This is a genomic window from Dyadobacter endophyticus (assembly GCF_014641595.1).
GTDB classification, from domain to species: Bacteria; Bacteroidota; Bacteroidia; order Cytophagales; family Spirosomataceae; genus Dyadobacter; species Dyadobacter endophyticus.
Map to the genome: position 1 here is coordinate 1441788 of NZ_BMIA01000002.1, position 57671 is coordinate 1499458.

Here is a 57671-nt window from a genome sequence, read left to right on the forward strand (position 1 = left end):
GGAGGACCGCCTGGAAGCTCTGAAAGATTACTTCCCCGAAGCTAAACTGGAAGACTGGAATCTTGAAACGGCAGGTCAGCGCGTTCAGGTGATCAAAAAAGATAAAAAGGCTGGCGGTGTTCTCGAATTCGGGACCGAAATGGTGACCGCTGCGGACGGTTCGCTGGCTGCATTGCTGGGCGCTTCCCCGGGAGCATCTACTGCGGTATCGATCATGCTGGAATTGATTCACAAATGCTTTGCAGAAGCGAAATCCCCTGAATGGCAGCGCGAATTCAAGAAAATCATTCCTTCATTCGGCAAATCACTTTCCAAAGAAAAAGACCTGGCCGCTAAAACGCGCGCCTGGACCACCGAGGTACTGCATTTAAGCGCCTCGCATCTGGAAGAGGAAGTGACCGCGTGATTCAGAATTTATATAACAACAAAGCCCCGGGGTTACCTGGGGCTTTGTTGTTATTCTGCAAATATTTCGGTAAGATTGATAACGAGATCGGGAAAAACATCCGACTGCAACATTTGACCATTGTTCTTCGGGTGTTGTCCCCTGTACTTGCCTGATTCGTCCAGCAAAAAAATATTAACGTGACCATATTCCGGGTAAACTACCCAATATTCCCGCACGCCACTTTCCTCATAAACATCTAAATAATCAACTGGTCAAAACGCCAGCGAACGCAGAAAACGCAGCCCTTCCACGGCGATCGCTTCGCGCGAGGGCTCTACTTGCCGCCATATGGATGCGGCTTTGGCAATGACCTTCACATCCGGTGTGAACGATTCGATAACAATATCTCCCTGGTAATGGATATGGTCCAATGCGGCAAAAATACGGTCCCAGTTGATCTGATCGCCACCAGGAGTTCCGCGGTCGCTGCCGGAAGCGTGCAGCAGGCCCAGCCTGTGACCGGCCCTTTGAATGGCCAGCGCAGGGTCCTTTTCTTCCAGATTCATGTGAAAAGTATCCAAATGTACCTGTAATGCATCGCTACCGACGGTTTCAATCATCCGCAGCGCCTGGTCGCAGGTATTGATAAAATCGGTTTCATAACGGTTTAGAGGCTCGATAGCGAGTTTTACACCGTGCTTCTCGGCAAAATCAGCGAGCGTTTTGAGGTTACCCGCTACCAGCTCCCATTGTTTGCGTCTTTCATCGTCGGGGACGAACTCGGCACGACCTACCGCAGAATAAACGGGACCCACCACAAGCTTACTTCCAAGCACCGGCGCAATGCGGATAAGTGCCTCCACATACTCGATGGACGTCACCTGTTCCTTACGCGTACCGCGCAGGTCACGCCCCGGCCCGGTTGCCGCGCACACCGACCTGCATTCAAGCCCGCTGTCATCCAATGCTTTTCGAACCAGTTCCGGGTCGATGTCGCCAGGGTCTTCCAGGGCTATCTCTACAAAATCAAAACCCCAGTTTTTAAACTGGGGAAAATATGAGGTGCTTTCGTTCGTGAATGGTGAAGAAAACAGATAGGTATTGATACCAAACTTCATCGGTGGTTACTTCCCTTTTTGCTGTGTAAAAATGCGTACACCTTTCTTGTTGCCGGTGACGATGTCCAGCAGGCCGTCGCCGTTCAGATCTTCGACCGTCACATGCAGGCCTACCCCCGAGTTATCATCAATATCGTGCCTGATCCACGTCGGCACTTTACCGGGCTTATATTCAAACCATGAAATAAAAGGCGGCTCAAATTCTCCCGGATCATTACCATTGTGGGCGAAATAACGTTTTCCGGTAATAAAATCGGGGTGGCCATCGCCATTCATATCTTTTAGCGCCAAACCGTGCGTCTGTGAAATCGTTTTGTCGATCTCGTGATGGATCCAGACCGTTTCCTTGCCTTCCTTCTTCTGCTCGTGCCACCAGATACCATAGTTATGCGCCGAAGCGCTGAGCACGTCGTTGAGGCCATCGCCATTCAAATCGAGCACATACATTTGCGAGCAATCCTGGCCAAGATCGGCTGGGTAGAACTTCCAGTCCTTGTCTTTCGGGTATTTGGCAGGCCCCTCCTCCGGGCCCTCCCACCAGCCGTTTCTCACTAGCACATCCTTGCGCCCATCGCCATTGATATCGCCATAGCCGATCCCATGCGTATACATATGCGTGGAGTTGTTGGGATCGTTGCTGATCACATATTTCTCCCAGGTCGTTTCGCCCTTTTTGGAAGGACATTTCAACCAGATAACCTTCTTTCCCGTCGGGTCATTGCAAAGCAAGTCCTGCCGCCCGTCACCATCGATATCCACCAATTGTGGCGACTCGTTTCCTACCGACGAATAAATGGTGTGCACCGGCCAATGTCCCGGCTTGTTTTGCGGATTCTCATGCCAGGCGGCAGCCTTGCCCGGCCAGTCGATGCGGATGAGATCTATCCAGCCATCCTGGTTTACGTCCATGGCAAAATCCAGGAAAGAATCGCTGTAACTGCCATTTACAATAAATTCCTGCGGCTTGGCCAATTCGTGTTCCTTCCAGTCAGGCGCTTCGAACCAGTAAGCGCCCGAAAGTATGTCCTTTTTACCATCTTTATTCACATCGCCCATCGCGGCACCTTCTGCGATGAACCGTTTGGTAAGTTCGGTCTTCTTAAATATAACAGCTGATCCGCTCTTCCCTTTTGTCTGCGCGGATGCATTTGTCCCGGCAAAGACAACTATATTGATCAAACAAAACCACTTTAAAACTCTTCCGGTTAATAGCATCGGATTTATGGGTTAGGATTAATACTCAAATATCATTTTACCCCCAGCAGGTATTCAAGCAGCGCATAAAAGTCTTTTTCAGGGATGATATTCCGGAACTGATCGGGCATTAACGTGTATTTAGATGCCCGGTATTCCTTCATATCGCCCTTTACCACCGAAAACTCCTGCCCTGTCATATCCGCGAACACGATTGTCTCGCCTTCCGTCCTGCGGTACAAGCCCGTAAGGGTCTTGTCATTTTTCAATGTGATATTATAAGTACGAAACGCCTCAGTTATATTCCTGTTAGGGTCAAGGATTTTTTGGGTCAATGCCTTATGGCCCCAGTTTCCGATGCCATCGAGCTGCGGACCGACAAGCCCTCCCGAGCCCTGGATCTGGTGGCAGCCGCTGCAATTCTGCACAAAAATCACTTTTCCTGCGTCAGAAAATACGGTAGCCGGTTTGAAATTCGCAATGCGCGCGTCGATAAGCTTCTGGCGTTCTTCGCGCTCGTTGGCCCCGGCTGTCAGCAATTGCCGCATTTGTGTTTGCTGGGAAGCATTTGCATTATTGGTAAGACGCTCCTGCACCGGAACCTCCGCTGCAATATCCGCGCCAAGCTCCTCGTCTTTAAATGCATTCAATAGATAAGTGATGCCTTCCGAAGTATTGGCCAGCACCGTTGCAATCACGATCTGAAGATTACGTGCACCGCTAGCCAGTTGATTTTTCAAAGTTTCATATACAGAAGGTGATGCTGCCTGGCCCATCGCAACGGCCAGCTTCTCCCTTAAAATTGGTAGCTCCGCAGGATCATTGAAAACATTCGCCAGAACATCAACATTCCCCTTCGGATCGATATTCATCAATGCGCCCGCGGCTGCGCTCCTTACCGTGTAATCTATCCATTGGGTTTGCAAAATGCTTCTTAATGCTGGTTGCAGGGATTTGATACGATATTCTCCGGCAATTTCCACAGCTGTAATTCTTTGCTCCGAGTTAGTGGACGGGCTTTTCTCGGGAATGGCAACGACCGCCGGTTCAAAATGCCCCACACCCACAGAGCCCGTTTGCGAGCTGTCGGCTGCCTCGATATACCCCATTTGCCCCTCATATCCAGCCAGGTTGAATGCCGCATTGCGGATAAGCTCCTTAAACTGCATTGGCACCGCCTGGTTGACCCGGTATTCCGCAACTACTTTCCCGCTACCAGCCAGCCGGATTTTCACCGAGTTTTTTGAAATACCCTTTCGCTCAGCCCGGTTGTGGACATCATTATCAAAAACGTTCATTTTCAAAGTCGCGGGCAACTTAAACGGCACCGAATACAATGCCGACTGGGGTCCGTAGCCTCCTCTTTCGCTTAAAACAATACGAAATGCGGGCATTACGTCTACAAGGAAGTGCTCCGAAACCGTCCATGAATTGACGGGGTCGACGTTCTTCGCTACCTTCCTGATTTTCCAGATTTCTGTTTCGGCAGAAATTTGGGTCAAAAATTTTCCCGCCAGTTGCTCACCCCACGATACCATTTTGGGACTTGGCGATACACCACTTTGCCGGATGCCCGCCTGGATGGTCCGATAAAGCGACAATTGCTTTTCCGGTTCATTTTCAAACTTCGTGGTGATCAGATCGATCGCTTTCTCGACCTGATAAGGTGCCGCAAGGCGGCCAATGTATTCGAGATTCTTGAGCAGATCCGCTGGATCGAGCTCGTGCGTGAGCGTGTAGTCGAGCACAAATGCCGCACCCGCGGAAGATGGCACATCGAGCAGTGCTCTGTTCAGCAATGCCAGCTGCGCGTCGGTCCACCGCATGGCCGGAACGCGCCACATCACGCTGGTGCTTTTCAGGTTATTTCGCAGGCCCAGCAGCGCTGTATAGCGTAAATGTGTGTCCTCCTGCGGCGTTTTTTCATACAAATCCATCAGCAATGCCAGGTTTTCCGACTTAGGAAAGCGCGACAAGACTTCTGCCGCCGTTCGCCGGATAAACGGATCGCCGTTTTTCAAAGCTTCGGTAACCTGCTGGTAATGGGCATCGGAAATGGCATCGCGTTCACTCAGGATACGCAATGCATGGGTTTTCACAACCGGTTCGTGATGTTGCAGTGCATTGTTAAGGAAGCGGTCGTCGAGCGCGCCGAGACGGTGCAATATCCATAAAGCATGTACATAGGAAGTTGCTTCAGAATTATTTGCAAGAAGCCCTTTTACGGGTTCAATCGCCTTTCCTTTCCAGGTATCGACAATCCGGTCGGCTACTTTCAAGCGGGTATTCAGCTGCGGATGTTTCAGCCCTTGCAGCAGCTGCCCAATCGTCGCCGTCGACCAGTCGGTAACAGGTAAATTATCATGCGGCTCTGTGCCTTTATATGTTACTTTCCAGATCCGGCCGTTCACCCGGTCACGACCCGGGTGATTGAGAGCAACCTCATAATGCCCGATGATCCTGTTATAAAAATCGGCGATATACAAAGCTCCGTCCGGTCCGACTTTAATGTCCACCGGCCGGAACCACGGGTCTTTGCTAACCAGGAGCGGCTCCTCCTTTTTCGAAGAAGGCGTCGAGCCATTGAAAGTCACTGTGTTCCGGTCAATGCGGCAGGTGACGACATCCCCGGTAAAGAAACTGCCGCGGTATTTGGCCGGAAACTGCGTTCCGGTGTAATAAACAAGCCCCGCCAGTGCGGTCGAACCCAGGTCGTATGTCATCATCGCCGGCGCAAAGCCCAGCCCGACGGGCGCTTTCTTGCCAAAATGCGGGTAATCTCCACCGAAAATAAGCTGGGTAATCGGTTTTGTATGACAATCCACCGAATACAAATATCCTTTCTCATCATATGCGTAGCCAAACGGGTTCACGCGCCCGAACGTCGTCTGCTCCACATGGCTCCCATCCATTTTCACCCTGAAAGTATTCCCGGAAGTCATCCGTATCGAGTCTCCATCCGAACCTGCGATATTCGAAATATTGGAAAACCCATGGCATACATGCAGCCAGCCGTCGTACCCGCGGATGAGGTTGTTCACCATTCCATGCGTATCCTTATGCCCAAAGCGGCCAAGCAATATCTCTTTACTATCTGCCTTGCCGTCATTGTCTTTATCCTTTAAATGATACAGGTTGGGAATACTATACGCGATCGCACCGTCCGCCACCGGCATGATGCCGATCGGGATATTGAGGTTATCATCAAAATGTGTGAAAGTATCTGCCCGGCCGTCGTCGTTTTTATCTTCGAGGATCGTAATGCGGTCTTTTCCGTCGCTTTCGCCCGCAGCCACCGGGTATTCCGAGGATTGCGTCACCCATAATCGGCCGCGGTCGTCGAATTCCATGTTCATCGGCTTGGTAATATCCGGCTCGGAAGCGAAAAGCGTCACTTGGAAGCCCTCGGGCAGCACAAAACTAAGGCGCTCTTCCTCCGGCGTTTTGAAACCTGTTGTCCGGATATGTTCAGCATAAATATCAGCCTCTGCTTGTTGAGGCGCATTCGTGACAGTTACATTCTGGCCGGATTTGTTTTGAGGAGGTTTGCAACTTTGTACTTGAAACAATAGGGAGGCGGTCAGTACGACGAGACCGATTTTGACAGGACTTTTGATTGTCACCATACGATCAGCAGAAAAAGCAGGGTTGAGGAATTTCGTTGAATAGGGTATTGGAAGAATAAACCAGCAAGCAGGTCTATTTTACTTTGATGATGGTATTTAAATTAAAAAACCGGGCTGTGCACACAGCCGCTGGCCATGCCACAACCCGGCAGTCGTTCATTTCAGTACTTTATAAAATGTACCCGTTCCGAAGAACCATCGCGATGTTCGATTGCCAAGATGTAACTACCGGCTCCAAGGTGGTTGAGCGGAACATATTTTTCCTTCAAACCGTCTGCCGCCAGCGGCTCCCGTAACACAATGCCCGCGGCATCCAGGATCTTAATTTTGGTCACCTTCGACCAGTCTTTCACACGCACTTCGAGCCGATCGACGGCCGGATTTGGGAAAACCGTGAGTCCGCCACCATCCCACAGCACCTTCCTGATTTGGCTAAATGCAAAACTGCCATCCCGGTCGACCATTTTTAACCGGTAATAATCGTCGCCAGTAACCGGATTACTGTCAGTGAAATGGTATTCGGCTTGCCCTTTACCCTCTCCCGCCGAGCCTACACGCCCCAGCTGCTGCCATTCATTCGCATCCCGGCTGCGCTGAATTTCAAAGAAATCGCTATTGGTTTCATAGGCCGTTTTCCAGGTTAACCTCACTGCTTTCTCCTCCTTTTGCGCATCAAAAGCGATGAGGGTTACGGGTAATTCGCTTTGCCCGTTTACGAGCGTGAGCAACTTAATATCCAGGTCGGCCAAGTCTTTTGAAACATAATGCAACCCCAAATCGCGCGTGGAGCCCGTCATGGTTACAAACGCATTTTGATCAGAAAACGAATTAGCCAGTTCCAGTAAAGATTCGGCATTTCCGTTCAATTCGGAAGGGTGGTAAATCACGCCGAGATTCCCCTCGAAATTGACGGGCTTGTTAAAAACATAAGTTTTCAGAATGCTGGCCTGGGGATCCCCCGGTATAGCTGTGTGTTGAACTTCCAGGGAATAGTTGTCACCCAGGTTGAGGCCTTCGGTGGGTATCAAAACCAGGCTATCCACTGAGAAAACCGTCCCAATATTGACAAACAAGCTATTTCCCGTCACAAATTGAGCCTGAGCAGCCAACCTCGTCAGAAAGAAAACCAGGCATATTAATAAAGCTTTGATATTCATAACGATCGTCATAAGTGTGATTGAAAGTTATTTCCTGGAAACCAATGCCCGGCTTCTTTTGGGGCGGGTTAATGCTAATTGGGACTTAATACCTGCAATCTCCGCCCTCAGATCTTCGTTCCGTTGCCGCAAATGATCCGTCCTTTTGACCAGCGCCTGAATGGCTATCAGGTTCACGCCGTCAAAATCGGCCTGGTTGATCGTTGTGTCGTTACCGATCGTCCCGTATGCGTCCTGACCGAATGCATGAAAGAAGTCCTGCGCCATCGGTCCATAATGGCGGAACGTTTTGGGATCTTGCCCTTTGTAGTTCCAGGAAGTCAGTTTCATATCCCTGATTTTTCCCAAAAAGGCCTCGCCATTTATGGGAGAGAAGTTTTCCTTTCGGTTAACGTCAGATAATACCTGCCAAGAATTGCCACCAGACGCTAACGATATACCGATTGTCTGGTTGCTATTGGAATAAAAGCGATATCCGCCAGCAAACCTCATAGACATCTGATTCTCCAGATTACTCTTCAAAATCACGCTTTTACTATTATCCCCAAAGACGAACGACCCCTCCTTACTATCCGTCGAGACCATATTCCCCAAAGCGACGGAGTTGTCGCCGCTTGCCGTTGCCGCCACGCCGTGAGCAAAGGAATAATTGCCCGACGCCGCCGTGTTTTCTCCGCTGGCAAATGCGGCCTTTCCGGACGAATTGGTTCTCAGCCCGAAAGCGGCGGAGCCTACTCCGATTGCAAAAACTTCAAAGCCACTGGCAAAAGAATAGTTCCCGATAGTCTGAGGATCCAGCCCGCTGTTTCCGACCCGTTCACCCAGCGAGCGAAAAGCCGCCTTGTCGTGGAACCACTTCATTTTGTGCTCGACGGAATCCGGGAAAGCGGGATCGTAATAAGGATTAAACTCCGGTTTCAGGCGTACGCTCGTAGATAATATAGATCCATCGTGGATATGCAGCATTTCTTGCGGTTGCTGTGTACCTACGCCTACCTGGGCGTGTCCCGCCACAGGCAACATTGCGAACAAAGCCAACGCCAGTTTCCGCATATGACGTAAATCACATGGGGGATTAAGAAAGAATTTGTTCATAAGCGTGTTTGGATAGTAGTGTGAAAGATTTAAAAACAGATTGCCGGTCGACCTATCGCTTTGCAACAGTGATGCCAACGGATATTTTGGCTTTCCGGCCCTTGTTCGCCGACAATTTCAATCGGAGCATCGCCACTTCGGTCGCCATGTCGTCGTTCTCTTTTTCAAGCTCATCCGATATTTTGACCAGCTCCTGAATCGCCACCAGAATAACCCCGTCCAAATCGGCCTGGTTAATGGTGGTATCCGTTCCGATGGTGCCATGAGCATCGGTGCCGAATGCCTTGAAGAAATCCTGCACCATCGGCCCGTAATGCCGAGAGACGTTCGGAGTCTGCCCCTTATAGTTCCAGGAAGTAAGCGGCATTTTTGAAATGCTTTTTAGAAACCTGTTGCCTTGAACAGGAAGAAAATTTTCCTTTTTGCGGACATCCGAAACGACCGTCCAAGCATTGTTGCCGGGAGACAGGATCATACCGATCGTGAGTGCTGCATTGGAATATAACTCATAACCACCGCCGAAGAGCGATTTAAACTGATTATCGCTCGTATTCTGCGCGCTTCCATTTGCATGCCCAAAAATGAAACTTCCACTTTGATAGTTGTTGCTAAGGTTGGTACCCATTGAAATGGTATTTGGCCCATCTGCGACGGTAAAATCCCCTTGGGCAAAGGACAAGTTACCGCCAGCAGTAAGCGCCCTACCCGCGGCGAAGGAACCGAACGCGGTAGTGCGCGCCCGCAAGCCAAAAGACGAAGAACCCAGCCCTGAGGCGTAGGAATCGTATCCCGTTGCCGAAGAAAACCTTCCCGCATTCAAAGTGTCCAGCCCGATGTTGTAAAAACCTTTCCCCAAAAACCTAATCGCACTCTTCGCATGAATCCATTTAAAAGCATGGATCACTTCGTCGTCGTCATTCAAAAGTGGGGCATAAAAAGGGCTGGTTTCGGGCGGAAACTTCGGTGTGACAGACAGTATTGTTCCGTTGTGCACATGCATTTTTGCTCCGGGAATTTTGATGCCAATACCCCATTGGGCGTGGGCCTGCCCGGAAAAGACACAATGGAGCGCTATCAAGCCTATGATTGTAATGCGCCATGCTTTTTTTAAATTTTTCATCGTGCATGATTGTAAAGTTGAACATCAGACATCTTTGAATGCCGAATCTCAACCAAAAGCCTTACAATCACGCAGATCGATACCCAAGTGGGTCAAAGCGTTTATTTACCGGAGTTACGCCCGGTAACAACAGCCTACGGGGCTGATTAAAAACTCGTTGCGGCTTGGCTGAAAATCTTCACGACCACCACTGTTTATATTACTGCTTCATGCATGCAGCAACTTTGTCTATTATCGTAACGATTATGCATATACGATAACAAAACCATCCTGCCGCATCATGCTTTTATTTAAAAACTTCTCCGATTTGATCAATATTCACGCCTAGCACCTTTTGCGCAATGACATTCAGCGCAGCCTTCTCTCCCTCGAAATGGAATGTACTCTGCCGGTGCGTGATCGACTCGCCTTCCTTCAATGCCCTTACCGATGAATTCGATTCGAGTTCGTAAAACGGTCCCATTTGCGTACCGTCGGCCAGTTTGCCATCATTATAGGCATTCAATGCGTCACCATTGTAAGGGTCCTTATGCAGTTCCCAGGTTGATTTCATGTACTGGCCCTGCGGATCAAGATCGAATTTAATGATGGTAAGCATGCCTTTTTCCGCATCGTAGCTCCCGGCCACATTCCGGGCCGATTTCGGGGCGATACCGATCTTGCTGCGATGCTTGCCGTCGGCTTTGAGAAACAATAGCGAGTCTTTCACAACGAGCCTGTCGGCTGGTATTTTACCAAAATAATCGTCGGTAATGAGCGGCTTTTCGGATAATGCTTTCGAAAAAGGCGCGATAATAGTCGTCTGGTCCGATGGCCGGAACATGCCTAGCAGCCAGATACCCAGCATACCGCTTTCCGGCTTCCATTCTTCATCCTTGTTGGTGATTGAATTAGTGGAGCGGTAGGCGACGGCCTTCACGCCGCTTAATGCGGGCAAATCGAGCAGATCAGCGATATTTTGCTTCGTCAGCATCTGGACCTCCCGGCTGATCCCGATCACGAACGTCTTGCCATGATAATTCTCGATCATCGCATCGACCTGAAACTTCACCGACGAAGCATCCGATTCGGCGACTTTGTAGGCGACCGTATCGATCAGCGCCGGTGTCTGCCAGTTCTCAAAATCGAAGGTTTGCCCTTTTTTAAAGTACACAGAAAACTGACCACCTTCCGGAGACAGCCAAAAACGCTCTTCGCCGCCAAACCCGTTCATATGCGGCTGGTACACTCCGCTTTCGATGAGCTTGTAGTTGATCCAGCCGTAGCTGTTGCCGGCGTTGCCGTTAGCGGTGCTGGTCATCACCCTGCCTTGAAAGGCAGGGTTAATAAGCGCCCGGGCATCGGCATTGTCCGGGGCCGTTAGGACGATGGTTTCCTTATGTTTCTTTAAAAATGCGAGGTCGTAGCCGAAAGTACCGGCTGCCTGCGTTTGCTCTGTTTCCAATTTATCGCTTTTATTGTTCGTCGAACAGCCCGCAGCCGCCATCATCGCAGCCAGCATGACCAGATAATGCGCTTTCATGGCTATTCTCTTAAATAGTTACCATAGCCGACGATCAACACCGAGAGGACAATCACCAGAATACCGATGATGATCGAGGAAATGGTCTTTTTGGATACTCCTTTCCACTCTTTCAGGACTAGTCCCCATGAGTTCGCCACCAAAATAATGAATGCCATGTGCAGGATCCACGAGCTTGGTCCATTGCCTAACTTGCTCTCTCCCATGCCGTAGAAAAAGAATTGAAGGAACCACGTAGTACCGGCCAGTGCCGAAAAAATATAGTTCGAAAGCAGCGGTGTCGACGAATCGGTGTAGTTGCCGAAGGTTTTGTTGCGCGCATTGAGGATCATGCACCAGATGAAGTTAGTAGTGAGGCCGCCCCAGAGGATTACAACGTAAGTGACATTGTTTTGGAATAAAAACTCGCCCTCGCCGGGATTGGCTGCTTTCCAGATCTCGTTCGCTTCCTGCGCCATAATCTTGCCGGCGTCGATCCCGAATGCAAAACAGGCGCTGAGGATACCGGAAATAATGGAAACCGTTAAACCAAGGCCTATTTTAAACTCGGTATTATCGGCAGCCACATGGCCGGTTTTCCGTAAATCGGCATCTTTCATCGCCCCGGACTTCCCGCAGATAACGATCCCGATCACGCAGACCAGCAGACCAAGCAGAACCATCTGGCCCCAGCTTTCACTAAAAAGCATCGAAATCGTATCCTTGCCCGGTTGCGGGTTGAACTCGTAGTAAACCGAGGGGATCAACGCGCCGAAAACCGAGCAAAGCCCGAGGATGATGGAGCTTCCGAGCGCGACGCCCAGGTACCGCACGCCCAGCCCGTATGTGAGGCCGCCAATGCCCCAGAGCACGCCGAAAAAGTAAGTCAGAAAGAGAATGCCGCCATTGGTGTGGTTGATGATTTCAGTATACCCCGGAATCGTAAGATAAGCGGCAAGCGGCGGCACGATAAGCCAGGAGAACAGCCCACCGATGATCCAGTACGATTCCCAGGCCCAGCCTTTGACCTGCTTGTAGGGAATATAAAAACTGCCGGAGGCGAAGCCACCGATGAAATGGAAAATAACACCCAGAAGAGCTTGCATGAATAATTTTTGAATTTTATCATGTAAGAGCGTTTACCCGGGTATCTACTGGCAAACCAGGCAAGTCTTTGAAACCCTAACTTTTCTCAATCTCCCACCACAACCTTCCTGACGACCCGGCTGTTACCGACATTAAACTCGACCAGATACAACCCGCCGGGCCATTGCGCGGTAGATATTTGCTGCACCTCCTCGGCCCGAATGAGGCGGTTCCGGACCATTCGCACACCGCCGGCCGTAAGAACGTCGAATGTGCCGGTTTTAGAAGAGTATATTTTAAAAAACGCTACGGAAGGATTCGGAAATACCTTGACCTCCGCCTCATGGCCCGGCTCGACACCTGTAACCGACACTGGCAGGATGTTGGTCAGCAAACGCACTCCGCCGGCATTGTTCCCGATCGCAACATCCGGCTTCTTGTCGCCATTCAGATCGGCGACGGCCAGGGAGAGGTAATTACCAAAATTGACATTGCCCGGTTGGCCATTCACACTTACGATGGAGCTGGCCCGGTCGGTCCATTTGCCCCAATCGGCATTGTTAAATACGCGGATGGTTCCGGTATGATCGACCGTGGCCAGATCCGGTTTGCCGTCGAGATCGAAATCGGTAACAGCTACTTGCGAAAAGCGGCCGGCGAAATTGATGCCCACACCTGAAAATGAGTCGGTTTCAAGTTTGAATGTGTATTGCTTGTTGGTTCCGGTGTTGGTGTAATAATAAATGTTTCCCTGTGTTTTACCAATGAGTAAATCGAGGTCGCCGTCGCCATCGGCATCGTAGAAATAGGGAGAATCGCCGGTTTGCAGTTCCGCGGGCAATGCAATGGTGACTGCGTCGGCGAGGTTCAATTGCGCTGCCGCGCCGGTTGTTCCTTTGTTGGGGATATAGCGGTATTCGAGTTTGAGATTAGAGGTGGCGGTGGCGGCAAAACCGAGATCGGCAACACCGTCGCCATTAAAATCTGCCCATTGCGGCTTGATATTGTAGACAGACAGCTTAGAAAGCAGTTGGAGGTAGTCCTGCGATTCTATACTAAAATCTGGTGCGGCAACGGTGCCATTATTTTTCAAAAACCATAAACCTCCTTTATAACCGCCGGTAACCGGCATTCCGCTTGTTCCGATGAGCATATCCAGGTCGCCGTCGCCATCGATGTCGAAAAAAGTTGGCGCCGCATTTTCACCGACATCGATCATCTGGTCCTGCAAGAAGTTTTTCCGTACCAGTTTGAAATTGGGTTTGTCGCTCGTCCCTTCATTATGATAATACCAGCCCGAGGATTTAAAATCCGTCAGGTTGATATCATTGGCCGGAATACTGGGCGCGATGAGCAGGTCTTTGGCGCCATCGAAATCCACATCTTCGTAGAATGCTGCCGGAAAAATGTGCATTAAGACCGGATCCGTGGCCGGATACGAATTGGTGAAACCCGTAAAATTGGCAATAATGCCTTTGACGGAATTGGGCAGGAAAGAAATATGCTCGTTGCTCACGTGGCCGGCGAGGAGGTCCTTGGCACCGTCGCCGTTCAGGTCGTGGAGCAGAATGGAGTTGCCCGCGTGCAGGATGCGCGCGGGTGCGGCCTCCCGATTCGAAGGATCGGTTACCACGCCGCAATCGACGCCTACCACGAAATCCTCGGCATCGCCTTTGTGAAAATTACCCCAGCAATCGCCGTTACGCTGAAAAACCGGGCTGGCCTGCGTACCTAGGCTGTCGCGAACGCCGAATTTTTCTATGCTCAGGTTCTGATGCAACTCAATATAGCTTCCTGAAAAATCGAAGGTCAACAGGTCGAGATCGCCGTCATCGTCGATATCGGTAATGGCGGGAATGTCGGTGCCCGATACCTGCATATTGATGTTCCCCGAGAAGCCTTTGGTATACAAGACGTCGCGCACGAGCTTCCACGACCATGCGTTGGCCGTTTTAACCTGCTGATAAACGACAATGCCCAGGGAAGTGCTCGCGAAAAGGTCTTTCAGGCCGTCGCCATTGTAATCGGCGAGGATCATCCAGTTGTCGACCTGCGGAAAAAGCGTTTCGTAATACGGCGCGTGGATGAACGTCTTTTTGCCTGCATTCACAGGATCAGGGCCGGCAAGAAACGTGGTAACCTTGCTATTGGTGCGGTCGTAAACGACCAGATCCTCGTCGGCATCGTTGTTCAAATGCATTTTCAGGTATTGCGAGGCATTGAGGCCTCCACCCCAGGGATTCGTCATTTTCACGCCTCCGGCCGACACGCTTGTAAGGGTATCGAGTTTGAACCACGACTGTTGCGCCAGCAAATCGGAAGGTGGGTAAAAGCAAATGAAGAAGAGGATGAGGGAGGTAAATTTGGTTCGCATCGTTGAGGAATAATCTATTAGTTTTGCATGTTTCCGCGGACGCCACGCGGGTTCCGTACCTGGCTTGTTTGTCCTAAACCTAACGAAATAAGCCAGCATAACTTTATAACGAGCCGACAATTCATGTATACTTCCATAGAAACGCTTTACGATATATACCGCACAGGCGCCAAAGTTTCCACCGACACCCGCCAGATCACCGATGACTGTATTTTCTTCGCGTTGAAAGGCGATAAATTCGATGGTAACCAGTACGCGGCGGAAGCTTTGCAAAAAGGTGCGGCCTATGCCGTGGTAGACGACCCGAATGTGGTTACCAGCGACCGTTTCCTGCTTTTCGCGGACGGCCTTACCGCCTTGCAGGACCTGGCGAAGCATCACCGCAAAACCTTCGGCTTCCCGGTAGTTGCATTAACCGGTTCCAACGGCAAAACGACGACCAAGGAGTTGATCGCGAAGGTGCTTTCGATGAAATATAACACCTACGCCACACGCGGGAACCTCAACAACCACATAGGCGTGCCGCTCACGATCCTGTCGATCGATCCGGCAAAGCAGGAAATGGCGGTGATTGAAATGGGTGCCAACCACCAGCAAGAGATTGCATTGCTCGCCGGCATCGCACAGCCTACGCATGGGTTGATCACCAACATCGGAAAGGCGCATTTGGAGGGTTTTGGTGGAGTTGCGGGCATTATCAAAGGCAAGGGAGAGCTCTTCGATTACCTTTCCAAAAAGAAAGGCACCGTATTCGTGAACGCGACGCAGGATGTGATCATGGACATGGTGAGCAAACGCCGGGCATTTGGCGAGATCGTATTCTATTGTTCAGAAAACAGCACCGTAAACCCGACGCTGACGGAAGAAAACCCGTTTGTTGTGTTCAGCAACGGTGGTAAAACTGTGACCACCCATTTGCCCGGAAGATACAATTTTGATAATATCTGCGCCGCGCTCGCCGTCGGCAAGCACTTTGGAGTGACCGACGAGGATGCGTACGAAGCCGTAGCCACCTACGAGCCGGACAATAACCGCTCACAGATCGTCAAAAAGGGTAGCAATACCGTGATAATGGATGCTTACAATGCGAATCCGTCATCGATGGCCGCGGCCGTTGCGAATTTTGGAAGAATGGAAGCGCCGCGTAAGATCCTCATCCTGGGCGATATGTTCGAGCTGGGCGATGCCGCGCCGGAGGAACATTTAGCATTGGGAAAACAGATTGCCGGTGAGAACTTCGATGTCGTAATTCTTGCAGGAAAGCTCATGCAGCACGCATTGCCAGCGCTACCAAAAGCCTACTATTTCCCCGATAAATTCTCTTTGCACAACTGGATTATGGATAATCCACAAGAAAATACACATTTCCTCATCAAGGGCTCACGGGGGATGTCGCTCGAAACGGTACTTAGCGTAATGCCCGATAAATAATTTATAATTACAGTTGTTATTAGTATAATTATATTGCAAAAATCTATGGCATTATAAGCCATATTTATAACTTCTCTGTTCCTATAAATAAAACTAAATTCATTTAATTAAATCAACTCTTTCCTGGCATAGTACCAGGATAGGGTTTGACCCATGTACTCATCGTTCGTAGTTTTGTAACACCAAAAAATACAATTTATAAACAAACGAGCAATCATGGCTAATAGACTGTTATCAGTAGGATCGGAATTCCCGGAATTCAAAAAGACATCCGTAGTATCGCTTGAAAAAGGAAACGAATTCTACGATATTACCTCAGAAGACCACAAAAACGCTGAGAAATGGATGGTTATGTTCTGGTGGCCAAAAGACTTCACTTTTGTGTGCCCTACCGAGATTGCCGAGTTCAACAAACACACTTCGGACTTCGCTGACCGCGACACGATACTGATTGGTGCTTCTACCGACAGCGAATACGTGCACCTGGCATGGCGCAAAAACCACGACGACCTTCGCGACCTGCAATTCCCTATGCTGGCCGACACTTCGAAATCATTGGCAGAAGAACTGGGTATCCTCGAAGCGAACGAGAAAATTGCTTACCGCGTAACTTACATCGTCGATCCACAGGGCATCATCCGTTGGGTAAGCGTTAACGACCTTTCAGTTGGCCGTAACGTATCTGAAGTATTGCGTGTACTCGATGCATTGCAAACTGACGAGCTTTGCCCTTGCAACTGGCAAAAAGGCGAGGCTACACTTGCTTAGTCAGCCCATTGAAAGCAGTTCACAAGCGGGTGATCGTTAGTACGCCGGTTCTGTGAACTGCTTTTTTATTCACCTGCGGGAAAACCTTCCCGCTCAAAATTCAAACGAATATGTATCCATTTGCAGCCACAGGGAACACGAAAGAGTCCCTGTATAAAGAGGTCAATTTGCCTGCAGAATTTGAAAGCGTGCTGATCAACAAGCTCGCGGCGCTTGACCACCGTTACCTCAAAGACCTGAAAATCAATGTAGGCAATGTCTTGAAATCCCAGACACTCAACCGCAAGGAAGCATTACTGCTTGCATTATCGGTAGCAGTGAATGAAAAGAACGCGGTGCTGATCGCGGCGCTGGAAGAACTGGCTAGCCAGGAAGGTGCGGACGAGAAGGAGATCGCGGAGATAACTGCCTGTGTCTCATTGATGAACGCGAACAACGTATTCTACCGTTTTCGTCACTTCATGCACAAGGAGTTTTACGATAATGCACCTGCGGGCATCAAAATGAGCATTATGGCAAACCCAGTGCTGGGCAAGGAGTTTTTTGAACTAACCAGCCTCGTTGTTTCAGCATTGAACGGCTGCGAAATGTGCGTGACCTCGCACGAGCAGTCGGTCCTGAACCACGGCGGTACGCAGGCACGTATATTCGATGCGGTTAGGCTTGGTGCAATCTTCAAGAGCTTTTCTGTTTTGATATAAAACAAAACTAGCCAGGTCTTAAAGATCTGGCTAGTCCCAAATTATCCATCCTATTTCTCTATTGTTTTCTCTTTGGATACCGCATCACTCTACTCCATGTAGCTGATGTAGAAGGAGTTTCGGCCCCACATCGTACTGGGCTCGAAATCGATCACCAGCTTGCTTTCATACTCATCTTCCGAAAAGTGATTACGCAATTTCAATGGTGCCTTCCCGCCTTCCCCGTTGTAATAGGCCGTCATTTCATACCGTCCCAGAGGAATGTCAACCAGGTAGCCATAAGTCTTTGAATAGGGCTTCCCCGACTTCATTTTCAAGGTTTTACCCTTGGAACCGTCGATGAGGTCCCCTACCGGCGTGAGCGTAAACTCAATGTTCTCTTCGTCGTAAATGCTGCTGTAAAGCGACTTGTTCAGCCCGACCGTCGCGCCGTAGTAGCCCTCCCCTTCCGGACGCTCGCCGGTAAGTTTCCATTGGAAATTCCGCACTGCGCCGTCGATACTGAACCCTTCGTAAACGTCCGGGTCCAGGTCCAGCTCGTAGCGGCGGCCATTGTACTGCTTCACAATCTGTGCCGAAGCCATGAATGTGCCTACCTTCGGCAGCTGGATTTCGTAGTTACCATTCGCATCGGTATTTCCCAGGGAGTAAGACGCGTAGATCATGGTATTATCGATCACCACTTCCACTCCCTTCACCGGCTTGCCTTCCGTATCGGTCACTTTTCCGGTTGCATACCCCTTTTTCGAACCCGGTCCATCAATGCCGGGCTCGTCATCAGTGGTGCAGGCAGCAACGAGCCCTACGATCAGAGCGCATTGCAGCATTAAAATCCATTTTCTCATTACTCAATCTTACGCAGTTCGGTCGTAGATGTGCTCTCCTCGCCTTTTTCGATCGTCTTTACAACGCCCACACCGGGAGCGGTCCAGAGTGTCACATTCACCAGCTCAGTTGTGATTTCCGGCTCGGTTACCTCGGTTTCGAACTTGGTATAAACTTCATAAGAGTACTCCCATTTGGTGCACTTGAATTCGCCAGCCGGTGTAGTGATCGATTCTTCGGCTACGGCTTTCCCGTTTTTGTGCGTCATGCGCGCTTCGAGCTTGCCCAGTACCGAGCCTTCGTCCCCTGCCGGAATTTCCAGTTCCAGCAACAGCCTGATCGGGTCGCCCTTAAATGTGAGCGGGCTGTTGACTTTGCCGTTGTTTTCGAGGTACTGGAATTGTGGAAAACCCGTTACCTTCATTTCGGAAATGTAAGCGACGTCGTTGATCGCGTTTACCATTTCTTTGATAGCAACTGGATATGGTAGCTCGTTGGTCGTTGTGCCTCCCTTCGCATAAGCTTTGGACATGAAGGTTTTTTCCTCCTCATTTTCCCGGATAAAGTTGCTGATCGTGTGGACGTCCATCCCGGCGGAGTCTTTGGTACTCACGATTTTAGTAATCATATCGCCGGTTGAACCTTCGGAATCGGTGATCTTGTAGGTATAACTTTTATCCTTTGTCGGAATGAACGCCTTCTCCGTTCCGCCACCATCTCCGCCGCCGTCGGGATTCGGGTTATCGTCGTCCTTACACGCGGCGAAGGACATTGCCAGCACGGCCAGCGCCAGGGCAGATTTCGCAAATCTGCTTAGAACAATTGAGGGTGATTGACTTTTAAGTTTCATGGCAATTTTAGATTTAATACGAATTGATATTCAAATAATTAAGTGCTTAAAAATTTTCTACAGGCATACATACAGCATGAGTACCACAAAACCCGCCACCACGAGCGAGCCCCGTAGGAATATAAATTTCATCCACTCGTCGCGGGCGTTGACGTAGCCCTGGTGCGTATTCAGGAGATCGGCGTTGATCAGTACATTCACCGGCTCACTGCGTTTCAATGCGAGTGCCAGATCGGCGACCAGCAGCAAAAAGGCGACCAGGACCGGCCCGTAGGTAAGTAGTCCGCCAGCATTAACCGTCAAAACCAGCCAGGTAAGCGTGGTCGCAAGCGAAGAAATGTAAAGGGCCCTCAGCGGCCGCCTTACGCGCGGGTCGACGGCTTTGCGCAACTCGATGAAGCTTTCCGGCGAAATATCGAAAAGTGCCTTCCCGAATCCGACGCGGTAAAAAGCGCCCTGTGCGGCCACGAAGAAATATAACACCAGGCCAATGGCCTGCACGATATTCAGCATTTCAATCGATTTCATAAAGCTTGATCACCGCCTGGCCTGTTGTATCTTTTTCCAGCTCTTTGCGGAGCTTTTCATTGAGGTATTTTCTAACGGAAACCTTCCTGACGTCGAGCAACGCTGGTTCGGTCGTTTCCGACACGAGGTGGTTGCTGTGGGCGTAATATCTGACGATCGTAGATTTTTTACCGGGCGCTGTCTCGGTCACCCAAAACCCTTTTTCGGGGAATGGCTGGCGGGCGGAGCGAGTCGCTTTGCTCACAGCCTGGTTTTGAATACTTGCAGCGACCAGTAGCCCAGCAAGCATATAATGTGTTATGATTTTCATGGCTATAATTCATTTCATCCGGTCGATGCGCTTTCCCGGACCTGGCGAGAAACAGCCAGGCCGTCAGGAGAGCGGGTGGGACCACCACAAGAAGCATTATAAGACCTTACTCTTTCAGCAGCTTCGCTTGCGCGTTGTCTTTGAACGTGTTGACGGTTTCGACATCGCCATTGACGGTGCCCTGGTAGTTGACGAAGATGCCGTAGCCACCACTGTTGGCAATCACCGATTTGCGGATCGTCATGCGGGACTGTCCGCCGTAGATAGCAATGTTCGCCTTCTTGCCCGACACAATCGCAATGTTACCGCCGCCTGAGACTTCGGCATTTTCGATCACGTTTTTATCGCTGGTAGAGAAGCATATCATCCCTTTCCAATAGGCAGCAACGTTTTCGGCACCACGGATCACGATTTTGTTTGTTTCTGTTCCTACCGCATTGAAATAACCGTCGTCGATAGTGATGAAACCTCCGCGTCCCACTTCGATGATCACGCCGGGCAATAATTTCCAGTTGGCGTCGGAAGTCACATTTTCAAGGAAACGATAAGGGGTCTTGTCTTTAAAACCTTTCCATACTATTTCCGAGGCGGCATTTTTAGGCAGAGACGAGGCGAAGATCTCCACCACATTGCGACCGTTGCCGTTCGTGAATTTGGAATCCGTGTCAAGGTTTTTCACGTTTTCGGCACCCATAAGGATCCCTGCTTCCGTGTTCTCTTTGAAATTGTTCTTTTCAAATGAACCGAGGATTACCGCATGTTCGAGGTAAAGTCCGTAACCGGCATTTTGCTCAAAAAGACAGTGTTTGATATTCACTTCCGCGCGACCGCCTCCCAAAACTGCCATACCGGCTTTGGTCGTAGCGTAAAGCGGCTTGCTACCTGCGTGCAGTACCTGCACATATTCAAGTGTATTCGCGCTGCTCGACGAGCGGAAGGTTACGCCGGCCCAGAAACCTTTGGTAGTTTCCTTACCGATGAAACGGATTGGCTTCGTGGAATCACCTTTTGCGATGAGGATACCACCGTTGTCGTTGATCTCCAGACGGGTATCACGCGCAAATGCGATGACAACACCCGGCTTGATTTCCAGTTCCGCATTCACCGATACGTTCGCATTCACGATGTAATCCGGAATGGCCGGGTTGTCGATGCGATCGTTCAGAGTCAGTTTGGCGCGGATGTTGGCATCGATCACGATCGGTTCGATCACCGTGGCCATAATCACAACTTTATCCTTGCTCTGCCCATTGGCATTGCTAATCGTCAGTTCCACTTCGTACTCGCCCGCAACATCGGCGGTAAATGTAGGCTTGGCGGTGTTGGCAGCGGCCAGGTTGGCGGCGCTACCTGCCGGTTTTTTACTGAATGTCCAGCTGAATTCAAACGGCTTGTTCTCGCTGTCGGCGGAAGCACTGCCGTCGAGTTTCACAACAGAGCCTGCGTTTACATTCTGGTCCGCGCCTGCTTTGGCGGTCAATGTGTTGGATGGTTTTACATCTTCTTCTTCCTTGCAGCTACCCAGCAACAGGGCAAAGGACAAGGCTGCCCAAAGAATTCTTCTTGCTTTTAACATGGCTAATATTCCAAAAGATTTAAATGAATTTTACTTCCATTTCTCAATGGCGGTGCAATTCTAAACCGATTTGGCGAGCATGAGAAGGCTGGGAAAGCGAGTGTCGATCAATAGCTGGTTTTGTCGACAAACGCCTTTTGCAGCGCCGTTTAAAATGTGAGCTTGAAGCGGCGCTGGCAGTCGTTGCGGAAGTTGCGGCCAATGGGCAGCTCCTTACCGGCGATTTCCAGCTTGTGGGAATGGTAGCTTTCGACTTTATCGACCGAAACGATAAATGAGCGGTGAATGCGGATGAAGGCGTCCTCGGGCAGGAGTTCTTCCAAAAGACTGATCTTCTGTTTCGAAACGAGTGCCTTGTCCTTCAAAACGACTTTAATATAATCCCGCAAACTCTCGATCCAGTAAATGTCGTTGACGTTCACCTTGACCATCTTGCGGTCTACTTTTAAATACAAAAACACATCCTGAGTTGTCGGCACCGCTTTTTGCGCTACCGAAACAGACTGATTCGTAATATTCAAACCCGTAAAAACCTTGTCCATCGCCCTCAGGAAGCGCTCGAAGGGAATGGGTTTCAGCAGGTAATCCACTGCATTAAGGTCGAAACCCTCGACGGCGTAATCCTGGTATGCCGTCGTAAAAACGACTTTGGGCGGGTTTTTAAGGCTTCTAAGCAAGTCGGTTCCTTTGAGGCCGGGCATTTTTACATCCAGAAACATGAGGTCGATCTTCTGTTGCTGCAACACCTGGAATGCCTGAATGGCGTCCTGGCAGCGCGCCGCAACTTCGATCTCCGCGAAATTGGCGAGGTAGTTGTCCAGTACTTCGATAGCGTGTGGCTCATCGTCCACCAGAATGGCTTTCAGCTTCATAAATATCAGATTTCCAAACGTTTGTCAAGATCAATTTCCAGAATCACGGCGAATACATCTTCCTCGTCCATGATTTTAAGGTTATGGGCCGAAGGATACAGAATTTCGAGCCGTTTGCGCACGTTCGCCAACCCTATGCTCACATGATGCGGGCGATCGTCGTGCACGGCGGTTTCGGGTTTGCTGTTCGAGATCTTGAATTTCAGCGCATTGTTCTTCACCCGCAAATCCATATTGATCCACGCCTGCCCGATCTGCTCACTGGCGCCGTGTTTGAATGCATTCTCGACCAACGGCAGTATCAGCAGCGGCGCGATTTTGGAGTCGGCCGACAAGCCGTTGATACTGAAATTAATATCCAGCCGCTCCTCGTACCGGATCTTTTCCAGTTCGATGTAACTTTTGAGTATACTGATATCCCTTTCCAGCTGCACAATCTCCGTATTGGCCTCATAAAGCATATAGCGCAATATCTCCGCCAGGCCCATTACCACCCCCGGCGACTGTGGCGATTGTTTGAGGGTCAATGCATAAAGGTTATTTAATGTATTGAACAAGAAATGCGGGTGCAGCTGGCCTTTCAGGAAGTTCAGCTCGGCCTCCATCGCCGCTTGCCGCCTGTCGAACCACATCTTGAAAAACTTCAGCGACAATGCGATCCATACGAAAATATTGGTCTGCTCGAATGCGCTGATCAGGTACGTGGGCTTCAAAAGCTGCTGTTTGAACGTTCCTTCCAGCTTCCGCCAGACAAACGTCGGGTCGTTCTTTTTTACCGCATTGTAGATGATCGGGTCGGCGACAAGTATTTCCATCAACCTGAAAGCCAGCGTAGAACCAATGATGATCAGCAGGAAAAGGAGCGCAAAATGCACATATTTCTTCCGGTCGAAATACCGGGGAATGATCACGTAGGCGATCAGGTAGAAATAACCGATGTGGATGGGCATAAACAGGGCTACGATACCGACTGTAAGCCAGTAGTCGGGCATACCTGCACCGTAAATGATTGTCAGGATCGTCAGTACGGCGAGCCAGAACAGGATGTGCAGTAAAATTCGTTGATGCCTGGTGTAACTAAGTACCGGGGAAACAGGGCGCATGTAACAAAGATAACGATTTAGGGGGCCAATGCCGGCTTTGAAAAGCATTGTCGACCAACATCATACTATTGTCGACGAACGGCATTTATAAGGTGCTCTTCCGGGTAATTGTTTGGTGTACAGACAAAATATCTTCGCCAACCGGTGAATCACAGGGCTGTCACTTCATAATGCGGCCATATTCAGCCTTTGAAAGATAAAATATCCAAATTAGGCCCATAAATCAGAATTTGTATCTGCAAATATTCCCTCTGGTGGTTTTTCTACTTAGTTTTGTATTAAAATCAAGATATTAACTAAACTGTAAAATAATGGCAACGTCAACCGAAACGTACATTCCGTACAAGGTAAAAGACATCTCGCTGGCCGAATGGGGCCGTAAAGAAATCACATTGGCAGAAGCGGAAATGCCTGGTTTGATGGCGATCCGTGCTGAATACGGTCCGTCACAGCCTTTGGCAGGTGCGCGGGTTGCGGGTTGCTTGCACATGACGATCCAGACTGCAGTTCTGATCGAAACGCTTACGGCATTGGGTGCGGAAGTTACCTGGTCATCTTGTAACATCTTCTCTACGCAAGACCACGCAGCAGCGGCGATCGCAGCAGCGGGCATCCCTGTTTACGCATGGAAAGGAATGAATGAAGAGGAATTCAACTGGTGTATCGAGCAGACTTTGTTCTTCGGTGAGGAGCGCAAACCCCTCAACATGATCCTCGACGACGGTGGTGACCTTACCAACATGGTATTCGACGAATATCCTGAGCTGATCGACGGCATCAAAGGTCTTTCGGAAGAAACGACCACCGGTGTTCACCGTTTGTACGAGCGCTACAAAAACGGAACGCTTCACCTGCCTTCCATCAACGTAAACGACTCGGTTACAAAATCTAAATTCGATAACAAATACGGCTGCCGCGAGTCATTGGTTGACTCTATCCGCCGCGCAACCGACCTGATGCTTGCTGGTAAAGTAGCGGTAGTAGCAGGTTACGGCGACGTAGGTAAAGGCTCGGCCGAATCACTCCGTGGTGCAGGCTGCCGCGTACTCGTTACTGAAATCGACCCGATCTGTGCATTGCAGGCTGCTATGGACGGTTTCGAAGTAGTAACTATGGACGAAGCTGCCGACCGCGCGAACATTTTCGTGACTGCAACCGGTAACTACAAAATCATCACCGACCGTCACTTCCTCAAAATGCGTGACAAAGCGGTAGTTTGTAACATCGGCCACTTCGATAACGAAATCGACATGGCTTGGTTGAACAAATCTTACGGCCACACCAAATCGCAGATTAAACCACAAGTTGACATCTACAACGTGGAAGGCAAAGACATCATCGTGCTGGCAGAAGGCCGTCTGGTGAACCTTGGCTGCGCAATGGGTCACCCGTCATTTGTGATGTCCTGCTCATTCTCAAACCAGACTTTGGCTCAGATCGAGCTTTGGACCAACACGGCTGCTTACGAGAAGAAAGTATACGTTCTTCCAAAGGCGCTTGACGAAAAAGTGGCTGCATTGCACCTTAAACACGTAGGCGCGAATCTGGATATCCTTTCAGATGAGCAGGCTGCTTACATCGGTGTATCCGTAGAAGGTCCTTTCAAAGCGGAAACTTACCGTTATTAATATAGGATTGATATTGAAAAGACCGGCTGGTTCGCGTAACCGGCCGGTCTTTTTTTATGCTTTTTGCATTCCCTGGATTTACGCCTCTGGTTTTCCGGGTGCCGCCGGGGGCAGGTCGACAGGCCTCGCTGGTGTGGGAAACGAAATATTATTCTCATCAAAAACCCGCTTCACTACTTTCATCGCCGCACTTTTCGCCGGCCCGGGACCTATTTTGTCCTGCCGGATCCAGAAGAGTATTTCAAAATCGATACTCTTCTCCGTAAAACGCGTGAAGTTAAATTCGATCACTTTGAGAGGGTCGATAAAATCCAGCTTCCTGATCACGCTAAGCGCAAGGCTCTCCACTACCGCCAGATCGTCTTTATAGCCAATGCTACCCTCCATCCGTACACGTCTTTCGCCGGAATGCGTGAAATTCAGGATCGGCTTCTGGAAAATATCCTTGCTAGGCAGCTCCACTTGCTGGCCCTCGAAGTTATCCAGCTTCACCGACCGGAGGCCGATAGACAGCACTTTCCCTGTGTAGCCATTTGTTTCGATAACATCCCCTACCTGGATGGGTCGTTGGATCGCGATGAATGCGCCGGAAATGAAGTTGGTCGTAAGATCCTGGAATGCAAAACCTAGCGCCAATGCGAGCACGCCTGCACCTGCGAGCAATGACGTCACGGTTTTATCCAAACCCAGCACACCTAATGCGAAAAAGAAACCGGTTGTAATGATCGCGATCCGGGTAATGGTCGATATTAGTCCCACGAGTGCAACATTCTGCGATGCATGGCCTAATATCCGTTCAATAAACTTTCCTCCCAGCCTTGACAGAAACCTGAAAACGACCAGGATAATAATGGCTATGAGAAGGTTCGGCAAGAGGCGATAAGCGTCCACCGTCCAGCGGTCGAGTTTGACGGCAATGGGGTCTACTATTTTGGAAATTTGTGCGAAAATCATCTTTTAATTAATACTGCACGGGGCCTCGAACTAGTAAACCCGGCGCATTTTAAACAGGCTGCGGCCCAGAAATGTTGTGCGGCACGCAAAAATAAGCATTAGGAGCCGCTTTTTACATCACGCCATCCTCTATAACACCGCAAGCTTCCCCGAACCGACCACTCGCCCATCGGATTTCATTCTCCCGATCCGGCCGACCTATGTTTAATGGATTTAAAATCATTTTTTTCAACCATTAACGCTTATTATTATGAAACTACTTCGCAATGTGGGAACCACCACCAGAGCAATTTTGCTCGCAGGCCTGTTAGGCGCCTGCCAGACAGAAAATGAAAATGCGCTTACTCCCCAGGCACCAGCGACGGAGTCGGACCGGAATGCAAGAACTTCAACAGCAACAGGTGCGCTAATCAAGGACGGCAATATCGATTTGACATATAACAGCCAAAATCAGACGCTTCTTTCGAAGGAATTTTGTCCCAACTTTTACTATGATTTCACCTATGCACCACAACTGATTACGGCTACACGGCTTCAATATGGTACCCCGTCAACAGAATACAAATATACGCTCGATGCGTCCGGACGTTGTATTCAGTCTGTTACAGACAAGACCTACATATACGAATACAACGCCAGCGGGCAGCTCACCAAATTCTACAATAAATACCAGCCGAATGAGCGAAGAGAATTTACATATACCACGGATGCCGATGGTTGGAAAAAATCCCTGAGTATAGTAAAATTCTATGATGAGCAGGGCGCGAAAACCAAGCAACTAGCATTCAGCTACGGCGCTACGGGAATCCTGGACAAACATCCTTTGAACCCGGATGTACTCCCGGCCGGAGTCAGTAAGTATCTGCCGATATTCGGTAATTTCAATACTTATTTGGTTAAGACCCTGATTGAAGACAAATATCTTCCAAACGGCCAAAAAGCATCCAGTAACACATATCTATATAGTTACACGTTGGACTATGTGGGTAAGGCCAAAAAAATCACCGTGAAGAAAATCGATGGTACGTTTGTCTCCTCGACCGACAGAAAGTACTTCACTCCAACTTATAACTTTTAGCAATAACAGTGGGTACGGCCCGCGGTTAGGTTGGCCGTATCCCACGTTTCAAAGTGTGTTATAACCTCGCTAGCAACTCCTCCTTCTTAGCCTTAAACTCCTCCTCCGTAATCTGCCCTTTTTCAAGAAGCACATTCAGTTTTCCAATCGTCGAAATGATAATATCCTGCGGGCTTTGATCGCCACTGCGCAAGTCGGCAGTTGCAGTTACGTCGTAAGCGATTTCCGGTGTTGGCTGGCTCGGTTTGCCCGGATCAGAAACAATTTGTAGACTTTCAAGGTCGACCGGACCGTCCTTGCTTGTAAATCGATAGGAACTCCCTGAGCCTTGCTGCTGGGAAATACCGGATATCTGATGATGCTTGGTATCATAGATCGTACGTTTCCCATTCTCCTCAATGACCAAACGATGCACAGCCTCAAAATAAGCGTAGCGGAAATTGTTTTGGGAACCGGTAGAAGTTGGAGTACCGAAAACCGTTGGCCACGATGTGCTAACCTGCTTCTGCGATGCCCCTGCAATGTCGTTTGCGGCTGAACTGCCATTTGGACCATGAATTGCCTCTTTTTCTTCGAACAGGATATTCGTCGCAACGAGAGCCGCCAGTTCGTTACAGAGCTTGTCGACAGTCGCGCGCAGGCCGCTGTTAAACATATCTCCTACCATCGTCATTCCGCCCTTCATCCATTGGCCCTGTCCGCCCAATTCCGCAATGTTGAATTGCGCCATCGTCCCATTTCCCTGAACAACCGCTTTCAGGAGCGATTCCACGGTTTCCGGACGCAAATTATATTGGCCTGCAATGCCATCGACTTTTCGCCGACCTTCCTGAGTGAGTTCTTTCATGATATATTGAGTTTGAGGAGGGCATTGCAAAAACGATGCCACCCTGACCCAAAACGACAGAAATTCGAGCAAAATCACACTTTCCAAACCGGCAACTAGCCCGCAAGCCCCGATCGGGTATCGCTTTTTCAAGCTGTCGAAGTGCAGGCTATGTTTGAAGAAGTTAAATCAATTGTTCAATTCAATTAACGTTATTATGAAACTAAACAGAACCACCACATTGGTCATCCAGGGTATGTTAGTGCTGGGCCTGCTCGGCGCCTGCCAGAATGAAGACGTGATGACACCCGCCGACACAATCGGAAACACTTCCGTCGACAACAATGCAAAAGTTGCGGCAAGTGAAATCAAACTCGTAAGCGACGGTGATAACAACCTGCAATATCACAAGACAGGCCGATACACAGGCTATTTATCAAAGGTTAGTGAGCCGTCTTATTACACCAACTATTCTTATAACGACAGCGGCGTTCAGGGAGATTACTGGATTACAAGTAAACGTTATACAAAATCGACCAACACCCTGATTAAAGAAATTCAATATCACGTGGTCAACAAAAGGTGTATTAAAAGTTTCAATATCACAGACAATCAAAATTCTATTTACAGCTATAATGAAACAGGTCGGTTAAACACCATATCTCGCGAGGGAAGTAGTATAAAAGTTGACTTTAATTACATTTACGACGCCGCTGCCGACGCCGAACGTCTCACTAAAACAACTTATTCGAATAGCAACGGAGCGTACAAGGAAGTTTCTTTTTTATATTCGATTGGATCGGGCAACTGGGCAGTCGCTCCGAAGCCCGACAAATATTTTCTAAACCCCGTTCATTCAGATCTAGATAAATACCTTCGAATTTTCGGAAAATTCAGTGATATGCTTGTCCAACAGGTCACAATAACTCCTCTACCATATACAAACCAGACTAAGCCATATTACAAATATTTCTATTCAATCGACAGTGACGGATATGCCATATCCCGCTCGCAAGAGTATTATCCGCTTGGTTATGGCAATCAAGCTGGCAAGCAATCGACTTACGCTGCTTTGAATTATATGGCATGGGTTCCGGGAATATAACTCAGATATTCATTTCTTAATTTAAAAAAAGAGACCGTCGACCTGGCGGTCTTTTTGTCTAAAATGCCTCTCACTGCAAGTAATTGCATTAAACTATATAATTAGAGTTGTTTTTAGTATCAAATATCTATTTTTTCTCCAAAAAACAATCCTAAATAAGTATCCTATTAACTTCTAAATTACCCAAAAATATAACTACAAAAAACGAATAAATGAGTAGATTAATTAAATGTCGTTTACCATTAACATACCAACACACACCGTTAAGCCAATAAATTTTCCTATTCTTTCGATTACTACTAAGTTTGAAGTGAAAACTATTTTTTATTAATCTATTATCACAAAAATTATGAAACAAATTCACATTGCAGGTAACTTATTAAAGAGCCTGATGCTGGCGGGGCTGCTGACGGCATGTAACAACGACCAAACGATCGTCCCAGCCGAAACGGCAGGCGTTGAAAGGAATGAACAGAATACAAAACTATCCTCTCTACTCAGGCTGATAGACGACAATGGAACTTCGATACAATATATCAAAAGTGGAAAGTTTCTTGGAAAAACCTCAAAGGCAATTGCCATCAATGATCGTTACGAATACACTTACGACGACAATAATCCTGCCGGAGATTTGTGGATAACTAGAAAGAAATATGCCAAATCGAACAACGCGCTTTTAGGCCAAGTGAAGTATAAAATATCCAATGGAGTCTGCATATCCAGCGAAGACAATGTCGCCGGCGATTACTTCGAGTACAAATATACAGCGCAAGGATATTTGGATGAAATAAAGTTCTCTCACAATGGCGTGTACAAGAATTTATACAAGTACTCTTACAATTTCAACAATGCAACTGGCGTCTATCGGTTAACAAAAATTACATTGCAGAACGCTCAATCGGCAACTCTGTTCGAACAAACATTTGCATATACCGCAAATGCCGATAATTACCCAACGCCCGCCAAACGAGAGCATATTGACAAATACCTACCCTTCTTCGGAAAATTGTGCGACGTACTTCCACAAAAGGTCTCTTTGCAGTGGGTTGATCCTAATGCATTAGATAGCGAACAGGAATTTACTTACACAGTCGACGGTAACGGGCTTGTAAGTACAAAGGTTACGCAGCTGTCTACAAATAATACTCCTAGTGGGAGTATTACCGAAACTTTTAAATATTCTGCAAACTGGCAAGGAATATAAATAGAAGAACGCAGTCGAATAATTTTTACTGTCATAGCGGGGCACTTTGTGGCCCGCTATTTATGTTCAGCAGCGGCAATAACCTGCCAATATTTTTCTAATTCTCTATTCGCAACTACCCCCTTCTGCCCCCTCACTATCATTTCCGCCGCCCGCAACCTCTCCTCCGTCAACGGATGCGTACTCAGCAATTTCAAACTTCCCACATCTCCATGTTCGCTTTGGAGTAATGCGAATAAATCCACAAATCCTTGCAGGCGGATCCCGTTGCTTTGCAGCACATCCATTCCTTTAGTATCCGCTTCGGTTTCGAGCTCGCGGGAGTAGGTGAGGTTCGCGAGGGCGTTGGAGTTGTCAGCGAGAATGGTGACGATGCCGTTGATGTCGTTCAGGAGCAGGGAAAGGAACAGATAACCGCCCAGGCTTCGGAAAATATTGCGCAGGGAGTGCCGGTAATGCACATGCGATACCTCGTGCGCAAGCAATGCGGCAAGCTCTTCTTTGGTTTTCATTTTACGAAGAATACCCTCGAATACCACGATGTTGCCTCCGGGCAGGGCAAATGCATTGGCGTCGTTTTCTGTCACGACGGTCACGCGGATCGGATAATTGGTTTTAAAATCGATGGCTTTGGTAAAGTCATTCAGTTTGGCCGTCAGCTGGTCGTCCACCTCATAGGCACGAATCATATTCTCGTACATCGTGTCTCCCATTTTTATCTCTGCGCTCGTGGGGAAACGCGCAGCCACCGCGCCAGCCAGCCAGGGAAGTCCAAACCAGTAACCAAGGCCTATCAGCATCAATACGGTGAAAGCCACGCCAGCGATGGTGGTATTATTCAGCTTAAAAATATCGGTAACCCGCCTTTTGAAAAAGGGCCGTTCGGGGTAGCGTTTTTTGAGCGATTCCGGCAGATTTCCGTCTTTGCATTCGATAGTTTGCTGCGGAAATTCTCCAAAACGGAAAATAAAGAGATGGCTGAAATTCTCATCCGTCACGATGCCCGGCAACGTCCATCGCACCGAAGTGAGCTCGCCCGAGGGATCACGGTAATGAATGAGCCAGTGATCGGGCATAAGGGTGAGCGTCGCGTCGTGCGCGATGGACAGTCTTCCGTCGTGGTAACGGACACTAAAATTGTACATGAAGCCAGCAGAATCGGTTAAACAAGCCCAATATCGATCATATCCGCGAGATCCTCACCGGTCGCATCGCTATAATCAGCCTCGGTCTGAGTGATCGCATTGACATCCAGCGGTCCATCGATATGAATATTGGAAAACACAAATTGCATTGCCCGCACAATCGCCCAGGGCGTTGCCAGGCCAAGGCTCAGAATGATGATCAGTATATTGACCGCGATCAACTTAAAATACCCTCCGGCGGTGGCTGTCGAGCGGAAAGGCAGCGCCGTTTCGCCCTGGTACATCCGGATGTTGTTTACATAATAGGCGAAAAGGTCTTTTGCCCACCAGAAAGAATAAATTCCGAAAGTGATCAGCGTCAGCATATAGCCTTTTAAATTCATCCAGAAAAAAGCACTGCCTTCTCCTTCGTATGAAAATGAAATACTTCCGAAACGCAGGTGTTTGAAAATATATTTCCGGATTTCAATGACAAACCACGCGCCGTAAATGCCAAATGTACATAGGGTAATAAGGCTGCCTACGATAAACATATTCAGAAATTCCTTTCTGTCTCCCCGATAACCAAAATGGATACCCCGCCACGACGACCGGGATGTTCTATAACGAAGCGCACCGTGAATGGCAATGGGGATCAGAAGCAGGAACCCGATATAAAAGACAGCCACGCCAATAAGTGTGATGGTCATGTTATGCGTTGCCACGGCACCAAAAAGAATGCAATAAAGGCCCAGGAAAATCCCGATCGCTTTGATAAAACCGATAAACATTTCCTTTCCTGTTCCATGAAACGTAAAACGGCTTCCTTCGAATTCGGACTCCTCATACAAGTATTTCAATAACGCGGCCCTTGCCCAGGGATAGTAAAGTCCGAGCGTGACAAGTGTTAAAAGAATATTGACAATGTAAATACCGAATAGTTTGGCACCCTCTCCGTAGAAGGTAACCTGGCGGGTTTCGTGCTGTTCCATTTAGTTAGATTTGAATTTGAAGAGGGTCAAATATAAAAATTTCAATGTACTAATAAATTAATCTGCCGTTATCAGGCACAAAAATTTGAAAACCAGTTATTCTCCGGCACAGTTATTTTATCAGACTACTCACATTTCATTTCATCAAAACAACTGGAAATCATGGATATTTATCAATTGGCTAACGAATACCTGGATACCACGGATGGCGGGGGCGATCCGCGCGAAACGCCGCCATTCGACCCCCGCCCTGAGGTGCCTTCACCTGACGTGCCCGAAGAAACCCCGCCTTATGAACAGGATCCAGAAACACCGCCTGTCGAGCCACAGCCCGAACTCCCGCCCGTAGAACCCATTGTACCAGAGATAGAACCACTGCCAGGTGAGGAGCCGGGCATCCCGGCATTTAAGTAACCGATTTTTACAGAATGTTTTATTTTGAAGTTATTTCATAACTAAGCAACTATATTTAAACAGGCGCTACAAAAAGTACTACAAAAATTGTAGCCGAAATTAAATTCATCGTATCTTCACTTAAATTTATTTGTAGACCCGACGAATGGCTAAAATTTTTACGCTCTGTTTTTTACTACTCTCTTTCTCTATTCAGGCTCAGTCAAATAAGATACTTCCCGGAAAGATCGAAGCAGAGGATTATACTACAATGAATGCCGTCGGCACCGAAAACACCTCGGACGTGGACGGTGGCCTCAATGTGGGCTGGATTCAGGACGGCAGCTGGATGGATTATGCAGTGCAGGCGCCGTCGGCGGGCTACTACACATTCAGGTTCCGCATTGCGAATGGGTACAGCCCCGAAGCAACGCTGGCTTTGCAAACGGCCGGAGGCACCACGCTCGGTCGGGTTGTTCTGCCTCAAACCGGCGGCATGCAGGGCTGGAAAACAGTCTCTTTCGTGGCATTGCTTTCGCAGGGAAATCAGACGATCCGCATTTTGGCCGAAAAAGGTGGCTGGAATTTCAACTGGTTCGAGGTGAGCGGCTCCCGTGCGCTCTCCTCGGGAAAAGTGGAAGCCGAGAGCTTCGATGCGATGTATGAAGTGCGAACCGAAGATACCGGCGATGAAGGCGGCGGCCAGAATGTAGGCTATATCGACGATAATGACTGGCTGGACTATAACCTGAATCTCGCGAATGCGCGTGACTATGAAATCCAGTTCAGGGTCGCTAATGCCTACGGAAACGGCGTTATTGAAATCCAGAATGCGTCGGGCACTGTGCTCGGGCAGGTAAATGTGCCTCAAACCGGAGGCTGGCAGAACTGGGTGACCATCAGTACGACAGTCCCTCTCCCTGCGGGCAGCCAGGTAGTGCGGCTCTTTGCACGAAATGGCGCTTTTAACTTCAACTGGTTCGCATTTGTATCTGCAAGTGCGCGAATTACGGGTACAATCTTACCCGCCAAAATTGAAGCCGAAAATTATGATGACTCTTACAGCGTACAACTTCAGAATACGGAAGATACCGACGGCGGCCAGAATGTAGCGTGGATCCAGGACAACAGCTGGATGGACTACGACGTCCATGTCCCGACCCCGGGCATTTTTACATTCAGCTACCGCATTGCAAACGGGTATAGCCCCGAGGCGACACTTGCGCTTAAAAACAGCGATGGCACGGAGCTAGGCAACATTTTATTGCCGCAAACGGGTGGTATGCAGGGCTGGAAGACGGTGAGTATGCTCGCCTCCCTGCCAGCAGGAAATCAGCGGTTAAAGGTTTTTGCTACCAAAGGCGGATGGAATTTCAACTGGTTCGAAGTGAAAGAATCCCGCGCATTGACGAGCAGAATAGAGGCGGAAACTTTCGATGTTGCGTCGGATGTCCGTACGGAAGTTACAGGTGATGTGGATGGCGACATTAATGTAAACTATATCGATGACAATGACTGGCTGGACTACAATGTGAATGTACCAACGGCCGGTACCTATACCATCAATTTCAGGGTAGCCAACCAGTGGGGAAATGGCAATATCCAGTTCAAAAACACAAACGGCACGGTGCTCGGAAGCGTGGATGTACCGCAAACCGGCGGCTGGCAGAACTATACGACCGTTCGTACGACCGTACAACTCGAAGCCGGTAGCCAGGTATTCCGCATTTTCGCCAATCGCGGTGCATTCAATTTCAACTGGTTTGAAGTAATCCCCGGTTCCGTTCAGGGCCAGTCCGTTATCACATTTGAACCCATTTCAGACAAAAACCTCACCGATGGCTCATTCAACCTGACCGCCAGCAGTACCAACCCCGAGACACCTGTACAGTTTAATTCTTCCAATCCATCCATCGTTTCGGTTTCGAATGCAACTGGTATCTGGAAAGCATCCATTCATAGTGCCGGACAGGTCACTATTACAGCTTCTCAGGCGGGCAACAATAATTATCTGACAGCGGAAAACGTAGCCAGAACGTTTACGGTTTCCGACAATTCCGGCCCTAACAACCCGGCCCTTGGCACCAAAATCCCGATCGACCCGAAGCGCTGGTACCAGCTCACCAATGCAGCCAACGGCCTCGATGGGCTGTTCGACGGCAATACGCAGGAGAATGTGCTCACGGGCTGGGGAAAGGTGATCAACAATTACGAAGCCTACTACCCGCTGAAAGAAGGGGAGCAAATTACGCTTAATGGTGTCAAATTCTTCGATTTCACAGGTAGTGCGCAGGATTTCCCCCTGGTACTTTCTGTAATTACCGATCAATGGGAACGCATTCCGGTCGCCACTTTTACGGGTGAAATTTACAATGGCTGGGTTGGTCCCTACCCCGATCGCCAGTTGTCCGGAGATGCGCAATTCAAGCTGGATCAGCCGATGAGCAATATCCGTTACCTGGTGATGACGATGTCGAACACATTGCCTACGGAAATCGAATTTTACGGAAGCTACACACCAGGTACTGAACCTTCGAAGCCAGCACGGACCAAGCACATTAAACTGAACGATATGCTCGGTGTGAATGGCTATGAATGGTATTTCCAGGATGGCGCGCACACCGAATCGCTCGTGGAATCGAAGGTGGAGGCTGCAAAGAGCTTCACCGGCCTGCGGCACTATATGGATTGGGAAAAGCTGGAATCATCGGAAGGCGTTTTCTCTTACAATCCGACATTGAGCGGAAGCTGGAACTACGACCTGATCTACGAACGCTGCAAACAGGAAGGCATTGAGGTATTGGCCTGTCTTAAAACACAACCCGGCTGGATGCGGGAGACTTACCCCGAAGACCAGCGCGACCCGGAAAATGTACCGGTGCGCTACGGAAAGAGCTTTACCGACCCGCTTTCGTACATCGAACAGGCCAGGGTTGCATTCCAGTACGCGGCGCGTTACGGAAGCAACACCAACGTCGACCCTTCTCTTCTGAGCGTTTCAACCACTCCACGCTGGACCAACGATCCGGTTAATACCATCAAAATCGGCCTCAATCTGATCAAATACATCGAATGCGATAACGAGCGCGATAAATGGTGGAAGGGTCGGAAAGGCTACCAGACCGCCCGCGAATATGCGGCTAACATGTCGGCATTTTACGATGGACACAAAAACACGATGGGCGCCGGTGTGGGTGTTAAAAACGCCGATCCTAACATGAAAGTGGTTATCGCCGGATTAGTTACCGGTCCTGATTTTGTAAAAGGAATGGTTGACTGGTGCAAGGAATTCCGGGGCTACAACGCGGATGGCTCCGTGAATCTGTGCTGGGACGTTGTGAATTTCCACCTTTATACCGACAATGCATCGTCGAGCCAAAGCGGTACTTCTACCCGCGGTGCGGCACCGGAGGTTACCAATGCGAAACAAATACTCGAAAATTTCGTCAAAGTGACCCGTGAAATTTCCAACGACCTCCCGATATGGAACACCGAGGCCGGTTACGATGTACATCAGGACAGCCCGCTTAAAGCAATCCCTATCGGCAATAAATCAGCGTTGCAGACACAAGCAGACTGGATTTTACGTACCTCGCTGTTTACCGCCCGCAATGGTGTCGAGAAACTGTTTTTCTACCAAATGTATGACGATAACGGCAGTGGCGGCATGTTCGCATCGGCCGGGTTCGTGAACAATGACCAGACTCGCCGGCCATCTGCCGATTATTTCCTGCAAACGCAGAAGCTGTTCGGTCAATATGAATACAAGGAAACGCTCCACAACGATCCGATCGTGGACCGCTATGAACTGAATGGCCAATCGCTGTTTATTCTGACAGTACCCGATGAAATAGGAAGAACCGCCGAATATACCGTCAACCTGAACCAATCGGGCATTGCGCGGATTTACACCCCGACCGCCGGTGCCGATAATATGGCCATGACCGAGTTACCGATCGTGGATGGCAAAGTAACCGTTACGGCGGGCGAAACGCCAATTTTCGTTCTCGCGGCGGACGCTCAGAATGCACGACGGGCAGCAATAGAAGTGGCGGCGCCAGTTTTAGAGGAAGAAGTTTCGCTTCATGCTGATGCGAAAGTCTATCCTAATCCCACCTCCGATTTTGTAAGCATCGATCTTGCTAGCAGCAACACCGAGCAGATCGAAATCCGCATTTTTGATGCTAAATCGGGTACGCTTTACAAGAATATGCAGGTGAACAAAACAACAAACCGCTTCTCGCACCAGCTAAACATCACACAACTTCCTGCCAGCATTTACATTGTTGAAATAAGGCAAGGCAACGACCGCGCATTCCGCAAGATTGCCAAGGTCAATTAACAAAACATACCTAAGCAAAACGCCCGGATTTACGATCCGGGCGTTTTGCTTTAATCAAGGTAAGAGGCGCTGCTCATTCGTCGGTTCCAGCTTCCTCCGGACTCCAACCGCGCTATATTGAACTTGTCGCGATACTCTTTCGGCGTCACGCCGGTACTTTTCTTAAACAGCTGCCGGAAAGATTTCAAGTCGTTATAACCTGAGTTAAGCATAACTTCCAGCACGCTTTGATCGGTCTGCGCCAGCAGTTTCTTTGCGGCCTCAATGCGCGTCCGCTGCAAATATTCAATGGGCGTCACTCCAATAGCCTGTTTGAACCGTCGCACCACATTTCTGCGACTCGCCGGGATATCCTGAATGAGGACTTCAATGGTACTGCCTTCCTGATATTCCTTTTCGATTTTCTGCTGCGCCATATTCACCAATCCGTCACCGTGATTTTGAGGTGGAGCGAAAGTCCCGAAATAGGTTTGCTGCTCGCGGTCCATATCTATGGCAAACATTTTCGCGGTCCGCAGCGTAAGATCCTTTCCGCAAAAACGCTGTATCAGGTACAGCATGAGATGGAAACTGCTCGTAGCACCACCGCTCGTAAAAATACCTTTGTCCTCGGTCACTACGGCATTGCTCTTCATGATGATGTCGGGAAAATTCGAAGCGAGTGCCTCCGCGGCGTCTATGTGCGTAGTCGCGTGCTTGCCATTCAACAGGCCCGCTCCTGCGAGCAGGAATGCGCCCGTGCAAAAGCTGGCCAGTTCGGCCCCATTTTTATATTGTTCCCAAAGCCAGGGAATACAGCTTTGGTTGCTCTTCACCGAAAGTTGCACATCGCCCGCACCGAATGCCGGCACGAGTATGAGGTCCTGCCTGGCAAATTCGTTAATTGATTGCATCGGGTAAGCGCCGTAGAATTTCCCGGGTTCAGGATCAGGTGAGAACAGCGTAATTTGGAAGAAGTGCGGCTGGTTGGCTCGCTCATAGAAGCTGTTCACCGATTCGAATACATCCAGAATCGCCGCTACGCTCAATAATCGGTGCCGGTTGGTAATTAATAGACCTAATTGTATCATGTTGTTGATGTGTTTAAACTTTGATATTCAGACCAAAGCGGGCACCAATATAGAAATTTTGTCCCAAATACCCCTCTCACATGACGTTTTAAGCAATTGCTTCATATCTCATTTTTATTAAATTTTAGATCCCTATATTGATAAAAATTTATTACGAAAGCACTGCTGCGGTGGCGCGGTAATCAAAATCTAAATCCTATGTCCAAATCGAAATTTGAAACATCGCTGGAATCCGGCGTACATCATCAACTCCAGGCATTAACTGGCAGTTGGGAAGGTCTCACCAAAACGTGGTTCGAACCTGACGTTCTCGCCGACGAATCCGAGATGAAAGGTACGATCAAATCCATCCTCGGCGGCAGCTTCCTCCTGCACGAATACCAGGGCAGCATCAACGGCAAACCGTTCCAGGGCATAGCCATTTACGGTTTCGATATTCCCAACAGCCATGCGCAGGCATTCTGGATTGACAGCTTTCACATGGGAACCGGTATGATGCTTTCCAACGGCACGCCTACCGAAAATGGCTTCTCTGTATTGGGTCAATATAGCGTGCCCGAGTATCCTGCGCCCTGGAACTGGCGCACCGTTGCCGAGCTCAAAGACCCGGACACATTGATCATTACAGCTTATAACATTTCGCCGGAGGGTCAGGAAGACAAGGCCACGGAAACGGTTTATAAACGAATTAGTTAAGACCGCATTTGGGCCAGTTCGTTTTGGATGAAGGTTTGCAATTGTTCCTTACTTGGAAGGCTCACGACATATTTGCTTACAAATAATTGCATATCGCTATCCGCGACCGCGTATTCAACAAGCGCCCGGTTCTGATCCGTCACCAGTAATAAACCCACTGGCGGGTTATCGTCCAGGTTCATAATTTCTTTCTTGTAGTAATTGATGTAAGTTTTAAGCTGGCCGATGTGTTCATGTTTGACTTCATTGGTCTTTAACTCGATCAGAACATGGCATTTTAAGATGCGATGATAGAATACAAGGTCCACGAAAAAATATTCATCTCCGATAACCATGCGTTTTTGCTTTGCCTCAAAACAGAAACCATGGCCTAGCTCAATCAGAAAAGCTTCCAGGTTGTCGACCAGGGCCTGTTCCAGGTCACTTTCGTAAACCACGTCTTTGGCTTTAAGCCCAAGGAATTCAAAGGTGAATGGAGATTTGATAATGTCTGCAATGCCCGGGCGCTGGGCGTTTTCGTCAACGCTCCGGCCCAATGCCTCCTGATCGAGGCTCATTCCTGAGCGCTCGTAGTAAAGCGTATTGATTTGCCTTTTAAGTTCGGCGACGCTCCAATTGCTTTTAATGCATTGCTTTTCGTAAAAGCCCCGCTTTTCAGGTTCATGCAACGGAAGAAGTAAGGTAAGATGCGAAAATGAGAGTCGGGAAAGTAATATTTCCGGGTCGACCGAAGACTGTCTACTTCCCTCGCTTGCCAAGCAACCAGTTGTACTGGCCGTCCTAGGGAAGTTATTTGATGTGGTTAGCTTTAAGCCATTCAATTGTGCAGACAGTGTCTGCACAATTTGGGGATACGCCAGATAGAATTGTCTAAACACTTTGAGATTCCTCGCACCCAGGCCTGCTGTGTCCAGAACTTCTGCAAGTTCATCCACCAGTCTCTGCCCGTATTTTGCGCGGTCCTCCCCGTTCTGCTCAAATTCCACGATGTGAAAACCAATCAGCCAATTGCGGATGGTTAAATACCTGTTGATTGCCTTCGAAGCACTTTGTTGAAGGGTAAAATTGGTTTCCTGAATGGTTGTTACCAAAGCATTAAAATCAGCCATATTGATGAAGTTTTGGAGAGAAAGCCAAAAGATCCGGCAATCCCGCTTTCCCGACCTCATTCAATTCTCCGATGGCTTAACCTAATTATCCTCAGGTTCAGAAAGCCATCAGTCAGGCAGATTAACTACTATTTCTAAGATTTGAAATACAAAAAAATGACCACCAGTCAAGCCAATGGTCATTAGGTATTTTTTAAGCGACTGCCGCAGTACCGACTGCCGCAGTAGTTAGAGTTTCCGGTTTAAGCGGAATGGGTTCGGGTACATCCGCAACCGCGTCACCCACGACCGGGCCGTTATGAGAAAGTTCGCTGCCTTCTTTTTTGGATTTTAAAATGGGCCACATAAACTGGGCGTACCATTCTTCCTCCTGATAATGCTTGATACCGTAGGACGACGGGTATTTGCGGGTGATGATGCCGGTCCCGAAAATGATATCCCAGAGGAAAAACATATTGCCAAAGTTGCCTTTGTAATACCCTATTCCATCGTCGGTCGTATCGGCGTGGTGTGCATGGTGTGTGGCCGGAGTGGAAATCAGCCTTTCCAGTACCCAGCCGATGGGTTTAAGCCATTTGATTTCGTAAAAAGGTTTATCCCAGGGAATGCTCGAATGCGCGCCGGTAGTTATAAACGATTTGATCACTTTCACAAACAATGCGGCGTAACCCAAACCCAGGTAGGTCAATGCGATCGTCAGATAAGTTTGTGAGAAAAACAGCGTATAGATCACATTTTGCCTGCTTGCCATGGCCATACCCATGTAAGTGGCCGAATGGTGCGTACGGTGGAAACGCCAGAGCCAGGGTACCTGGTGATGCAGGCGGTGATACCAGTATTGCGTCAGGTCGTCGGCTACGGCAATAATCAGGAATGCCCACCAGAATGGCACCCATCCAAATGCATCTTTGGCGTGGGGCAGCACCAGGGGAAGGAATTTAAGCCCAAAATAGGCGACGAACGGCCGAATGATCAGTTTTGGTACTACAAAGCATACGATGTCCAGGATACGCTCATTCTTGGTCCATTTGTTTTCGTACAACCCGGCTGCGAACTCGATCACGCCCAGTACGAGCACGATTACCGGTAAGCCCCAACTGCTTAGGTTCTTAAAAACCGCCTCGACAAATGCCGGAGCCTTGAAAGGAAATTCGTTGCTTCCCTCCCACGGCCGGTAGTCGAATACCTGGAAACTGGCAAACATCAAAAAAATGGGCGCGATGTAAAGCACCACGCTGATCAGGCCATCGCGGGTAATCTTCCGGGCCAGTACATTATCCAATTTCATGCGTGATTTGATTTTTTATGGTGAAACGAGCTGTCAGATAAATAATTTCCACGCCAGCCAAATGCCTCCGGCGATCAGGACAAACGGAATGAATGTAAGCAGAATGCCGACGGCGATCTTCCTCGCGAGCAGCACCACGTCTGAAAATGTGAACATATTTGAAATGGTGTAGTAGTACCGGTTTACTATAAACGCAGCGGGTAATATGGGTACGGAAATACCCCGGGACAGCACAGCCGGCAACTGAAATCGCCAACCACCGAAAATTTCAGATGATCAGCCATGACTGTCAGGCGGGATATTTCCGATAAATGTCAGAGATGAATTGCCGTTTCAACAACAGCAATTGGAATGGATCTGGGAAAAACAAAGCGTGAAGGTATGCCCTACCACTTCCCCCGACGGGGCCTTACAAAGTAAATTAACCGCGCTCATATCTAAGATGCCTGGATTAATACTCAGCTCAGGGGTGGTTCAGGAGCTTTGTTTTTAATACTATACTTATTTGATAGACAAAGTAAGTTTAATGTTTTTAGAAATGCAATAGGTCAATTCAATTTTTCTTGAAAATAAAAAAATCCGTGGCGACAGTAACGCGCTGTCAGCCACGGATCAGACAGAAAAGGCATCAATGACACCTCTCTGTCGATTCTATATAAACCAATTTATTTCAACTCGGTAAGCCATTGCTGTGCGAACGCACGAGCGGTGTTGGTGGGCGCCGCGCCCATGCGGTAACAAAACTTCCACACATCGCTTTTGCCTTCGTAAGCTGCATTCACAAACTTCCTGCGACCGTTCACTTCCTTCGTCTGCGCCGCAAAATCCACAGCCTTGCTTTGATTGAGGAAGTCGGTGAGGCGGGCGGTAAGTACCTTTTTCGGATCTTTCAGCTTCTCGTACTCATCTGCATTGCTCTTCGCATTCCGTGCCAGCGTCTGCTCCGACTGCCGGATCTCGTCAGCCGCCAGATACTCGGCATACTGCTTTCTGAACTCCTCCATATTGGTTTTCAAAAGCGGTTTGATCTTTTTGAAGAATGCCGCATTGCGTTTGCCGTCTTCGATCTGCTTCTTAAAATCCGCGCGCTGCTCGGCCGGGATGCTGCTAAGCATACTTTCCATGCCTGCAAATGTCTCCGCCGACTGGATCTGAATGTCCACCACCGGTTCCATATCCTTGGCCTGCAACCCCTGCACGCCTTTCAAACGGTTGGCACGAATTTCCGCCTTGCGTTGCTCGCTAACGGCCGTTTCAAGTTTCGGGTACTTTTTCGCGATCGATTCTGTATAACGCTTTTGGAAGTCCTCCGAATTGAAATAAGTCTTCACAAAACCACCCGCCTTCTTAATCGCCGTCGCCTGAGCGTCCGGTGCCAGCGAGCGGCACGCCGATTTCACAGAACTTCCAAAGTACGGCACGCTTACCGAAGGCGCCTGCAAACCATTCCAAAGGCGGTTCTGAATATCCTTCTGGCTGATTCCGTATTCTTCAAACTCATCGCTGAAAGTAAAATTCAGGAACGCAATGCAGAATGTGTAGAGGAAAAAGGGTACTATTCTATTTTTCATGGCTGTAATTGTAATCAAGGGTAATCTATAATTGCAAAGATCCTGCTATTGCCGGGTTGCGGCCATCTCGTATTCGTCGCCTTCGAAGACCACGAAGATGTTGAGCTTATCGTCCTTCACATTCCCCACTTTGTCGGTCCCCTCATAAATATCGATTCCTGTACTGCCGGCATTTTTGAGGTTCAAAGTTCCGAGGTTTTCATCCGGTTCGCGGTCGCCGTCTATGGTCATTTTCATTTTTCCGGTAACTACATCGGAAGAGAACTTGTCTAGCTCGATGGTAATGCTTGCTTTGGCGATATCGAGAGGATAATCTTTTCCGTCGACGGTAAGCTTGGTAACCTTGTAAATCCCTGCTGCTTTCGAACTCAATTCCGGGGATACGTCCTTGTCTTTGTCCTCACAAGCGAACATCAACGTGCTAAGCAACAACAGAGCAAAAATGTTTTTCAAAAATGTAATCTTTTTCATGGCTGTATTTGATTTGAAATGGATAATGGATGAGATAATCTTTTGCCTTCCGACATCACAAAGGTAGCCTATCCGGAAGGCCGGGATCAATCCTATAAAAGCATGATTTTTGAAAAATCATATGTTTATAGGATATTATTAAAAGGTTTTATTTCAGACTTTTGCCACCGTAATTTTCCAATCCATTCTACTCTCCGGGTCCGATGAAATTATATTTACGAGCACTTTTATTAGTCTTTTTTTGCAGCGCGGCATTTGCACAAAACCCAGATCCCGTCGCCATTCTGAAACGACTTCAGACCAGCAGGCAGGATACCAACCGGGTACTGGCTTACATTGAATACGGGCAGTATTATGAAAACCACAACCTCGATAGCGCAGGTAAATATTACCTCAAAGCGGACGCACTAAGCGAGCAGCTCAACTACGATACCGGCCGGTTCAAGTTCCGTTCCAACTACACCTACATCCTGAATTTGCAAGGAAAATTCGAGGAAGGGCTGAAATTGAACCGCGAAAGCCTGGAAATAGCCAAGCGCATGAAGCACCAGGTGAACATCGGCAAGAGCCTCAACAACATCGCAGCCAGCTACACCTACATGGGTAATTTCAGGCAGGCAATACAATACTACCAGCAGGCCGCCAGCCAATTCGATAAACTGGGCATGAAGGAGTTTTTGCCCCGGCTTTACATCAGTATCGGAACAGCTTTCGAGCACGCCAACCTGTTCAATAAGTCGGTAGTGTACAAGCAAAAAGCATTGCAACTGGCACGCCCGATGAAGGACAGCCTGCAACTGGCGGATATTCTTACCAACATTGGCGGCTGTTATTTCAATCTGAAAAGGTATAACGACGCTCTCGCGCATTTCAAGGAAGGGTTGGTGGTCGCTGAAAAAATCCATTCCGATATTTTCATTACCCAGGCTTACGCCGGCCTTTGCCGCACCAACCGACTTTTGAAAAATCTTGACGAAGCGTGGGTCTATGGCCAGAAAGGGCTTGACCTCGCCCGGAAATCAGGCAATGTGTTTCTCGAACTCGATTGCCTCCGTGCATTGATGTTCCTCGCGGAAGATGCCAATAAAATAGACCTGTCGGCTAAATACACGAAGGAAGCGCTCACAATCGCCGAAGCCAACAATATGACCGACCATTTGGTGGAGCTTTATGAAGATTACGCGACCGACCTTGCACGGCAGAACAACTACAAGGCGGCCTACGAGTACCTGATGAAGTACTCGATCATGAACGACTCCATTCAAGGAATCGATATTCAAAAACAGTTGCAGGAACTCGATACCAAATACCTGACCGCTCAGAAGGAAAACAAGATCGTTACACTCGAAAAAGAGAAGCAAACCCGTAATACACTGATTTACGGCCTCATCGCCGGGCTCGTCGGGCTGCTTGTGATCGCTATCCTGGTTTACAGGAACATTGCTTTCCGCCGGCGCGTAGCCGAGCAGGAGGTGCTGCAATTGCAGCAGGAAAAACAATTGGTAGCCACCAATTCTATTTTGAAAGGACAGGAAGAAGAACGCACCCGCGTGGCCCGCGACCTGCACGACGGTCTGGGCGGACTATTATCAGGCATTAAACTAACTTTGAATTCCGTGAAAGGAAACGTAATCCTGCCCGAGGAAAGCGCCATGACGTTTACCAGGGCCCTAACCCAACTCGACGGTGCCATCAGCGAAATGCGCCGCGTAGCCCACAGCATGATGCCCGAATCGCTCGTACGGTTCGGATTAATCGACGCCCTGAGCGATTTTTGTGAAGGCATCAGCGCGTCGGGCAGACTGAAAGTGAATATGCAGGCGTTCGGCTTCGACGACAAACGTCTCGATTCGCAGGTAGAAGTCGTGCTTTACCGCATTATCCAGGAACTGCTCAACAACGTGCTCAAATATGCCGACGCTACGGAAGCGCAGGTGCAGCTTACCTGGGTTGAAAACAATGTGAGCGTAACCGTGGAAGACAATGGGAAAGGGTTTGATATCAAAAACCTCGAACAAAACAAGGGTGCAGGCCTTCGCAATGTTCAGGCCCGCGTCGACTACCTGAACGGTACCCTCGACATCCAGTCGAAACCGGGCGAAGGCACTTCGGTACTTGTTGAAATCGTACTTTAACCCCAAAAAAGAACTTATGAGTGTCAGAATCCTCATCGTAGACGATCACCCGCTGGTACTGGAAGGACTGAAATCGCTGCTCGCGGACGTGGACGAAGTGAAAGTCGTAGGAACGGCTACCAACGCCATCGACGCCATCGCGTTCCTGAAAAGTAATGAAGTCGACATCGCATTTCTCGACATCAACCTCCCCGATATCAGCGGTATCGACCTATGCAAGAAGGTGAAAGACCAGTTTCCTGAGGTTAAAACACTCGCATTGAGCACCTTCAACGAACGCGCCTACGTTTCGCGCATGATCCAGAACGGGGCCTCGGGGTATTTGATCAAAAGTTCGGGCAAAGAAGATATCCTCGAGGCCATCACGCAGGTGCAAGCCGGCGGCTATTTCATGAATGTTCAGTTCGACCAGGTAACGCCTGCTGCTGCACCTAAAACGGTGCCGTTTTTAACGAGACGTGAAAAAGAAGTATTGGTTTTGATTGCGGAAGGGCTTACCAACCCTCAGATCGCGGAACAATTGTTCATAAGTGTTACCACGGTCAATAGCCACCGACAAAATCTGCTGATCAAATTCGAAGTGTCAAATACCGCTTCGCTGATCAAGCTGGCAGCGGGGTTGGGGTTGATTTAAAATCCCACTAACCAAAGAAGCCCTGATCATTTTGTGGATGACCAGGGCTTCTTTGGTTAGTTCGTCGCCAAGCTACCAAACGGGAAAATTGCCGACGAAACATGCGCCCGGTTCATGATTTGGCCCAGCTCTTTGGCCTTATCGGGAAACTGGGGCGTCACATTGCTTTTTTCCTGCGGGTCTTTTGAAAGATCGTAGAGCTCAACCAGCGCATCGGGATTACCTGCCGCTTTCAATCGGACCGCCTTCCAGTTGCCCTGGCGTACCGCCTGCCTTCCACCTTGTTCGTGGAATTCCCAATACAAATAATCGTGCTTTTTTTGCGTCGGCTTGCCTTTGAGAGCATCTGTAAATGAAATGCCGTCGATATTACGAGGCGCCGATGCATTGGCCAGCTCAGCAAAAGTTGGCAGAATGTCCCAGAATGCCCCGATATAGTCGCTTTTCGAACCCGGCTTGATAACCGCAGGCCAGCGTGCGGCAAATGGCTCTCGAATACCGCCTTCATACAAGTCACGTTTCACACCCCGGAAACCTGCACTGCTATTGAAGAATTTCGGATCGGCTCCTCCTTCTATATGGGGGCCGTTATCGCTGGTGAAAATGATCAATGTATTTTTATCGAGGCCTTTTTCCTTCAATTTGCTTACTACCTGCCCTACATACAAATCCAGGCGTGCGACCATCGCTGCGAAAGTCGCGCGGGGAAACTCCTGGGATGCATAACCGCCATCGGTAGCCCTGGGACCGTAATCAGCTCCTTTGTAGGGCTTTTCATCAAATTTACCCTTATAGTACCTAAAAAGGCTGTCGTCCGGCACAACCAGCTCGGCATGTGGAAGAATGTAAGGCAAAAACAAGAAGAAAGGCTGCTTACCGTCCTGCGCATCCACAAAACTAAGTGCCTTTTTCTGGATCAGATCCGGTGCGTAATCCTTGTTGTGAATGAGGCCTTTGTTACCTTCCAGTGGTATTTTTTTGCTGTTGTCCCAAAGATGTTCGGGATAGTAACGGTGCGCAAGGCTCTGGCAATTGTATCCATAGAAACGATCAAAACCTTGCTTATTGGGATCGCCCTGCGACCCGACGGGACCTAAACCCCACTTCCCGAAAGCCGCAGTCACGTACCCCGACTTTTTGAGTACTTCTGCGAGCGTGACCACGGAGTCGGCAATAGGCTGCTGCCCTTCAGGCTCAACGCCCTTATTTCCACGGATATACGTATGCCCGGTATGCTGACCCGTGAGCAGCGACGACCGCGATGGCGCGCAAACCGAAGTACCGGCATAAAACTGGTTAAAAATCATCCCTTCCCGTGCAAGACGGTCGATATTGGGCGTTTTAATAAGTACTTGTCCATTGAAACCCACATCGCCATAGCCGAGGTCATCGGCGAGAATGAAAACAATATTCGGGCGTGAAGGCTTAGGGGTTTGAGCTTGGGAATTTTGGTGTAAGAACGTTGTGGCAAGGAGGGAAACCAGAAAACAATACTTTTTCATTGGGGATTAGATTAATACACTTCAGAAAGACATTGCAACCCTTGGATTACTTGAATTTAACGCTGTATGCGTCTTCGAAATTGGGAGAAAGCGCCTGTTTCGGCAGAGGTAATGGCAGATCTTTAAAATCCGGGAACCGGGAGCATAATAAGCAAATTGCGATGTATCTTTGTTTCCGATACCCTACGACAGCCCGGACGACCGGCATGAATTGACAACCACCGAAAATTCCGGCAAGTCGCGCCAGGACTGTCTCTTAGGGTATCGGAAAAGCAGATACGTTCTGAATATCGCCAATCGGAAGACCGATATAATCTACTTATTTGATAGACAAAGTAAAGATAAATACTTTAAACTAGCAAATGCGCCGAAAAGAATTTATTTGATTAACGGTTAACTTCCTGCACCTATTTAAGCAATTTCACAGGGTACCCGTCGAATTTGCCATCGTCAGTGAGCAACCAAAAATCCTCAACTTGGGATTGTGCAATCAACAACCTGTCAAAAGGATCTTTGTGAATTGACGGAAGCAATTGATATGCTTCTAAATGTGAGATTTTAATTTCGATCAGATGGACCTCAGCAGGAACCAAGCGATCGATAGGATTAGGGATTGAAAGTTTCAACAAACCCGCTTTTATTGCGATTTCCCAAAGTGAACCGATACTGAAAAACAGCTCATTCTGTTTATTTTCGATCAGGTTAATATGCGCCTGACTCAGCCTGTTGTCGTCTGTTAAAAACCACAGAAGTATGTGGGTATCAAGGAGTATGTTCATTCGAGCGCATTAAAATCCGTTAGTTCATCCGTGAAATTATCGGGAACGCGAGATATAATGCTTTTGCCTGAGCCCCTCTTCAATTCGAGTTTTGAGGCATTTGAGGATTCCTGGAACAGGTGATATGCCCATTCCAGCTTGTCCCTGACATCTTTGTCATGCAAGGCTTCTAATTGCCTTTTAAGCAATTCGTTTTCCTTCTTCAATGCATCGAAATCTTTTTGAGAAATGACAGGAGTACCCATGGCTTTAATTTACATGTCAAGTAAATTTAAAACAAGTACTCCTGAAATCCAATCCTTACTTCCGAACGGCACGCCCTATTTCCCGAACGTTTTTTCCTGCCTTTTGCTGCAAGTCGTCCCCCATATCGTCGCGTGCGGCATCGGCGATCTTTTCCAGTTCCGCTACAATTTCCGGGTTTTGTTCCAGCACGTCGTAACGTTCGCCCGGGTCGCGGGCCAGGTTATATAATGCCCGCGGAAATTGATGATCCTCCGGCGCTGGGCCGGGTTGGCCGTTTTTGCCAGGAAGTGAACCTTCATATGTGCGTCCCGGGTGCGCGAAAACGAGTTTCCAGTTGCCTTTGCGAACGGCTTCGAGGCTATTTTTACGGTAATAATACAGGAAACTTTCGCGCGGCGTCTGGCTTTCGTCACCTTTGAGCAATGCTGAGAAATCGAGACCGTCGATTTTTTCTTTCGGCAATTTCGCATTGGTCAGTTTCGCGATGGTGGGCAGAACGTCGAGCGTAGAGAGGAGTTTATTGGAAACCCTTCCCGCCGGGATCACACCCGGCCAGCGCATAATGCATGGCTCGCGTTGGCCACCTTCGAACGACGTTCCTTTTCCCTCGCGAAAACCGCCTGCAGAACCGGCGTGGTCGCCGTAGTTGAGCCATGGGCCGTTATCGCTGGTAAAGATCACGAGCGTATTGTTGTCCAATCCCTGCGCTTTCAGTTCCTTCATAATCTCCCCTACTGACCAATCAAGTTCCATCATTACGTCACCGAAAATCCCTCTTTCGCTTTTACCACGGAATTTCGCGGATGCGGCCAGGGGCACGTGCGGGAGCGGATGCGGTACGTAGAGGAAGAAAGGCTTGTTTTTGTTTCGTTTGATAAATGAAATTGCTTTTTCGGTAATCACCGGCGTCAGTTCGCTGGCATCTTCGAGGTTTTTGATCTCCTTCACCGGCTTGTTGCCGTCGATCCAATGCAGCGGCGGATATTTGGCCCGCTCCTGCCAGGGGTGCAGCGGCCACATGTCGTGCGAATAAGGCACTCCGTAATATTCATCAAAACCTTGCTGCAAAGGCAGAAACTCCTGGTCGCTGCCCAAATGCCACTTACCGAAAATACCGGTGGCATAACCTTGCGCTTTCACAATTTCGGCGATCGTTTCTTCCTTTGGATTAAGCCCGACCCCGGCATTCGGTCCGAATGCTCCCGAAATGCCCAGACGGTTTGGATAACAACCCGTCAGCAATGCGGCACGGGATGCGCTACACACGGCCTGCGCGGCCATGAAGTTGGTAAAACGGGTACCCTCTTGGGCCATTTTGTCGAGATTAGGCGTTTTGTAGCCCATTGCACCATTCACGGATAGGTCGCCGTAGCCGAGGTCGTCGATAAAAAAGAGGACGATGTTGGGTGTTTTTGCTGCTGGTTTTTCGGATTGGAAAGCCATCAACAGACACAAGCCCATCGATACCAGCAGCAGAGAAAATATTCGAAACATATTTTAAGGTTGGTTTTAGGTAAATGCTGGCGTAGTTTGGCGCCAAGTTCCTCCTTGGTGCCAAACTGCGCATAGCTCAAAAGTAATTACCAGTTCGGATTTTGTTGCAGGTTCGGGTTCAAATCGCGTTCCTTTTGCGGCATTGGCCAGAGGTAGTGACGGCTCGCATCGAAAACCCGATCGGACGATGCCGCTTGCACCGTGACGAGCTTGCCGGTATTGTCCGGATAAGTAATACCAAACACCGGCCCGTTCATAACCTGCTCCCCGATCTTCCAGCGGCGGATATCGAAGATCCGCTGGCCTTCAAATGCCAGCTCCACAGTCCGCTCCCGCCTTACGATTTCGCGCAACGCAGCCTGGGTTCCGGCCGTTACCGAAGGCTGCTTCACATCCGTACGCCCGTTTCTTACCTGGTTAATAGCCGCCAGCACGCTCGCATCAACCTGCCCGAGCTCGATTTTGGCCTCAGCATAAGTCAGCAATATTTCCGCATAACGCAGCAGGACAATGTTGATACCGCTGTTGGTCGGGTTCGCGAAATCTTCGGTATTAATGTACTTTTTAATATTAAAACCGGTTGTTGAAGCGATGTAAGTGCTACCGATCGCATCGGCCGTTCCGCTTGTCGGGCGGGGCTGGAAGGTAATGCCGCTGGGTAATGCGTCGCCTTCGAGGAATACCGAGAATTTCAGGCGAGGATCGCGGTTCACATAGGGTTTCGCGGGATCATAGCCGCTCGAAGGATCGGTGATCTTCTTGCCTTCCAACGTTTCATAAGTATCTACCAACGCTTTGGTAGGAACATAAGTACTTTGTGCATTCTTCTGGCTGTATGGCGCGAGCAGGTTGAAAACATTGTTTTGAGAAACATCCTTCAAATACTGCTTATCGAGCAACACTTCCTTATTATTTTCAGCCGCATAGCTGTACAACTTTTCATACGAGTCATACAAACCATACACACCCAGCTTGATTACCTGGTCGGCCGCATCGGCAGCTTTCTGGTAACGTCCCGCATACAGGTTCGCACGGGCGAGCAGCCCGAGCGCGGCACCTTTGGTAAAGCGGCCCTTATCGGCAGCGCCATAGGTGGTGGGCAGCAATGCAGCTGCTTCCGTCAATTCCTTTTCCACAAAATCCCATACTTCCTCCGCCGGCGTATTGGTGAGCGCGCGGCCTTCGTCGATGCTGATCGACGAGATAACCAGCGGTACCGGGCCAAACAATCCGGCCAGTTTCAGGTAATGATATGCCCGCAATGCCTTCGCTTCGCCTTTCAACTGGTTGATCAGTGCGGTGTTGGTACTTGGCACTTTATCGACGTTTTCCAGGAAATAATTCACACCGCGAATGCCGCGGTATGCCCTTTTCCATTCATCATAAATCACGGAACTTGTCGCATCGTAGCTTCCCGCTTCGATGTAGGCGGCCACATTAAAGCTCTGGTTGGTATGCCCAAGGTCGGTAATACCATCCCAGGTTACGGCTGTCGTGCTGTCGAGGTCGGTGTAGAGCGAGTTAACGGCCAGTTTGGCGTCACTTTCGGTTTTCCAGAACAAATCTTCGGAAAGGCGATCGTTGGGAACGGTTTCGAGCAGGCCCGAATCGCAGGAGGCCAGGCCCAGTATCAGAGCGGCGATACCCGCGTAAATGGTATGTTTGAATGTATTTGTTTTCATAAAATCAATGCGGTCAGAATGAGAGGTTCAACCCAAATGTGTACAAGGCGGTCTGCGGGAAATACACGGCGCGGCCGGATGGCACTTCGGGGTCGAGGTTCCAGTCATTTAGTTTCGAAAATGTAAGCAGGTTAGTAGCGGAAGTGTAAACACGAATGCGGCTCACATGCAGTTTGCTCACGATCTCGGACGGAATGTTGTAGGCCAGCTGCACGTTTTTGAGACGCAGGTAAGAGCCGTCAATTACCAAACGGTCGGAAGTAGCCACATTGCGGAGGTCGAATTTGGTTGGGCGAGGGAAGCGTGCGCCGGTATTTTCCGGCGTCCAGTAATTGTTGGTGTATATCTCGTGGGTAAAACCTTCCTGGTTACCCATCTCTGCCAACGCACCCGCCAGACGCGCATCTACCTTCGCAGCACCCTGGAAGAGAATGCTCAGATCGAAACCTTTGTAGGAGAAATCACTATTCAAACCGAATGTGTATTTCGGGAACGAGTTACCGATTACGGTCATATCGTCGGCGTTGATCTTGCCGTCCCCGTTACGATCCACATATTTCACGTCGCCCGGCTTGGTATTGGCCGCGTAGGTAGCTTTGTATTCGGTGATTTCCTGCTGGGTCTGGAACAAACCGTCGGTCTGATAACCCCAGAGCGTATTGATCGGCAGCCCTTTGGCAATGATGTAACGCGGGTCGATGTCGGAGCCGGTAATGTATGGGCCGGTGCCTTTCAGATCTGTGACTTTGTTTTCGTTAATACTCAGGTTCCCGCCGAGCGTATAGCGGAAACCCGAAGTACTCGCTGCACCACGATAGTTGAGGCTGAACTCCCAACCCTTATTTTCCACCGATCCCGCATTCTGAGGGGGCGCTTTCAAACCGATGGTCGCGGGAATGTCGAGGTTCAGGAGAATGTCGTCGGTGAGCTTGCGGTAGTAGTCGGCAGTGAATGTGAGGCGTTTGTTGAGGAAAGTCGCGTCGATACCCAGGTCAAGCTGCGTAGTCGACTCCCAGCCGAGGCCGGTGTTGGCCAATGTAGTCGGACGGTAACCTTGCACCGGCGTGCCGCCGAAGCTGTATCCGAGGGCCGTCAATGCGGAGTAGTAGCTGTACAGATCCACCGACTGGTTTCCGGTAATGCCCCACGAACCGCGCAGTTTCAGGTCATTGACAGTTTTTTCAAGTCCCTCCCAGAAATTTTCCTTCGAAATACGCCATCCTGCCGAGAACGAAGGAAAAAAACTATACTGTTTCGACCCGGTAAATTTGGAAGAACCATCGTAGCGACCATTCGCTTCGAAAAGGTATTTCTCTTTATAATCATAATTAACCCGGCCGAAATAAGAGCGCAGTCCATATTCGGCATCGTTACCTGTATTGCTTTTGGTGCCATCATTCGCTCCCTGGCCTATCGACCCGATATCATTATTATAGAACCGCTCGCGGTAAGCCGAAAGGAAAGTCTGCGTATTACCGATCTGCGAGTAACCCACCAATGCTTTCAAACCGTGATCGCCGAAGCTTTTTTCATAGGTAAGCAAGTTGTTGATCGTGTATTCCCGCAGCGTATTGCGAACCTCCGTAAGTGAGTTAATGGCTACGGTTTTGGTAATGTTGGTATTCTTGTCGGTGTTGGTGTAGGCATTGGTGTAGTTTTTCTGGTTCGTAAATGTGCCCCGACCAGCGATTTGGGTAGAGAATGTCAAACCTTCCGCAATATCAAATTCTGCTTTGACATAACCTGCCAGGTAATCCGTCACCTGCCGCGACTGGCCGCCTATTTCGTTAAACATCAAAGGATTGTTACCTTGCGTGCTCAAACCGTAAGTGCCATCCGCATATTTGGGTACTGCCCATAAGGTGCCGTGGAAGAAGTTATTCAAAGGTTGCGGGGGATTAGGGCCGGAGTTGTTCACGGTCGGGTTCAATGCGCGTGCATAGCGGTAGTTAATGTCGCCACTCACGCGCAAACGTTTCGAAACATTATAATCCGTATTCAAGCGGAATTCACCGATTTTATTAGAATAACCCGCAATGACACCCTGCTGATCCTGAAACCGGGCGCTTAGCCGCGTGCGAATCACGTCTGTCCCGCCTGCTACGGAAATCGTATGGTTCTGCTGAGGTGCCGAGCGGAGCATCGTTTCGAACCAGGTATTGGGCATCGGGTACTTTTCGCGGTCGGTTGCATTGACATACGCCTGAATGGATTGCTCCGTAAAACGCGCCGGAACTGCCAGGCCCGCATTGGTGTATGCAGCCACCTGCTCGCGCATGTAAGCCTCGATTCCCATCATTTTAGGCACATTATTCGATTTCTGGATCGCATAATACCCGTGGTAATCCACCTGTACTTTTCCGCCTTTGGCACGCTTCGTGGTGACGAGAATAACCCCGTTCGTCGCGCGTGAACCGTAAATGGCAGTCGAAGAAGCATCTTTCAAAACCGAAACCGATTCGATATCGTCCGGGTTAATATCGCTCAGGCGTTGCTCGATACCGTCGACGATCACCAATGCATCGTTCTTCCCCAAATCATAACCACTGGTGCTGCTGCCGTTGATATTGAATGTGGTGATCCCCCGCACACGGATATTGGTATTCGACTTGCCAGGCGATCCGCCCTGGTCGAGCACGGTTACGCCGGGCATAAGCCCTTGGAGCGACTGCTGGATATTCGATGCGGGCCGTTTGGTAATTGCCTCGCCGCTGATCTGCGACACGGAGTTAGTGAGCGCATTCCGTTTTTGCGTACCGTAGCCTACCACCACTACTTCCTCCAACTGCTTTGTGTCAGCAGCCAGCTTGATATCGATCGCAGTTCGGCCATTCACCGCCACTTCCTGGGTAACGTACCCGATCCCGGAGAAAACCAGGATCCCGCCGGACGGCGCATTGATCTCAAACTTACCGTCAGCGTCGGTCGAGGTGCCGGTAAGCGTGTTTTTAACCACAATATTGACGCCAGGCAGCGAACCATTGTCGGCGGCGGACGTAACGGTGCCCTTCACGGCGATGTTCTGGGCGAAGGCGCTGAGCCCAAAGAGCAGCAAGGCCACAAGTAGCCGGCCTCTGCTCAGGAGAGAGTTTCTGGATAGATTTTGGAACATAGTAATTAGTAAAATGGCGCCGGAGTCTGGCAGCGGAATTGGTGGTTGTAAATGGGTTTAGAATAAACTATAAATCCTATTAAATATATAGGCAAAGTAAAATACAGAATCAGCAGCAAGCAACTTGTGTTTACTTATTCTGCACAAATCGGACGATTTTTAAGGATTACTGCTACTTGTTATGTAAAAAATACAAGATGGCCGATTTTACTCATCGGCCGTAGATCGTTTGCAGGTACTGCTTTTGCAAAGTCGAAAAGTATAGTACGCCGCCTATAAGCACCGCCCAGATCAGGAACAGCAGTGTCGGGTGTGGGAAATAATGGTAAGCTGTGATGAAGATCAATGCGCCGCGCGCGAATTCGAGGTAGAATACCCAGCGGCGTTGTTCGAGAATAGCACCACAGTTGATAAGTGTTACGAATATCACGAGGGCTACCATCACTTGAAGGAACGTTTCTTCCTGGTGTTCAAAAAGCAGGAGAAAAAACAAAGTGATGACTGTAATCGTAAACTGCACGAGCACATATCGCCTGAACTTCTGCGATCGCACACGTACTTTATTTTTGGATAAAAAGCGCTTTTCGACGATCCTCCGGACGGCAGGATCAAAATCGGCCGGGCTGCCAAAGATGACTTTTAACTTTGCAACAATGCCTTTTTGCTGCTGTGCTGAATACCAGATCTCAACCAGGAAATGGAAATGCTGCCAAAGGAAACTGTAACTGTCGAGCTGCTTGGTAAGGCCAAAAACGGGCTGCTCTTTTTCCTCGGCAAATGTGCCGAAAAGCTTATCCCAAATGATGAACATATCTCCGAAATTCTTGTCGAGGTAAGCCTCGTTGCTCGCATGGTGCACGCGGTGATGTGAGGGCGTTACCAATATATATTCGAGAATGCCGAGTTTGCCGATCACCTGCGTGTGTGTGAAGAAGGGGTAGAGTCCATGGACAATGAGCATCGTCGTGATCATCGGTGCCGGGAAGCCGATCAGCGGCAGAACCGACCAGAAGGCGGTCCTGACTACCGCCTGAAAAATGGTAATGCGCGTTCCCGCAGTATAATTAAACTCCTCACTGGTATGGTGCACCACATGAAACCCCCAAAACAGGTTGATCTTATGCCCCATCCGGTGATACCAGTACCACACAAAGTCGGTAGCGAGCAGCAACGCGACCCAGACGAGCAGGCTCGGCCGGATTTCAAACAGCCCATAATTTTTTTGAAGATAATCGTAAAAAAAGAAAAACGACCCGGCGGTAAACATGTCAATAAGCCGCTCAGCGACACCGACATTCATATTGGCAATGGAGCTGTTAAAATTGAACAACTGCCGCCCCAGGCGCTTCGAAACCCAATATTCAATCCCGATCAGCAAAAGGAACAATGGAACGGCCAATGCCATGTAGTTCAGCGCCATAACCGATTCTTTTACTATATTTAATTAATAGATTATATATACAAATATTGAACGCTTGATTGTATTTGCCAAAAATTTGGGCGAAAACCATTAAATAAAATCTAAAACCCTTTTATTCGTGGTTTTACAACGCAGGCACGTTGGCTTGCCGGATTAACCACTGATACCAAACTTCCTTTTCCGGATGGATAAAGAAAATACTTATTACGGGGTGAAAGAAATTGCCCGTCGTGCCAACGTCTCCATCGCGACGGTCGACCGCGTGTTGCATAACCGGTCGGGCGTTTCGGAAAAGACCAAGAGGAAGATCAACGACATTATCAAGGAGCTGGATTACCAGCCGAACATTCTCGCGAGCCGCCTTGCTTCGAAGAAAATCATTTCCCTGGCCGTGCTCATTCCGCGGGTTTCGGAGGAAACCGATTTCTGGGAAGCACCCATGAAAGGCATTACCCGCGCCGATTCGGAGATCAAAAAGTATGGCGTGCAGGTTACTACTTTCTATTTCGACCTCAATGACCCCGCCACATTCAACGAGCAGGCCTCGGCCATTCTCGACGGCCATTTCAAAGGCGTACTGCTGGCTCCTTCGTTCATCGAAGAATCCCGGAAATTCGTCCGCGCCTGCCGGGAGAAAAAAGTACCGTTCGTATTCATCGACTCCGACGTACCCGACGAGGATAACCTTTGCTACATCGGCCCGCATTTGTTCCAGAGTGGTTATGTAGGCGCCAAACTCTCGACCTATCGCCTGAAAGAGAAGCACAAAGTGGCCGTCGTAAACATTTCCAAAGAAACCGACAGCTATAACTACCTACAAATCGAGGAAGGCTTCCGCTCCTATTTCAAGGACCATAACCTGCCGATCGAGATTATCCGGATCGATATTAAGGACACCGACAGCCTGTCCGTCACCCGCGATCTCACGCGCGCATTGCACCAGCACGACGACATTGAAGCCATTTTCGTCACCAATTCCCGCGTTTTCTCCGTCGCCGCATTCCTCGAAAAGAGCAAGCGCACCGACATTTCGCTGATTGGCTATGATTATCTGAAAGAAAACATCGCCTACCTGAACAAAGAGCTCATCGACTTCCTGATCTGCCACAAACCCGAAGAGCAAGGTTACCGCGGGCTCATGGCGCTTTACCAGACGCTCGTCCTCGGCGCACCTGTGGAAAAGACGCATTTTA

Annotated in this window: 47 protein-coding genes and 1 pseudogene (2 of these 48 cut by a window edge); 14 read left to right on the forward strand and 34 right to left on the reverse strand. The window is 49.1% G+C overall.

From position 1 onward, the window contains the following. On the forward strand, nt 1–406 hold the final stretch of the coding sequence (locus tag IEY24_RS18085) for a malate:quinone oxidoreductase (RefSeq protein WP_188934581.1). Its footprint begins 1121 nt before the window's first position; only the last 406 of its 1527 coding nucleotides appear in the window; its start codon lies beyond the left edge, outside the window; its stop codon occupies nt 404–406. A gap of 50 nt (nt 407–456) precedes the next feature. On the opposite strand, the pseudogene IEY24_RS33115 reads toward IEY24_RS18085, so the two are convergent. The 10 genes and pseudogenes from IEY24_RS33115 to IEY24_RS18135 all read right to left on the reverse strand — a co-directional run. Further along, a pseudogene (locus IEY24_RS33115) lies at nt 457–633 on the reverse strand (Uma2 family endonuclease); the annotation flags it as partial. Nucleotides 634–660: 27 nt separating this feature from the next. After that, nucleotides 661–1506: a sugar phosphate isomerase/epimerase family protein gene (locus IEY24_RS18095; RefSeq protein ID WP_188934586.1), complete on the reverse strand. Its 846-nt coding sequence runs from the start codon at nt 1504–1506 to the stop codon at nt 661–663. Between the two features lie 6 nt (nt 1507–1512). Beyond that, on the reverse strand, nt 1513–2685 hold the full coding sequence (locus tag IEY24_RS18100; RefSeq protein WP_229222568.1) for an FG-GAP repeat domain-containing protein: 1173 nt from the start codon (nt 2683–2685) through the stop codon (nt 1513–1515). Between the two features lie 68 nt (nt 2686–2753). Then, a complete protein-coding gene (locus tag IEY24_RS18105; protein WP_188934590.1) occupies nt 2754–6326 on the reverse strand; it encodes a PVC-type heme-binding CxxCH protein in 3573 nt (1190 codons plus the stop codon). 161 nt (nt 6327–6487) lie between these two features. After that, entirely contained in the window at nt 6488–7483 is a 996-nt protein-coding gene (locus IEY24_RS18110; protein WP_229222576.1) for a T9SS type A sorting domain-containing protein, read from the reverse strand. Between the two features lie 27 nt (nt 7484–7510). Beyond that, nucleotides 7511–8578, reverse strand: a complete 1068-nt coding sequence (locus IEY24_RS18115; RefSeq protein ID WP_188934592.1) for a tail fiber domain-containing protein — start codon at nt 8576–8578, stop codon at nt 7511–7513. 52 nt (nt 8579–8630) lie between these two features. Next, nucleotides 8631–9698, reverse strand: a complete 1068-nt coding sequence (locus IEY24_RS18120) for a tail fiber domain-containing protein (protein ID WP_188934594.1) — start codon at nt 9696–9698, stop codon at nt 8631–8633. A 286-nt stretch (nt 9699–9984) separates the two neighbouring features. Further along, complete coding sequence (locus IEY24_RS18125) at nt 9985–11220, reverse strand: DUF6786 family protein (RefSeq protein WP_188934596.1); 1236 nt, start codon at nt 11218–11220, stop codon at nt 9985–9987. A 2-nt stretch (nt 11221–11222) separates the two neighbouring features. Next, entirely contained in the window at nt 11223–12305 is a 1083-nt protein-coding gene (gene rhaT, locus IEY24_RS18130; RefSeq protein WP_188934598.1) for an L-rhamnose/proton symporter RhaT, read from the reverse strand. A gap of 86 nt (nt 12306–12391) precedes the next feature. Further along, nucleotides 12392–14659 (reverse strand): T9SS type A sorting domain-containing protein, encoded by a 2268-nt coding sequence (locus IEY24_RS18135; protein WP_188934600.1) that lies wholly within the window; start codon nt 14657–14659, stop codon nt 12392–12394. A gap of 123 nt (nt 14660–14782) precedes the next feature. On the opposite strand from IEY24_RS18135, the gene IEY24_RS18140 reads away from it, so the two are divergent. The 3 genes from IEY24_RS18140 to IEY24_RS18150 all read left to right on the forward strand — a co-directional run bounded on the left by IEY24_RS18140 (nt 14783) and on the right by IEY24_RS18150 (nt 17559). Then, a complete protein-coding gene (locus IEY24_RS18140; RefSeq protein WP_188934602.1) occupies nt 14783–16090 on the forward strand; it encodes a UDP-N-acetylmuramoyl-tripeptide--D-alanyl-D-alanine ligase in 1308 nt (435 codons plus the stop codon). Nucleotides 16091–16306: 216 nt separating this feature from the next. Next, entirely contained in the window at nt 16307–16858 is a 552-nt protein-coding gene (locus IEY24_RS18145; RefSeq protein WP_188934604.1) for a peroxiredoxin, read from the forward strand. Between the two features lie 110 nt (nt 16859–16968). Next, nucleotides 16969–17559, forward strand: a complete 591-nt coding sequence (locus IEY24_RS18150) for a carboxymuconolactone decarboxylase family protein (protein WP_188934606.1) — start codon at nt 16969–16971, stop codon at nt 17557–17559. A gap of 89 nt (nt 17560–17648) precedes the next feature. Here the strand turns inward: IEY24_RS18150 and IEY24_RS18155 are convergent, their stop codons facing one another. The 7 genes from IEY24_RS18155 to IEY24_RS18185 form a co-directional block, all read right to left on the reverse strand. Further along, the gene (locus tag IEY24_RS18155) at nt 17649–18386 is read right to left on the reverse strand and encodes an Ig-like domain-containing protein (protein WP_188934608.1); all 738 of its coding nucleotides are present in this window, start codon (nt 18384–18386) and stop codon (nt 17649–17651) included. 17 nt (nt 18387–18403) lie between these two features. Next, the gene (locus tag IEY24_RS18160; RefSeq protein WP_188934611.1) at nt 18404–19234 is read right to left on the reverse strand and encodes a TapB family protein; all 831 of its coding nucleotides are present in this window, start codon (nt 19232–19234) and stop codon (nt 18404–18406) included. Nucleotides 19235–19291: 57 nt separating this feature from the next. After that, complete coding sequence (locus tag IEY24_RS18165; protein ID WP_188934613.1) at nt 19292–19762, reverse strand: hypothetical protein; 471 nt, start codon at nt 19760–19762, stop codon at nt 19292–19294. Then, nucleotides 19749–20072 (reverse strand): hypothetical protein, encoded by a 324-nt coding sequence (locus IEY24_RS18170; RefSeq protein ID WP_188934615.1) that lies wholly within the window; start codon nt 20070–20072, stop codon nt 19749–19751. Before IEY24_RS18170 ends, IEY24_RS18165 begins: the two co-directional genes overlap by 14 nt. A 106-nt stretch (nt 20073–20178) precedes the next feature. Further along, nucleotides 20179–21648 carry a PKD domain-containing protein gene (locus IEY24_RS18175; protein ID WP_188934617.1) on the reverse strand — a complete coding sequence of 490 codons (1470 nt, stop codon included), beginning with the start codon at nt 21646–21648 and terminating at the stop codon, nt 20179–20181. 149 nt (nt 21649–21797) lie between these two features. Then, complete coding sequence (locus IEY24_RS18180; RefSeq protein ID WP_188934619.1) at nt 21798–22520, reverse strand: LytR/AlgR family response regulator transcription factor; 723 nt, start codon at nt 22518–22520, stop codon at nt 21798–21800. A 5-nt stretch (nt 22521–22525) separates the two neighbouring features. Beyond that, the gene (locus IEY24_RS18185; RefSeq protein WP_188934621.1) at nt 22526–23623 is read right to left on the reverse strand and encodes a sensor histidine kinase; all 1098 of its coding nucleotides are present in this window, start codon (nt 23621–23623) and stop codon (nt 22526–22528) included. A 311-nt stretch (nt 23624–23934) separates the two neighbouring features. Between IEY24_RS18185 and ahcY the strand changes: the two genes are divergently transcribed. Next, nucleotides 23935–25251, forward strand: coding sequence for an adenosylhomocysteinase (gene ahcY / locus IEY24_RS18190; RefSeq protein WP_188934623.1), 1317 nt, complete (start codon nt 23935–23937; stop codon nt 25249–25251). 78 nt (nt 25252–25329) lie between these two features. Here the strand turns inward: ahcY and IEY24_RS18195 are convergent, their stop codons facing one another. Continuing rightward, nucleotides 25330–26205, reverse strand: coding sequence for a mechanosensitive ion channel family protein (locus tag IEY24_RS18195; RefSeq protein WP_188934625.1), 876 nt, complete (start codon nt 26203–26205; stop codon nt 25330–25332). Between the two features lie 250 nt (nt 26206–26455). On the opposite strand from IEY24_RS18195, the gene IEY24_RS18200 reads away from it, so the two are divergent. Continuing rightward, nucleotides 26456–27283: a hypothetical protein gene (locus IEY24_RS18200; protein ID WP_188934627.1), complete on the forward strand. Its 828-nt coding sequence runs from the start codon at nt 26456–26458 to the stop codon at nt 27281–27283. A 58-nt stretch (nt 27284–27341) separates the two neighbouring features. Here the strand turns inward: IEY24_RS18200 and IEY24_RS18205 are convergent, their stop codons facing one another. Continuing rightward, entirely contained in the window at nt 27342–28130 is a 789-nt protein-coding gene (locus IEY24_RS18205) for an SHOCT domain-containing protein (protein WP_188934629.1), read from the reverse strand. A 196-nt stretch (nt 28131–28326) separates the two neighbouring features. Between IEY24_RS18205 and IEY24_RS18210 the strand changes: the two genes are divergently transcribed. Continuing rightward, complete coding sequence (locus IEY24_RS18210) at nt 28327–29214, forward strand: hypothetical protein (RefSeq protein WP_188934631.1); 888 nt, start codon at nt 28327–28329, stop codon at nt 29212–29214. Between the two features lie 349 nt (nt 29215–29563). Continuing rightward, nucleotides 29564–30418 (forward strand): hypothetical protein, encoded by an 855-nt coding sequence (locus IEY24_RS18215; RefSeq protein WP_188934633.1) that lies wholly within the window; start codon nt 29564–29566, stop codon nt 30416–30418. 56 nt (nt 30419–30474) lie between these two features. Here the strand turns inward: IEY24_RS18215 and IEY24_RS18220 are convergent, their stop codons facing one another. Next, nucleotides 30475–31563, reverse strand: a complete 1089-nt coding sequence (locus IEY24_RS18220; RefSeq protein ID WP_188934635.1) for a M48 family metallopeptidase — start codon at nt 31561–31563, stop codon at nt 30475–30477. 17 nt (nt 31564–31580) lie between these two features. Then, on the reverse strand, nt 31581–32534 hold the full coding sequence (locus IEY24_RS18225) for a YjgN family protein (protein ID WP_188934636.1): 954 nt from the start codon (nt 32532–32534) through the stop codon (nt 31581–31583). Nucleotides 32535–32696: 162 nt separating this feature from the next. Between IEY24_RS18225 and IEY24_RS18230 the strand changes: the two genes are divergently transcribed. Beyond that, a complete protein-coding gene (locus IEY24_RS18230) occupies nt 32697–32948 on the forward strand; it encodes a filamentous hemagglutinin (RefSeq protein ID WP_188934638.1) in 252 nt (83 codons plus the stop codon). Nucleotides 32949–33093: 145 nt separating this feature from the next. Then, a complete protein-coding gene (locus IEY24_RS18235) occupies nt 33094–37269 on the forward strand; it encodes a carbohydrate-binding protein (protein ID WP_188934639.1) in 4176 nt (1391 codons plus the stop codon). A gap of 50 nt (nt 37270–37319) precedes the next feature. On the opposite strand, the gene IEY24_RS18240 is transcribed toward IEY24_RS18235, so the two are convergent. Further along, nucleotides 37320–38339 carry a GlxA family transcriptional regulator gene (locus IEY24_RS18240; RefSeq protein ID WP_188934641.1) on the reverse strand — a complete coding sequence of 340 codons (1020 nt, stop codon included), beginning with the start codon at nt 38337–38339 and terminating at the stop codon, nt 37320–37322. Nucleotides 38340–38537: 198 nt separating this feature from the next. On the opposite strand from IEY24_RS18240, the gene IEY24_RS18245 reads away from it, so the two are divergent. Next, nucleotides 38538–39035 (forward strand): DUF1579 domain-containing protein, encoded by a 498-nt coding sequence (locus tag IEY24_RS18245; RefSeq protein WP_188934643.1) that lies wholly within the window; start codon nt 38538–38540, stop codon nt 39033–39035. On the opposite strand, the gene IEY24_RS18250 is transcribed toward IEY24_RS18245, so the two are convergent. The 5 genes from IEY24_RS18250 to IEY24_RS18265 form a co-directional block, all read right to left on the reverse strand. Next, nucleotides 39032–40144, reverse strand: a complete 1113-nt coding sequence (locus IEY24_RS18250) for a PDDEXK nuclease domain-containing protein (protein ID WP_188934645.1) — start codon at nt 40142–40144, stop codon at nt 39032–39034. The genes IEY24_RS18245 and IEY24_RS18250 overlap by 4 nt on opposite strands. Before the next feature lie 193 nt (nt 40145–40337). Then, nucleotides 40338–41432 carry a sterol desaturase family protein gene (locus IEY24_RS18255; RefSeq protein WP_188934647.1) on the reverse strand — a complete coding sequence of 365 codons (1095 nt, stop codon included), beginning with the start codon at nt 41430–41432 and terminating at the stop codon, nt 40338–40340. Nucleotides 41433–41465: 33 nt separating this feature from the next. After that, nucleotides 41466–41588, reverse strand: a complete 123-nt coding sequence (locus IEY24_RS32975) for a hypothetical protein (protein WP_262892423.1) — start codon at nt 41586–41588, stop codon at nt 41466–41468. A gap of 509 nt (nt 41589–42097) precedes the next feature. After that, nucleotides 42098–43003 carry a hypothetical protein gene (locus IEY24_RS18260; protein ID WP_188934649.1) on the reverse strand — a complete coding sequence of 302 codons (906 nt, stop codon included), beginning with the start codon at nt 43001–43003 and terminating at the stop codon, nt 42098–42100. Between the two features lie 45 nt (nt 43004–43048). After that, nucleotides 43049–43474 (reverse strand): hypothetical protein, encoded by a 426-nt coding sequence (locus IEY24_RS18265; protein ID WP_188934651.1) that lies wholly within the window; start codon nt 43472–43474, stop codon nt 43049–43051. 203 nt (nt 43475–43677) lie between these two features. Between IEY24_RS18265 and IEY24_RS18270 the strand changes: the two genes are divergently transcribed. Together IEY24_RS18270 and IEY24_RS18275 are read left to right on the forward strand one after the other, a co-directional pair. Continuing rightward, nucleotides 43678–45609, forward strand: a complete 1932-nt coding sequence (locus IEY24_RS18270) for an ATP-binding protein (protein WP_188934653.1) — start codon at nt 43678–43680, stop codon at nt 45607–45609. 16 nt (nt 45610–45625) lie between these two features. After that, a complete protein-coding gene (locus IEY24_RS18275) occupies nt 45626–46243 on the forward strand; it encodes a response regulator (protein WP_188934655.1) in 618 nt (205 codons plus the stop codon). 56 nt (nt 46244–46299) lie between these two features. Here the strand turns inward: IEY24_RS18275 and IEY24_RS18280 are convergent, their stop codons facing one another. The 7 genes from IEY24_RS18280 to IEY24_RS18310 all read right to left on the reverse strand — a co-directional run bounded on the left by IEY24_RS18280 (nt 46300) and on the right by IEY24_RS18310 (nt 56478). After that, complete coding sequence (locus IEY24_RS18280; RefSeq protein ID WP_188934657.1) at nt 46300–47745, reverse strand: arylsulfatase; 1446 nt, start codon at nt 47743–47745, stop codon at nt 46300–46302. Nucleotides 47746–48152: 407 nt separating this feature from the next. After that, the gene (locus tag IEY24_RS18285) at nt 48153–48524 is read right to left on the reverse strand and encodes a type II toxin-antitoxin system VapC family toxin (RefSeq protein WP_188934659.1); all 372 of its coding nucleotides are present in this window, start codon (nt 48522–48524) and stop codon (nt 48153–48155) included. Beyond that, on the reverse strand, nt 48521–48769 hold the full coding sequence (locus tag IEY24_RS18290) for a hypothetical protein (protein WP_188934661.1): 249 nt from the start codon (nt 48767–48769) through the stop codon (nt 48521–48523). The genes IEY24_RS18285 and IEY24_RS18290 overlap by 4 nt, the downstream gene beginning before the upstream one ends. Before the next feature lie 55 nt (nt 48770–48824). Further along, nucleotides 48825–50264: a sulfatase family protein gene (locus IEY24_RS18295; RefSeq protein ID WP_229222586.1), complete on the reverse strand. Its 1440-nt coding sequence runs from the start codon at nt 50262–50264 to the stop codon at nt 48825–48827. Nucleotides 50265–50350: 86 nt separating this feature from the next. Continuing rightward, nucleotides 50351–51946 (reverse strand): RagB/SusD family nutrient uptake outer membrane protein, encoded by a 1596-nt coding sequence (locus tag IEY24_RS18300; protein ID WP_188934663.1) that lies wholly within the window; start codon nt 51944–51946, stop codon nt 50351–50353. A 13-nt stretch (nt 51947–51959) separates the two neighbouring features. Next, nucleotides 51960–55058: a SusC/RagA family TonB-linked outer membrane protein gene (locus IEY24_RS18305; protein ID WP_188934665.1), complete on the reverse strand. Its 3099-nt coding sequence runs from the start codon at nt 55056–55058 to the stop codon at nt 51960–51962. A gap of 211 nt (nt 55059–55269) precedes the next feature. Next, on the reverse strand, nt 55270–56478 hold the full coding sequence (locus tag IEY24_RS18310; RefSeq protein ID WP_188934667.1) for a sterol desaturase family protein: 1209 nt from the start codon (nt 56476–56478) through the stop codon (nt 55270–55272). 184 nt (nt 56479–56662) lie between these two features. On the opposite strand from IEY24_RS18310, the gene IEY24_RS18315 reads away from it, so the two are divergent. Beyond that, on the forward strand, nt 56663–57671 hold the 5' portion of the coding sequence (locus tag IEY24_RS18315; RefSeq protein WP_188934669.1) for a LacI family DNA-binding transcriptional regulator. The gene runs 50 nt beyond the window's last position; only the first 1009 of its 1059 coding nucleotides appear in the window; its start codon is at nt 56663–56665; its stop codon lies off the right edge, out of view.

What these genes read in the sequence shown, in the direction of transcription:
- IEY24_RS18250 (WP_188934645.1), bottom strand. Translation starts at nt 40,144, where the DNA reads ATGGCTGATTTTAATGCTTTGGTAACAACCATTCAGGAAACCAATTTT.
- IEY24_RS18220 (WP_188934635.1), bottom strand. Translation starts at nt 31,563, where the DNA reads ATGTACAATTTTAGTGTCCGTTACCACGACGGAAGACTGTCCATCGCG.
- IEY24_RS18255 (WP_188934647.1), bottom strand. Translation starts at nt 41,432, where the DNA reads ATGAAATTGGATAATGTACTGGCCCGGAAGATTACCCGCGATGGCCTG.
- IEY24_RS18125 (WP_188934596.1), bottom strand. Translation starts at nt 11,220, where the DNA reads ATGAAAGCGCATTATCTGGTCATGCTGGCTGCGATGATGGCGGCTGCG.
- IEY24_RS18175 (WP_188934617.1), bottom strand. Translation starts at nt 21,648, where the DNA reads ATGTTAAAAGCAAGAAGAATTCTTTGGGCAGCCTTGTCCTTTGCCCTG.
- IEY24_RS18225 (WP_188934636.1), bottom strand. Translation starts at nt 32,534, where the DNA reads ATGGAACAGCACGAAACCCGCCAGGTTACCTTCTACGGAGAGGGTGCC.
- IEY24_RS18120 (WP_188934594.1), bottom strand. Translation starts at nt 9,698, where the DNA reads ATGAAAAATTTAAAAAAAGCATGGCGCATTACAATCATAGGCTTGATA.
- IEY24_RS18300 (WP_188934663.1), bottom strand. Translation starts at nt 51,946, where the DNA reads ATGAAAACAAATACATTCAAACATACCATTTACGCGGGTATCGCCGCT.
- IEY24_RS18160 (WP_188934611.1), bottom strand. Translation starts at nt 19,234, where the DNA reads ATGAAACTTAAAAGTCAATCACCCTCAATTGTTCTAAGCAGATTTGCG.
- IEY24_RS18265 (WP_188934651.1), bottom strand. Translation starts at nt 43,474, where the DNA reads ATGAAAAAGATTACATTTTTGAAAAACATTTTTGCTCTGTTGTTGCTT.
- IEY24_RS18215 (WP_188934633.1), top strand. Translation starts at nt 29,564, where the DNA reads ATGAAACAAATTCACATTGCAGGTAACTTATTAAAGAGCCTGATGCTG.
- IEY24_RS18245 (WP_188934643.1), top strand. Translation starts at nt 38,538, where the DNA reads ATGTCCAAATCGAAATTTGAAACATCGCTGGAATCCGGCGTACATCAT.
- IEY24_RS18115 (WP_188934592.1), bottom strand. Translation starts at nt 8,578, where the DNA reads ATGAACAAATTCTTTCTTAATCCCCCATGTGATTTACGTCATATGCGG.
- IEY24_RS18260 (WP_188934649.1), bottom strand. Translation starts at nt 43,003, where the DNA reads ATGAAAAATAGAATAGTACCCTTTTTCCTCTACACATTCTGCATTGCG.
- IEY24_RS18170 (WP_188934615.1), bottom strand. Translation starts at nt 20,072, where the DNA reads ATGAAAATCATAACACATTATATGCTTGCTGGGCTACTGGTCGCTGCA.
- IEY24_RS18180 (WP_188934619.1), bottom strand. Translation starts at nt 22,520, where the DNA reads ATGAAGCTGAAAGCCATTCTGGTGGACGATGAGCCACACGCTATCGAA.
- IEY24_RS18145 (WP_188934604.1), top strand. Translation starts at nt 16,307, where the DNA reads ATGGCTAATAGACTGTTATCAGTAGGATCGGAATTCCCGGAATTCAAA.
- IEY24_RS18235 (WP_188934639.1), top strand. Translation starts at nt 33,094, where the DNA reads ATGGCTAAAATTTTTACGCTCTGTTTTTTACTACTCTCTTTCTCTATT.
- IEY24_RS18290 (WP_188934661.1), bottom strand. Translation starts at nt 48,769, where the DNA reads ATGGGTACTCCTGTCATTTCTCAAAAAGATTTCGATGCATTGAAGAAG.
- IEY24_RS18135 (WP_188934600.1), bottom strand. Translation starts at nt 14,659, where the DNA reads ATGCGAACCAAATTTACCTCCCTCATCCTCTTCTTCATTTGCTTTTAC.
- IEY24_RS18140 (WP_188934602.1), top strand. Translation starts at nt 14,783, where the DNA reads ATGTATACTTCCATAGAAACGCTTTACGATATATACCGCACAGGCGCC.
- IEY24_RS18280 (WP_188934657.1), bottom strand. Translation starts at nt 47,745, where the DNA reads ATGAAAAAGTATTGTTTTCTGGTTTCCCTCCTTGCCACAACGTTCTTA.
- IEY24_RS18240 (WP_188934641.1), bottom strand. Translation starts at nt 38,339, where the DNA reads ATGATACAATTAGGTCTATTAATTACCAACCGGCACCGATTATTGAGC.
- IEY24_RS18230 (WP_188934638.1), top strand. Translation starts at nt 32,697, where the DNA reads ATGGATATTTATCAATTGGCTAACGAATACCTGGATACCACGGATGGC.
- IEY24_RS18110 (WP_229222576.1), bottom strand. Translation starts at nt 7,483, where the DNA reads ATGAATATCAAAGCTTTATTAATATGCCTGGTTTTCTTTCTGACGAGG.
- IEY24_RS18270 (WP_188934653.1), top strand. Translation starts at nt 43,678, where the DNA reads ATGAAATTATATTTACGAGCACTTTTATTAGTCTTTTTTTGCAGCGCG.
- ahcY (WP_188934623.1), top strand. Translation starts at nt 23,935, where the DNA reads ATGGCAACGTCAACCGAAACGTACATTCCGTACAAGGTAAAAGACATC.
- IEY24_RS18275 (WP_188934655.1), top strand. Translation starts at nt 45,626, where the DNA reads ATGAGTGTCAGAATCCTCATCGTAGACGATCACCCGCTGGTACTGGAA.
- rhaT (WP_188934598.1), bottom strand. Translation starts at nt 12,305, where the DNA reads ATGCAAGCTCTTCTGGGTGTTATTTTCCATTTCATCGGTGGCTTCGCC.
- IEY24_RS18205 (WP_188934629.1), bottom strand. Translation starts at nt 28,130, where the DNA reads ATGAAAGAACTCACTCAGGAAGGTCGGCGAAAAGTCGATGGCATTGCA.
- IEY24_RS18295 (WP_229222586.1), bottom strand. Translation starts at nt 50,264, where the DNA reads ATGTTTCGAATATTTTCTCTGCTGCTGGTATCGATGGGCTTGTGTCTG.
- IEY24_RS18105 (WP_188934590.1), bottom strand. Translation starts at nt 6,326, where the DNA reads ATGGTGACAATCAAAAGTCCTGTCAAAATCGGTCTCGTCGTACTGACC.
- IEY24_RS18150 (WP_188934606.1), top strand. Translation starts at nt 16,969, where the DNA reads ATGTATCCATTTGCAGCCACAGGGAACACGAAAGAGTCCCTGTATAAA.
- IEY24_RS18165 (WP_188934613.1), bottom strand. Translation starts at nt 19,762, where the DNA reads ATGAAATCGATTGAAATGCTGAATATCGTGCAGGCCATTGGCCTGGTG.
- IEY24_RS18185 (WP_188934621.1), bottom strand. Translation starts at nt 23,623, where the DNA reads ATGCGCCCTGTTTCCCCGGTACTTAGTTACACCAGGCATCAACGAATT.
- IEY24_RS18285 (WP_188934659.1), bottom strand. Translation starts at nt 48,524, where the DNA reads ATGAACATACTCCTTGATACCCACATACTTCTGTGGTTTTTAACAGAC.
- IEY24_RS18210 (WP_188934631.1), top strand. Translation starts at nt 28,327, where the DNA reads ATGAAACTAAACAGAACCACCACATTGGTCATCCAGGGTATGTTAGTG.
- IEY24_RS18310 (WP_188934667.1), bottom strand. Translation starts at nt 56,478, where the DNA reads ATGGCGCTGAACTACATGGCATTGGCCGTTCCATTGTTCCTTTTGCTG.
- IEY24_RS32975 (WP_262892423.1), bottom strand. Translation starts at nt 41,588, where the DNA reads ATGTTCACATTTTCAGACGTGGTGCTGCTCGCGAGGAAGATCGCCGTC.
- IEY24_RS18095 (WP_188934586.1), bottom strand. Translation starts at nt 1,506, where the DNA reads ATGAAGTTTGGTATCAATACCTATCTGTTTTCTTCACCATTCACGAAC.
- IEY24_RS18155 (WP_188934608.1), bottom strand. Translation starts at nt 18,386, where the DNA reads ATGCTGCAATGCGCTCTGATCGTAGGGCTCGTTGCTGCCTGCACCACT.
- IEY24_RS18195 (WP_188934625.1), bottom strand. Translation starts at nt 26,205, where the DNA reads ATGATTTTCGCACAAATTTCCAAAATAGTAGACCCCATTGCCGTCAAA.
- IEY24_RS18305 (WP_188934665.1), bottom strand. Translation starts at nt 55,058, where the DNA reads ATGTTCCAAAATCTATCCAGAAACTCTCTCCTGAGCAGAGGCCGGCTA.
- IEY24_RS18200 (WP_188934627.1), top strand. Translation starts at nt 26,456, where the DNA reads ATGAAACTACTTCGCAATGTGGGAACCACCACCAGAGCAATTTTGCTC.